Annotated in this window: 56 protein-coding genes and 1 pseudogene (2 of these 57 only partly in view); 28 read left to right on the top strand and 29 right to left on the bottom strand. The window is 73.3% G+C overall.

What is annotated here, in order from left to right; translation table 11 throughout:
* On the bottom strand, positions 1 to 725 hold the 5' portion of the coding sequence (locus AQJ58_RS18555; protein WP_067251466.1) for an isopenicillin N synthase family dioxygenase. It extends 304 nt beyond the left edge of the window; the window shows 725 of its 1,029 coding nt (coding positions 1-725); the start codon lies at positions 723 to 725; its stop codon lies off the left edge, out of view.
* 566 nt (positions 726 to 1,291) lie between these two features.
* Complete coding sequence (locus tag AQJ58_RS43835; protein WP_199844608.1) at positions 1,292 to 1,459, bottom strand: hypothetical protein; 168 nt, start codon at positions 1,457 to 1,459, stop codon at positions 1,292 to 1,294.
* Between the two features lie 197 nt (positions 1,460 to 1,656).
* Here AQJ58_RS43835 and AQJ58_RS18550 point away from each other — a divergent pair, with 197 nt between their 5' ends.
* Entirely contained in the window at positions 1,657 to 2,106 is a 450-nt protein-coding gene (locus tag AQJ58_RS18550; RefSeq protein WP_067251464.1) for a GNAT family N-acetyltransferase, read from the top strand.
* Between the two features lie 115 nt (positions 2,107 to 2,221).
* On the top strand, positions 2,222 to 3,661 hold the full coding sequence (locus AQJ58_RS18545) for a PAS domain-containing protein (RefSeq protein WP_067251463.1): 1,440 nt from the start codon (positions 2,222 to 2,224) through the stop codon (positions 3,659 to 3,661).
* Between the two features lie 9 nt (positions 3,662 to 3,670).
* On the opposite strand, the gene AQJ58_RS18540 is transcribed toward AQJ58_RS18545, so the two are convergent.
* Positions 3,671 to 4,435 (bottom strand): SIS domain-containing protein, encoded by a 765-nt coding sequence (locus AQJ58_RS18540; protein WP_067251461.1) that lies wholly within the window; start codon positions 4,433 to 4,435, stop codon positions 3,671 to 3,673.
* A gap of 226 nt (positions 4,436 to 4,661) precedes the next feature.
* Here AQJ58_RS18540 and AQJ58_RS18535 point away from each other — a divergent pair, with 226 nt between their 5' ends.
* Positions 4,662 to 5,354 carry an iron-dependent transcriptional repressor DtxR gene (locus AQJ58_RS18535; protein WP_067251459.1) on the top strand — a complete coding sequence of 231 codons (693 nt, stop codon included), beginning with the start codon at positions 4,662 to 4,664 and terminating at the stop codon, positions 5,352 to 5,354.
* A 542-nt stretch (positions 5,355 to 5,896) separates the two neighbouring features.
* Entirely contained in the window at positions 5,897 to 6,865 is a 969-nt protein-coding gene (locus AQJ58_RS18530; protein ID WP_067251457.1) for an alpha/beta fold hydrolase, read from the top strand.
* Between the two features lie 25 nt (positions 6,866 to 6,890).
* On the opposite strand, the gene AQJ58_RS18525 is transcribed toward AQJ58_RS18530, so the two are convergent.
* The 3 genes from AQJ58_RS18525 to AQJ58_RS18515 are packed head-to-tail and all read right to left on the bottom strand — an operon-like array spanning position 6,891 to position 9,951.
* Positions 6,891 to 8,480 (bottom strand): transporter, encoded by a 1,590-nt coding sequence (locus AQJ58_RS18525; protein WP_067251456.1) that lies wholly within the window; start codon positions 8,478 to 8,480, stop codon positions 6,891 to 6,893.
* Entirely contained in the window at positions 8,477 to 9,250 is a 774-nt protein-coding gene (locus AQJ58_RS18520; protein WP_067251455.1) for an ABC transporter ATP-binding protein, read from the bottom strand. The genes AQJ58_RS18525 and AQJ58_RS18520 overlap by 4 nt, the downstream gene beginning before the upstream one ends.
* A 47-nt stretch (positions 9,251 to 9,297) precedes the next feature.
* Positions 9,298 to 9,951, bottom strand: coding sequence for a bifunctional DNA primase/polymerase (locus AQJ58_RS18515; protein ID WP_067251831.1), 654 nt, complete (start codon positions 9,949 to 9,951; stop codon positions 9,298 to 9,300).
* Between the two features lie 276 nt (positions 9,952 to 10,227).
* On the opposite strand from AQJ58_RS18515, the gene AQJ58_RS18510 reads away from it, so the two are divergent.
* Complete coding sequence (locus AQJ58_RS18510; protein ID WP_067251454.1) at positions 10,228 to 11,613, top strand: NsdA family TPR-like regulatory protein; 1,386 nt, start codon at positions 10,228 to 10,230, stop codon at positions 11,611 to 11,613.
* 201 nt (positions 11,614 to 11,814) lie between these two features.
* Entirely contained in the window at positions 11,815 to 13,521 is a 1,707-nt protein-coding gene (locus AQJ58_RS18505; RefSeq protein ID WP_067251452.1) for a hypothetical protein, read from the top strand.
* Positions 13,522 to 13,540: 19 nt separating this feature from the next.
* Here the strand turns inward: AQJ58_RS18505 and AQJ58_RS18500 are convergent, their stop codons facing one another.
* On the bottom strand, positions 13,541 to 14,917 hold the full coding sequence (locus tag AQJ58_RS18500; protein ID WP_067251450.1) for an ABC transporter substrate-binding protein: 1,377 nt from the start codon (positions 14,915 to 14,917) through the stop codon (positions 13,541 to 13,543).
* Positions 14,918 to 15,035: 118 nt separating this feature from the next.
* Here AQJ58_RS18500 and AQJ58_RS18495 point away from each other — a divergent pair, with 118 nt between their 5' ends.
* Both AQJ58_RS18495 and purU read left to right on the top strand, forming a co-directional pair.
* Entirely contained in the window at positions 15,036 to 15,536 is a 501-nt protein-coding gene (locus AQJ58_RS18495; protein ID WP_067251449.1) for an SCO4402 family protein, read from the top strand.
* A gap of 47 nt (positions 15,537 to 15,583) precedes the next feature.
* On the top strand, positions 15,584 to 16,468 hold the full coding sequence (gene purU / locus AQJ58_RS18490; protein WP_067251447.1) for a formyltetrahydrofolate deformylase: 885 nt from the start codon (positions 15,584 to 15,586) through the stop codon (positions 16,466 to 16,468).
* A gap of 184 nt (positions 16,469 to 16,652) precedes the next feature.
* Here purU and AQJ58_RS18485 read toward each other — a convergent pair.
* The 3 genes and pseudogenes from AQJ58_RS18485 to AQJ58_RS18475 form a co-directional block, all read right to left on the bottom strand.
* Positions 16,653 to 16,967: pseudogene (locus tag AQJ58_RS18485) on the bottom strand (hypothetical protein); the annotation flags it as partial.
* The gene (locus AQJ58_RS43830) at positions 16,910 to 17,248 is read right to left on the bottom strand and encodes a hypothetical protein (protein ID WP_067251444.1); all 339 of its coding nucleotides are present in this window, start codon (positions 17,246 to 17,248) and stop codon (positions 16,910 to 16,912) included. The gene AQJ58_RS43830 and the pseudogene AQJ58_RS18485, both read right to left, overlap by 58 nt.
* Positions 17,245 to 17,826, bottom strand: coding sequence for an RNA polymerase sigma factor (locus AQJ58_RS18475; RefSeq protein WP_067251443.1), 582 nt, complete (start codon positions 17,824 to 17,826; stop codon positions 17,245 to 17,247). Before AQJ58_RS18475 ends, AQJ58_RS43830 begins: the two co-directional genes overlap by 4 nt.
* A gap of 360 nt (positions 17,827 to 18,186) precedes the next feature.
* Between AQJ58_RS18475 and AQJ58_RS18470 the strand changes: the two genes are divergently transcribed.
* Both AQJ58_RS18470 and AQJ58_RS18465 read left to right on the top strand, forming a co-directional pair.
* The gene (locus tag AQJ58_RS18470; protein WP_067251440.1) at positions 18,187 to 18,570 is read left to right on the top strand and encodes an STAS domain-containing protein; all 384 of its coding nucleotides are present in this window, start codon (positions 18,187 to 18,189) and stop codon (positions 18,568 to 18,570) included.
* A 179-nt stretch (positions 18,571 to 18,749) separates the two neighbouring features.
* On the top strand, positions 18,750 to 19,262 hold the full coding sequence (locus AQJ58_RS18465) for an EF-hand domain-containing protein (protein WP_067251439.1): 513 nt from the start codon (positions 18,750 to 18,752) through the stop codon (positions 19,260 to 19,262).
* Here AQJ58_RS18465 and AQJ58_RS18460 read toward each other — a convergent pair.
* Positions 19,241 to 20,752: a class I adenylate-forming enzyme family protein gene (locus AQJ58_RS18460; protein WP_067251437.1), complete on the bottom strand. Its 1,512-nt coding sequence runs from the start codon at positions 20,750 to 20,752 to the stop codon at positions 19,241 to 19,243. The two genes, AQJ58_RS18465 and AQJ58_RS18460, sit on opposite strands and share 22 nt — an antisense overlap.
* Positions 20,753 to 20,839: 87 nt before the next feature.
* Here AQJ58_RS18460 and AQJ58_RS18455 point away from each other — a divergent pair, with 87 nt between their 5' ends.
* From AQJ58_RS18455 to AQJ58_RS18440, 4 genes are all read left to right on the top strand, one after another.
* Positions 20,840 to 22,036: an amidohydrolase family protein gene (locus AQJ58_RS18455; RefSeq protein WP_067251435.1), complete on the top strand. Its 1,197-nt coding sequence runs from the start codon at positions 20,840 to 20,842 to the stop codon at positions 22,034 to 22,036.
* Positions 22,036 to 23,166, top strand: coding sequence for an acyl-CoA dehydrogenase family protein (locus AQJ58_RS18450; RefSeq protein WP_067251434.1), 1,131 nt, complete (start codon positions 22,036 to 22,038; stop codon positions 23,164 to 23,166). Before AQJ58_RS18455 ends, AQJ58_RS18450 begins: the two co-directional genes overlap by 1 nt.
* Before the next feature lie 9 nt (positions 23,167 to 23,175).
* Positions 23,176 to 24,072, top strand: coding sequence for an acyl-CoA dehydrogenase family protein (locus AQJ58_RS18445; protein ID WP_067251432.1), 897 nt, complete (start codon positions 23,176 to 23,178; stop codon positions 24,070 to 24,072).
* A 550-nt stretch (positions 24,073 to 24,622) separates the two neighbouring features.
* Entirely contained in the window at positions 24,623 to 25,195 is a 573-nt protein-coding gene (locus tag AQJ58_RS18440; RefSeq protein ID WP_079079018.1) for an ATP-binding protein, read from the top strand.
* 480 nt (positions 25,196 to 25,675) lie between these two features.
* Here the strand turns inward: AQJ58_RS18440 and AQJ58_RS18435 are convergent, their stop codons facing one another.
* Positions 25,676 to 26,602 carry a cyclase family protein gene (locus tag AQJ58_RS18435; protein ID WP_067251431.1) on the bottom strand — a complete coding sequence of 309 codons (927 nt, stop codon included), beginning with the start codon at positions 26,600 to 26,602 and terminating at the stop codon, positions 25,676 to 25,678.
* A gap of 120 nt (positions 26,603 to 26,722) precedes the next feature.
* On the opposite strand from AQJ58_RS18435, the gene AQJ58_RS18430 reads away from it, so the two are divergent.
* From AQJ58_RS18430 to AQJ58_RS18420, 3 genes are all read left to right on the top strand, one after another.
* The gene (locus AQJ58_RS18430; RefSeq protein WP_067251429.1) at positions 26,723 to 27,637 is read left to right on the top strand and encodes an SDR family NAD(P)-dependent oxidoreductase; all 915 of its coding nucleotides are present in this window, start codon (positions 26,723 to 26,725) and stop codon (positions 27,635 to 27,637) included.
* Positions 27,638 to 27,739: 102 nt separating this feature from the next.
* A complete protein-coding gene (locus AQJ58_RS18425) occupies positions 27,740 to 28,888 on the top strand; it encodes an acyl-CoA dehydrogenase family protein (protein ID WP_067251427.1) in 1,149 nt (382 codons plus the stop codon).
* Complete coding sequence (locus AQJ58_RS18420) at positions 28,888 to 29,937, top strand: Zn-dependent alcohol dehydrogenase (protein WP_067251426.1); 1,050 nt, start codon at positions 28,888 to 28,890, stop codon at positions 29,935 to 29,937. The genes AQJ58_RS18425 and AQJ58_RS18420 overlap by 1 nt, the downstream gene beginning before the upstream one ends.
* Before the next feature lie 13 nt (positions 29,938 to 29,950).
* Here AQJ58_RS18420 and AQJ58_RS18415 read toward each other — a convergent pair whose 3' ends face one another.
* Together AQJ58_RS18415 and AQJ58_RS18410 are read right to left on the bottom strand one after the other, a co-directional pair.
* Positions 29,951 to 30,217 carry a hypothetical protein gene (locus AQJ58_RS18415; protein WP_067251424.1) on the bottom strand — a complete coding sequence of 89 codons (267 nt, stop codon included), beginning with the start codon at positions 30,215 to 30,217 and terminating at the stop codon, positions 29,951 to 29,953.
* 149 nt (positions 30,218 to 30,366) lie between these two features.
* On the bottom strand, positions 30,367 to 32,319 hold the full coding sequence (locus tag AQJ58_RS18410; protein WP_067251422.1) for a sensor histidine kinase: 1,953 nt from the start codon (positions 32,317 to 32,319) through the stop codon (positions 30,367 to 30,369).
* A gap of 152 nt (positions 32,320 to 32,471) precedes the next feature.
* Between AQJ58_RS18410 and AQJ58_RS18405 the strand changes: the two genes are divergently transcribed.
* Positions 32,472 to 33,740: an MFS transporter gene (locus tag AQJ58_RS18405; RefSeq protein WP_067251421.1), complete on the top strand. Its 1,269-nt coding sequence runs from the start codon at positions 32,472 to 32,474 to the stop codon at positions 33,738 to 33,740.
* Here AQJ58_RS18405 and AQJ58_RS18400 read toward each other — a convergent pair.
* Positions 33,642 to 34,670, bottom strand: coding sequence for a GlxA family transcriptional regulator (locus tag AQJ58_RS18400; protein ID WP_067251419.1), 1,029 nt, complete (start codon positions 34,668 to 34,670; stop codon positions 33,642 to 33,644). The two genes, AQJ58_RS18405 and AQJ58_RS18400, sit on opposite strands and share 99 nt — an antisense overlap.
* Before the next feature lie 71 nt (positions 34,671 to 34,741).
* Here AQJ58_RS18400 and AQJ58_RS18395 point away from each other — a divergent pair, with 71 nt between their 5' ends.
* The gene (locus AQJ58_RS18395; RefSeq protein WP_067251417.1) at positions 34,742 to 36,049 is read left to right on the top strand and encodes an MFS transporter; all 1,308 of its coding nucleotides are present in this window, start codon (positions 34,742 to 34,744) and stop codon (positions 36,047 to 36,049) included.
* Positions 36,050 to 36,362: 313 nt separating this feature from the next.
* On the opposite strand, the gene AQJ58_RS18390 is transcribed toward AQJ58_RS18395, so the two are convergent.
* From AQJ58_RS18390 to AQJ58_RS18370, 5 genes are all read right to left on the bottom strand, one after another.
* Positions 36,363 to 36,947: a flavin reductase family protein gene (locus AQJ58_RS18390; protein WP_234360088.1), complete on the bottom strand. Its 585-nt coding sequence runs from the start codon at positions 36,945 to 36,947 to the stop codon at positions 36,363 to 36,365.
* A gap of 98 nt (positions 36,948 to 37,045) precedes the next feature.
* On the bottom strand, positions 37,046 to 37,828 hold the full coding sequence (locus AQJ58_RS18385; protein ID WP_067251414.1) for an enoyl-CoA hydratase/isomerase family protein: 783 nt from the start codon (positions 37,826 to 37,828) through the stop codon (positions 37,046 to 37,048).
* 1 nt (position 37,829) lies between these two features.
* Entirely contained in the window at positions 37,830 to 40,055 is a 2,226-nt protein-coding gene (locus AQJ58_RS18380; protein WP_067251413.1) for an acetate--CoA ligase family protein, read from the bottom strand.
* Positions 40,056 to 40,184: 129 nt separating this feature from the next.
* Positions 40,185 to 41,678, bottom strand: coding sequence for a flavin monoamine oxidase family protein (locus AQJ58_RS18375; RefSeq protein ID WP_067251411.1), 1,494 nt, complete (start codon positions 41,676 to 41,678; stop codon positions 40,185 to 40,187).
* Positions 41,679 to 41,839: 161 nt separating this feature from the next.
* Positions 41,840 to 43,018: a flavin-containing monooxygenase gene (locus AQJ58_RS18370; RefSeq protein WP_067251409.1), complete on the bottom strand. Its 1,179-nt coding sequence runs from the start codon at positions 43,016 to 43,018 to the stop codon at positions 41,840 to 41,842.
* 269 nt (positions 43,019 to 43,287) lie between these two features.
* Here AQJ58_RS18370 and AQJ58_RS18365 point away from each other — a divergent pair, with 269 nt between their 5' ends.
* The 4 genes from AQJ58_RS18365 to AQJ58_RS18350 all read left to right on the top strand — a co-directional run bounded on the left by AQJ58_RS18365 (position 43,288) and on the right by AQJ58_RS18350 (position 45,845).
* Positions 43,288 to 43,737: a DoxX family membrane protein gene (locus AQJ58_RS18365; protein ID WP_067251407.1), complete on the top strand. Its 450-nt coding sequence runs from the start codon at positions 43,288 to 43,290 to the stop codon at positions 43,735 to 43,737.
* Positions 43,734 to 44,153: a Zn-ribbon domain-containing OB-fold protein gene (locus tag AQJ58_RS18360; RefSeq protein WP_067251405.1), complete on the top strand. Its 420-nt coding sequence runs from the start codon at positions 43,734 to 43,736 to the stop codon at positions 44,151 to 44,153. The genes AQJ58_RS18365 and AQJ58_RS18360 overlap by 4 nt, the downstream gene beginning before the upstream one ends.
* 180 nt (positions 44,154 to 44,333) lie before the next feature.
* Positions 44,334 to 44,936: a GNAT family N-acetyltransferase gene (locus tag AQJ58_RS18355; protein ID WP_067251404.1), complete on the top strand. Its 603-nt coding sequence runs from the start codon at positions 44,334 to 44,336 to the stop codon at positions 44,934 to 44,936.
* A gap of 42 nt (positions 44,937 to 44,978) precedes the next feature.
* Complete coding sequence (locus AQJ58_RS18350; RefSeq protein WP_067251829.1) at positions 44,979 to 45,845, top strand: GNAT family N-acetyltransferase; 867 nt, start codon at positions 44,979 to 44,981, stop codon at positions 45,843 to 45,845.
* A 2-nt stretch (positions 45,846 to 45,847) separates the two neighbouring features.
* On the opposite strand, the gene AQJ58_RS18345 is transcribed toward AQJ58_RS18350, so the two are convergent.
* From AQJ58_RS18345 to AQJ58_RS18330, 4 genes are all read right to left on the bottom strand, one after another.
* On the bottom strand, positions 45,848 to 46,150 hold the full coding sequence (locus AQJ58_RS18345; RefSeq protein WP_067251402.1) for a hypothetical protein: 303 nt from the start codon (positions 46,148 to 46,150) through the stop codon (positions 45,848 to 45,850).
* A 26-nt stretch (positions 46,151 to 46,176) separates the two neighbouring features.
* Complete coding sequence (locus AQJ58_RS18340; RefSeq protein ID WP_067251400.1) at positions 46,177 to 46,983, bottom strand: glycohydrolase toxin TNT-related protein; 807 nt, start codon at positions 46,981 to 46,983, stop codon at positions 46,177 to 46,179.
* Between the two features lie 107 nt (positions 46,984 to 47,090).
* The gene (locus tag AQJ58_RS18335; RefSeq protein WP_067251399.1) at positions 47,091 to 47,285 is read right to left on the bottom strand and encodes a hypothetical protein; all 195 of its coding nucleotides are present in this window, start codon (positions 47,283 to 47,285) and stop codon (positions 47,091 to 47,093) included.
* A gap of 8 nt (positions 47,286 to 47,293) precedes the next feature.
* A complete protein-coding gene (locus AQJ58_RS18330) occupies positions 47,294 to 47,806 on the bottom strand; it encodes a DUF5753 domain-containing protein (protein WP_324613776.1) in 513 nt (170 codons plus the stop codon).
* 9 nt (positions 47,807 to 47,815) lie between these two features.
* On the opposite strand from AQJ58_RS18330, the gene AQJ58_RS44470 reads away from it, so the two are divergent.
* Positions 47,816 to 48,067, top strand: a complete 252-nt coding sequence (locus AQJ58_RS44470) for a hypothetical protein (RefSeq protein ID WP_079079014.1) — start codon at positions 47,816 to 47,818, stop codon at positions 48,065 to 48,067.
* Here the strand turns inward: AQJ58_RS44470 and AQJ58_RS18325 are convergent.
* The 3 genes from AQJ58_RS18325 to AQJ58_RS18315 form a co-directional block, all read right to left on the bottom strand.
* Positions 48,044 to 48,709 carry a pyridoxine/pyridoxamine 5'-phosphate oxidase gene (locus tag AQJ58_RS18325; protein ID WP_067251397.1) on the bottom strand — a complete coding sequence of 222 codons (666 nt, stop codon included), beginning with the start codon at positions 48,707 to 48,709 and terminating at the stop codon, positions 48,044 to 48,046. The genes AQJ58_RS44470 and AQJ58_RS18325 overlap by 24 nt on opposite strands.
* 23 nt (positions 48,710 to 48,732) lie before the next feature.
* Positions 48,733 to 49,701, bottom strand: coding sequence for an expansin EXLX1 family cellulose-binding protein (locus tag AQJ58_RS18320; protein WP_067251395.1), 969 nt, complete (start codon positions 49,699 to 49,701; stop codon positions 48,733 to 48,735).
* 112 nt (positions 49,702 to 49,813) lie between these two features.
* Positions 49,814 to 50,980, bottom strand: a complete 1,167-nt coding sequence (locus AQJ58_RS18315) for a thiolase C-terminal domain-containing protein (protein WP_067251394.1) — start codon at positions 50,978 to 50,980, stop codon at positions 49,814 to 49,816.
* Positions 50,981 to 51,090: 110 nt separating this feature from the next.
* Here AQJ58_RS18315 and AQJ58_RS18310 point away from each other — a divergent pair, with 110 nt between their 5' ends.
* The gene (locus AQJ58_RS18310; RefSeq protein ID WP_067251392.1) at positions 51,091 to 52,275 is read left to right on the top strand and encodes an acyl-CoA dehydrogenase family protein; all 1,185 of its coding nucleotides are present in this window, start codon (positions 51,091 to 51,093) and stop codon (positions 52,273 to 52,275) included.
* Positions 52,272 to 52,745 (top strand): nitroreductase/quinone reductase family protein, encoded by a 474-nt coding sequence (locus tag AQJ58_RS18305; RefSeq protein ID WP_067251390.1) that lies wholly within the window; start codon positions 52,272 to 52,274, stop codon positions 52,743 to 52,745. The genes AQJ58_RS18310 and AQJ58_RS18305 overlap by 4 nt, the downstream gene beginning before the upstream one ends.
* Before the next feature lie 32 nt (positions 52,746 to 52,777).
* Here AQJ58_RS18305 and AQJ58_RS18300 read toward each other — a convergent pair whose 3' ends face one another.
* Positions 52,778 to 53,410, bottom strand: a complete 633-nt coding sequence (locus AQJ58_RS18300; RefSeq protein WP_067251388.1) for a LysE family translocator — start codon at positions 53,408 to 53,410, stop codon at positions 52,778 to 52,780.
* A gap of 82 nt (positions 53,411 to 53,492) precedes the next feature.
* Between AQJ58_RS18300 and AQJ58_RS18295 the strand changes: the two genes are divergently transcribed.
* A complete protein-coding gene (locus tag AQJ58_RS18295; protein WP_067251387.1) occupies positions 53,493 to 53,945 on the top strand; it encodes an Lrp/AsnC family transcriptional regulator in 453 nt (150 codons plus the stop codon).
* 59 nt (positions 53,946 to 54,004) lie between these two features.
* On the opposite strand, the gene AQJ58_RS18290 is transcribed toward AQJ58_RS18295, so the two are convergent.
* The gene (locus AQJ58_RS18290) at positions 54,005 to 54,640 is read right to left on the bottom strand and encodes a TetR family transcriptional regulator (protein ID WP_067251385.1); all 636 of its coding nucleotides are present in this window, start codon (positions 54,638 to 54,640) and stop codon (positions 54,005 to 54,007) included.
* A gap of 133 nt (positions 54,641 to 54,773) precedes the next feature.
* Between AQJ58_RS18290 and AQJ58_RS18285 the strand changes: the two genes are divergently transcribed.
* Positions 54,774 to 55,004 carry the beginning of an AfsK-binding protein KbpA gene (locus tag AQJ58_RS18285; RefSeq protein ID WP_067251383.1) on the top strand. It continues 516 nt past the right edge of the window, so only the first 231 of its 747 coding nucleotides appear in the window; it begins with the start codon at positions 54,774 to 54,776; its stop codon lies off the right edge, out of view.

The following is a 55,004-nucleotide window of genomic DNA, read 5'->3' as shown; positions in this document are numbered from 1 at the left end:
AACGCCCCCTCCACCGGCGGCACGTCATGGAACAGCCCGTCCTCCCGCTGCACCTGGAGCCCGCCGACCTGGTCCTGGAGCAGCAGCGTCAGGAACCCGTAGTCCTTGTGGGCCCCCACCCCCTGGCCGGCCCCGTCCCCCGCGCTCCCCGGATACCGCACCAGCTTCAGATGCGGATGCGCGTGCTCCCCGAAGACCGCGTCGTAGAACCCGGGCTCGGCCCCGATCGACGCGAGCAGCTCCCGCAGCAGCCGCTGGGCGACCCCGCTGAGCCGGTCGATCCACGCCAGCGCGGCCTCCCGCAGCTCGGGCAGCCCGCCCGGCCACTGGTTGGGCCCCTGGAGCCACCAGTACGAGGGCTCACCGGGCCCCGGCACCCGGGCCGGCCGCTCCGCCCCGATGTCCAGCTGGTCCCGCCAGTCCTGGCGTCCCCCGGTCCGCTCGTCACCGGTGCGCGTGTAGCCGCGGAAGTGCGGCGAGTTCACGTTGTCGAGGGCGAGCCGGTCGGCCTCGGGCAGCCGGAAGAAGGCCCGCATGGCCCCCACCAGCCGCTCGGTCTCCTCCGTGCTCACCCCGTGCCCGACGAGCTGGAAGAAACCCACGTCGTGGGCGGCGCTGTGCAGCTGCGCATGGAGCAGCGCACGCGCCTGGGGGCCGCGGTCGGCGGCCGACAGATCGATGAGGGGGAGCTGGTCGTACGACGGTGCCGTCGCGATGTGCGTCATGGAATGCGTCCGCGGGTGTACGGGGCACGGGCGGCCGCCGAGGGTGGGGCGGAGCCCAGCTGCCGAAAGGGAGAGAAGCAGAAGGGGGCCGGGTCAGGCGGAGCGCCGACAGCCCATGCTCGTGACGCGGACGAAGTCCACGTGGCGGCGTCGAACGAGCGAAAGCATGGTCCCCAGCGTACTGCCTGCGAAAGTTTCCCGAAACGCCCGGGCGGCCCTCGAAAACGAGGCCGCCACCCGCAGACGACCCGCGAGTCTGGTCCTCCCAGAGGGAGGGGCCGGCCGGACGTACCGGCGACTCGCGGGTCGGGTGACTGCTGGGATTGGGCCGGCTGCACGCGCATCCGCGCACGGGTCCGGCACCGCACTGAGTGGTGACGGGCGCTAGCCCGCAGCCACCTCCGACGTCCGGTGTGCATACATGCTCCGGATCACCTCCCTTCTTCGGTTCTCACACCCTAAGGACCTGTTTCCCCGCGCTCAAGTGTTTTCTGAGAGGTCGGCTGAGATGCCTCGGGTTGCCCGCTGTAGCCGTACCCGTCCCCCCGCTGCAGGAGCGTGAGGTTTCAGTGGGAGACGTTGATCCGCCCCACCGGTGTGGTGAGGCTGTGCTGTCCCCTGGCGCGCACCGAGATACGACCGGTCCAGGTGCCCTTCCATTTGCCGGAGGACAGGACGGCGCGTATCAGGTCGCCGGTGACGTATCCGAAGTGCTGTTCGGCACGTGAGCGCAACAGGCGGGGGAAGCCATATCGGTCCGGGTGGTCCTGGCATAGGAGCCGCGACCGGTGGCCTTGGCGACGAGGACATGGCTGGGGAATCGCACGATCCTGCCGTCCGCGGCGTGGGCATTCCGGGCGGAAGTGGGCGTTGACCGTCGGGTTCCTGGGAACGCGTTGACGCGCGCGTGAGGGCGCGGTTCGCTGGTGGGGTGAATGATCTTCGGGTCGAGGTGGTCGACGGCGAGGCCGCGCTGGAGCAGTGGCGGTACGTCCACAACGTGATCGTGCCGCCGGCCGCGCTGTCGTCGGCCGAGGTGCGCCAGCGGGCGGGGCGCAACCGGCTGGAGAACGCGTACGTCGGCGAGGTGCTGGTCGGCTGCTCCACGGTGCGGCCGCCGGCCGCGGACGGGGCGGTGACCGTCATCGTGCGCGTGCTGCCCGAGTTCCGTCGGCGGGGGTACGGGGCGGCGCTCTACGATCATGTTCTCGGACAGGCGCGGGCGCTCGGCGCCGGTGCGGTCGAGACGTGTGTGTCGGCCGTCAACGAGGACGGGCTGCGCTTCGCACGCGCGCGTGGCTTCACCGAGGTGGAGCGCTATGTGCTGGACGGAGGGACGGCGGAATGGGTCGACCTGAGGCTGACGCCCGTTCCGGTGTGACGGTGGCGACGGCGGCCGTACAACGATTCCCCTGCAATCTTGCGGGAACCATATGTGGGCTGCGTCACGTTCGAGTTGAATGAGGGCACGTGAGCGAACCTGCAGGGGGGTCCAGGTGAGTGCTTCCCGGCGTAAGGGGACCACCGACGAACTGGGGCCGGACGAGCCCGAGCGGTCGGAGAACCCGGGCGGCCCCGTCGGCCCGGACGGCGCGGATCTCCTCGCCGCGCTCCTCGACGGGATGGACGCGGCACTGTGCGCCTTCGACGCGGACGGCGTCGTCACCCACTGGAACCGCGAGGCGGAGCGCATCCTCGGCTGGAGCGCGGCGGAGGCCGTGGGCCGGAAGGGCTTCGCCGGGTGGGCGGTGCGCGAGGCGGACGCCGAGGAGGTCGAGACGCGGCTGATGTCGGCGATGCACGCGGCGGGCCGCCAGGTGCACGAGTTCGCGCTGCTGACGAAGGACGGGGGCCGGGTGCTCGTCCGCACCCAGTCGGCCGCCGTGCCCGGGCCGGACGGCAAGCCGGCCGGGCTGTACTGCGCCTTCAGCGAGGTGCACGCGCAGATCGATCTGGAGCGGTCCATCGCGCTGAGCGAGGCGCTGTTCGACGACGCGTCCTGGGGCGTGGTCCTCGTGGACGCGGATCTGCGGCCCGCCGTGGTCAACGCGCATGCCGCCCGCGCGCTCGGCACGGGGCGCACGGCGGTGCTGGGCCGTCCGCTGGGCGAGCTGCTGACCCAGGGTGTGGAGGAGCTGGAGAACGCGCTGACGCATGTCCTCGCGGAGGGCGCCCCGCCCGCCCCGGCGGAGGTGTGGGTGGGGGTGCGCACCCCGGAGGGGGAGCGGCGGCGCTGCTGGCGGAGCGGGTTCCTGCGGCTGGCCTCGCCGCTGGCGGAGGAGCCGGTGCCGCTCGGTGTGGGCTGGCTGTTCCAGGACGTGACGGAGGCCAAGCAGGGGGAGCAGGAGGCGTCGCTGCTGCGGTTCCGTACGAACCAGTTGCACCGGGCGGCGCGGGCGGCGGCCGAGTGCGAGGACCCGGCGGAGGCGGCCACGGTCCATCTCGACTTCGCGCTCGCGGGGTTCGCCGACCATGCGCTGGTCGACCGGGTCGCGGGCGGTGCGGCGGCGGAGGCGGAGCCGGCGGGGGTGCCGCTGCGGCTGGTGCGGGTCGCGGCCACGCCGTCGGGCGGTCCGGGCCCGAGCGCGCTGACCGGTTACGCGGGGCTGCCGGTCCGGTATCCGGAGGGGCATCCGGCGCTCCAGTGCGTGGCGCGGGCCGGTTCGGTGCGGGCGGGTGCGGGGAGCGCGGCGGCGGAGGAGGCGCGGGAGTGGGCGCGGGTGCGGCAGTGGCCGCAGGACACGGTGCACGCGTTGTGCGCGGTGCTGCGCAGCCGGGGGCGCACGCTGGGGGTGGTGACGTTTCTGCGGGGCGCGGGCCGCACCTCCTTCGAGCGGTCCGACGCGACGTACGCCGAGGACGTCGCGGTGCGGATAGCGGCGGCGCTGGACCTGGCGGACCTCACGGACCCGGCGGGGTCCGGCGCGGGCGACTGACCTGCGGGTTCAGCGCTGGTAGAAGATCCGGTCGCCGTACTCGTCCAGGACGCGCCGGTTCCAGTCGTGGCCGCCGTCGACGTTGCCGGAGCGCAGCAGCGGGGGGTCGATGCCGCGGTCGGCGAGGGAGCCGGCCGCGCTGGCCATGACGGCCTGGAGGAGGGCCGAGGTGACGACGGTGGAGGCGGGGGCGAAGGGGGCCGGGACGCCGTCCAGGGTGAGGACGGCGTCGCCGACGGGGATCTTCGAGTCGAGTACGACGTCGCAGTGGTCCTTGAGGAAGGTGCCGGTGGGGTTGCGGGGGGTGGTCGCGGAGGCGTAGGCCACCGAGGTCACGCCGATGACCTTGACGCCGAGAGCGCGGGCCTGGGCGGCCATCTCGACGGGCAGGGCGTTGCGGCCGGAGAGCGAGATGATCACGAGGGCGTCGCCGGCGCGCAGCGGGGAGGTGCCGAGGACGGCGCTCGCGAGGCCGTCGACGCGTTCCAGGGCGGAGCCGAGGGTGGCGGGCATGACGTCGACGCCGACGACGCCGGGGACGGCGAGCAGGTTGACCAGGGCGAGGCCGCCGGCCCGGTAGACGAGGTCCTGGGCGGGGAGGGAGGAGTGGCCGGCGCCGAAGGCGAAGAGCCGGCCGCCGGCGGCGACGGTGTCGGCGAGGAGGGTGCCGACGGCCCGGACGGCGTCGGTCTCCTCGTCGCGGACCCGCTCCAGCAGGCCGATCGCGGCGTCGAGGAAGCGGGCGGCGAGCTCGTGGTCGCTGCGGTCGCTCATCCGAGGGGGCTCCTTCGCCGGCGGGGGTCCGTGTCGCGGATCACCGTGCGGTCTGGACCAGTGCGGTGTCAATACGGCCGACGGTGGCGCGGGGAGCCCCGTGCGGCTGTCCGGTTTCCCCGGCGTGGCACGGTTGTCAGTGGTATCCGGCAGAATTGATGCCAGGGCCAGCGCACGCGCCGCAGGGCCGTCGAGCCTTCGGCAGATCTCATCGAGGGGCACACGAATGTCCGGACTGATCGACACCACGGAGATGTATCTCCGCACCATCCTCGAGCTGGAGGAGGAGGGTGTGGTCCCCATGCGTGCCCGGATCGCCGAGCGCCTCGACCAGAGTGGGCCCACGGTGAGCCAGACGGTGGCGCGCATGGAGCGCGACGGTCTGGTCTCCGTGGCGAGCGACCGTCATCTGGAGCTGACGGACGAGGGGCGTCGGCTGGCCACGCGCGTGATGCGCAAGCACCGGCTCGCCGAGTGTCTGCTCGTCGATGTGATCGGCCTGGAGTGGGAGCAGGTCCACGCGGAGGCGTGTCGCTGGGAGCACGTGATGAGCGAGGCGGTGGAGCGGCGGGTGCTGGAGCTGCTGCGGCACCCCACCGAGTCGCCGTACGGCAATCCGATCCCGGGTCTGGAGGAGCTGGGGGAGAAGGACGGCGCCGACCCGTTCCTGGACGAGGGCATGGTCTCGCTGGCCGACCTCGACCCGGGTACGGAGGGCAAGACGGTCGTCGTCCGGCGTATCGGCGAGCCGATCCAGACGGACGCGCAGCTGATGTACACGCTGCGCCGGGCAGGTGTGCAGCCCGGTTCGGTGGTGAGTGTGACGGAGTCGCCGGGCGGGGTGCTGGTCGGCAGCGGTGGTGAGGCGGCCGAGCTGGAGGCGGACGTCGCGTCCCATGTGTTCGTGGCCAAGCCCTGAGCGGATGCCCGGCGTTCGCCCGGCGCTCGGTGAAATGCTGAGCGATGTTCAATTCCTGGTGCTCGTGGGGTAGTTGATGCGCCCCGGCGATGGTGTCGAATCGCAGATTCCCTGTGTCGAATGGCAGCGCGCGGACCGTTCGCGTGCCACGCTGTCGCGTGAGGCATATGACCTGAGGGGGGCGGGGAAGATGTGCCGCAGAGCAGTGGAGGGCCCCGGTGCCGTGTGGCACCGGGGCCTGTCCTCCCCTGTTTCGACCCGGAGCCCCGAGCTCTCAGGGTCGTTCCCCTCGGACCGTTTTCCCCGAGCGGTCCGCCTCCCGCTGAAGATCTCCCCCCGGCGGCGGCGATCATTCCTCGAGGGGGGTCACTCGAACGAGGGGTGTTGGTCGCGGAGCGTGCCCTTCTCGAAAGGGTATTCGATAGCCTGCGGGTGATCCGGCCTGTGGGTGATCGCGCCTGCGGGCGGTCGAGGGAAGAGCGAAGGCAGCACTAGGGCATCGGCAGCACAGCGGTACGACGGCTAGGGGGGTGCCAGGATCCATGGCGCGACGCATCGACGTGACCGGGACGGGCGGCGTACGTCTGGCGGCCTGGGAGTTCGGCGACCCTCCCAAGGCCGAGCAGCCCAGGAGCGGGACGGACGCCGTGATCCCGGCCCAGTCGACCGGCGGGCGGGAAGGCCGCGCCGCCGCGGCGCCCGCCACGGCGCCCGGCGCCGCGCCCGGAGCCGACCCCGAGCGCACCTCCGGGGTCCTGTTACTGCACGGGCTGATGGGCCGCGCCTCGCACTGGGCGTCCACCGCCCGCTGGCTCTCCGAGCGGCACCGCGCGGTCGCCCTCGACCAGCGCGGCCACGGCCAGAGCGAGAAGCCCCCCGAGGCCGCCTTCACCCGTGAGGCGTATGTCGAGGACGCGGAGGCCGCCCTGGAGCAGCTCGGCCTCACCCCGGCCGTCCTCATCGGCCACGCCATGGGGGCCCTCACCGCGTGGCAGCTCGCCGCGAAACGCCCCGACCTGGTGCGCGCCGTGGTCCTCTGCGACATGCGGGCCTCCGCGCTCGGCGCGGCCTCGCAGCGCGAGTGGGCCGACTGGTTCACGTCCTGGCCCCTGCCCTTCGCCACCCTCGCCGACGTCCGCAAGTGGTTCGGTGAGGACGACCCCTGGGTGGAGCGCCCCAACCCCTCTCGCGGCGAGTTCTACGCCGAGGTGATGCAGGAGTCCCCCGACGGCTGGCGCCCCGTCTTCGCCCCCGAGCAGATGCTGAAGTCCCGCGAGACCTGGGTCTACGACGCCCACTGGGAGGAGCTGGCCCAGGTGCGGTGCCCCGCGCTCGTCGTGCGCGGCCTGGACGGCGAGCTGGGCCGGGCCGAGGCCCAGGAGATGGTCCGGGTCCTCCCGCGCGGCGAGTACGCGGAGGTCGCCGACGCCGGCCACCTCGTCCACTACGACCAGCCCGAGGCCTGGCGGACGGCGATCGAGCCGTTCCTGGACGGCGTCCTGGCGCCTTGAGGGTGTCGCAGAGGCCTGTGCCCGCTCAGCCCTTGCTCACCGCCGCCAGGATCTCCGGCAGGCGGGCCGCCACCTGCGGGGCCGCCAGGCGCAGGCCCAGCACGGTGATCGCCGTCCCGTACAGCGCGCCGACCGGCAGCAGCACCCAGCTCCACAGCTCACCGTCCACGGTGACGTTCAGCCAGATGGTCCCCGCGATGACCGGGGCGCACAGCAGGGCGGCGGCGACCATCCCGCCGAAGATGGAGATCCAGGCCAGCCCGGTCTGCCCGGGGGCCACGTTCTTGTAGCCCTCCTGGGGGATCGAGTAGGGGAAGCGGGCCGACGTCCAGGCGCCGGTCGTGAGCATCGCGCCCAGCAGGGCCAGCGACAGCCCCAGCACCTCCGGCAGCCTCGGCCACTGTCCGAGGAGCGCCGTCGTCACCACGGTCACCAGCGTCGCGTACGGCAGGGTGATCACCAGCAGCGCGAGGGCACGGCCGCGCAGTTCGACGTAGGCGTCCCGGGGCGAGGACACCGTCAGCGCGACCATCCAGAACGCCGAGGTGTCCTGCCCGAACTGGTTGTACATCTGGATGCCGAGCATCCCGGCCGCGAAACAGGCGAAGTAGATCGAACCGGTGCCCTGCACCGCGTTGAACACGGGCACGATCAGCCCGATCGCCAGCGAGGTCACCCAGGCCGCCTTCGTCTTCGGATCGCGCCACACATAGCGCAGGCTGCGCTCCATGACGGTCCCGGTACGGCCGCCCGGCAGCAGTCGGACCCACCCGCTCCCTCCGCGCCGGTCCCGCGCGTCCGCCTCGGCGGCACCCAGCGTGGAACCGTCCGGCGCGGTCATCAGCCGCTCCAGACTCCGCGCCCACACGGCCACGAGCCCCGCCAGCACCGCCGCACCGACCGCGAGCTGCCCCGCGGCGAGGCCGTACGCCCCCTCGCTCACCGAGTCGACCGCGCCGACCGCCGAGGCCGGCGGCAGCCACCGCACCACCTCCGCCGCGGGATCGAGCTGCCCCAGCCCGGCCGTGCCCAGCCGTTGTGCCGCGAAGTTGACGCCCTGCGCGCCGACGGCGATCACCAGCCCGCTGAGCACCGCCAGGTCCCGCCCGCGGCGGCTGGTCAGCAGCCGCACGTTGGCGGCGGCGACGGCCCGCGCGAGCGCCACGCACACCAGCAGCGCCAGGACGACCGCGACGACCGAGACGACGTAGGCCGCGGGGCCGTGCGCCACCGCGACCACCGCGCCGATGAGCATCAGCACGGTGAACAGCGGCCCGATCCCCACCAGCGAGGCCGCCAGCAGCGCCCGGACCAGCGGCCGGGTCCGCAGCGGAAGCAGCACCAGCCGCGTCGGGTCCAGCGTCTCGTCCCCGCCGGGGAAGAACAGCGGCATCACCGCCCACCCCAGCCCCAGCAACCCCACCAGCAGCACCACCAGGGCATCGGCGTGCGCGTGCCCCCGCAGCGCGATCAGGCCGAGCAGCTGGAGCACCGCGAACACCAGCACGACCACGGCGGACACCACGTACGCGGCCCGCCGCCCACCGGACTGCCGCAGCCCGCCCCGCAGCAGCGACAGCTTCAGCCGTACGACGGTGGCGGTCAGCGCGGTCATCGGGCGGCCCCGCCGCCCAGCCAGTCGAGATCCGCCCCGCCGGGCCGCCCCTCGGCGCCGACCAGTTCCAGGAACGCCCGCTGCAACGAGGGGGCCGCCCCGCGGACCTCCTCCAGCGTCCCGTGCGCCCGGATCCGCCCCGCCGCCATCACCGCCACCCAGTCGCAGAGGGACTCGACGAGTTCCATCACATGCGAGGAGAAGACGACGGTGGCCCCGGAGGCGGTGTACCGCTCCAGCACCCCGCGGATGGTCTGCGCGGACACCGGGTCGACCCCCTCGAACGGCTCGTCGAGGAAGAGCACCTCGGGATTGTGCAGCAGCGCCGTCGCGAGCCCGATTTTCTTCCGCATCCCCGTCGAGTAGTCGACGACCAGTTTGTGCTGGGCCCCCGCGAGATCGAGGACGTCGAGCAACTGCGTGGCCCGCCGGTCGACTTCGGCCCCGGGCAGCCCGCGCAGCCGTCCGCTGTACCCGAGCAGTTCACGCCCCGACAGCCGCTCGAACAGCCGCAGCCCCTCCGGCAGCACCCCGATCCGTGCCTTCACCGCCACGGGATCCCGCCACACGTCCCGCCCGCCCACCTCGACGACTCCCTGGTCGGGCCGCAACAGCCCGGTCACCATGGAGAGCGTGGTCGTCTTCCCCGCCCCGTTGGGTCCGACGAGCCCGATGAACTTCCCGGCGGGCAGATCGAGATCGATCCCGGCAACCGCGACCTGCTGCCCGAACCGCTTCCACAGCCCACGAACGCGCACGGCAGACGTCATGCCCGAAGCCTACGTTCAGGCACGTCGCTTTTGCGGCGGAGGAACGATTACCGATCCCGCCCGCACGCGTAGGCCAGCGGAGAGATCAACTCCTCCGCGTCCGGCAGCCACCGGTTCGCGGCGGTCGGCCGGCAGGCCCACTGCACCGCGCCCCGGGACCCGAAGCGCGTGGGCGGCGCGGCCACGTACGTGCCCTCGCCCAACGTCACCAGATCCAGCGACCCGAGGGACCAGCCCAGCTTGCGCACCAGGTCCGGCACCTTCGCGGACGCCCCCGGCAGCACGAAGAACTGCATCCGCCGGTCCGGCGTCAACGTCACCGGCCCCAGCGTCAGTTGCATCCGCTCCATCCGCGCCAGCGCGAGGAACCCTGCCGTCTCCGGCACGGAGATCGCGTCGAACGTACGCCCGGTGGGGAGCAGGATCGAGGCGGTCGGCTGCTTCTGCCACATCCGGCGCGCGACGGTCGCACTGCCCGTCGCCTGCGTCACCCAGTCGGGGCCCGTGGGATGCGCCCCGGGCGCCGCGCACGCGGTGTCGCCGCAGGAGCAGCGCTGCAAACCGCCGACGGCTTCCAGCCAGGTGCCGGGGAAGACGTCCCAATGACGTTCCTCGGCGTAGCGAACAGCGGTCTCGAGCAGCGATTCCCCGCGCTGCTTCGGGATTTGAGTGGCGTCGGCGCCCGCGATGGTCTCTTCCACGATGAGGACAACTCTAGCGGTCACCGCGGGTTACGCACGACCACTGTGCGCGGGGAGGGAGCACCGATTCCGCGTCCGGGGCGCATGGGTGCATCCCGGGGGCGCGCGGAAGGAACGGGCGCGGGAACGGGTAGGCACCGACGGGGGCGGACTTCCGCCGATATCCCGGCACTTCTCGTGCAATCAGCACATGCCTCGCATTTTCGCTGTTTCCATGGGGCATTGATCTTCTCGGCCGGAACTTTTCGGTGCGGAACTCCACAGGGGGTAGTGCCAATGGCCGCAAGGCCTCTCGTCGCCCGGCAGCCGAACGAACGGCTGCAGGCGCTCATCCAGGAGGCGGGGTGCTCGAACGCCGGGCTCGCCCGCCGGGTCAACATGTGCGGGGCCGAGCACGGTCTCGACCTGCGCTACGACAAGACGTCGGTGGCCCGCTGGCTGCGCGGACAGCAGCCGCGCGGGCGCGCCCCGGCGATCATCGCCGAGGCCCTGGGCCGCAAGCTCGGCCGTACGGTCACGATCGACGAGATCGGCATGGCCAACGGCAAGAACCTCGCGTCGGGCGTGGGTCTCCAGTTCTCGCCGACGGTGCTGGGGGCCATCGAGCAGGTCTGCGAGCTGTGGCGCAGCGACGTGGGCCGGCGCGACTTCCTCTCCGGTTCGTCCGTCGCCGCCTCGGCGCTGGTCGAGCCCAGCCGCGACTGGCTGATCTCGTCGCCCGACGCCCAGGTGGCGCGGTCGGCGGGACCGCGGGTGGGCCTGTCCGACGTGGCGGCCGTCAAGGCGATGACGCAGGCCCTGGTCGACCTGGACCACCAGTACGGCAGCGGGCATGTCCGCCCGGTGGTCGTGCACTACCTCAACAGCGTCGTCTCGGGGCTGCTGGCCGGCTCCTACCGGGAGGCGGTGGGCCGCGAACTCTTCGCCGCGGTGGCCCGGTTGACGGAACTCGCCGGGTACATGGCCGTCGACACCGGCCAACCGGGGCTGGCCCAGCGGTACTACATCCAGTCCCTGCGGCTCGCGCAGGCGGCGGGCGACCGCGGCTACGGCGGGTACGTCCTCGCCGCGTCGATGAGCCACCTCGCCGCCCAGCTCGGGAACCCGCGGGAGATCGCCCAGTTGGCGCGCGCGGCCCAGGAGGGGGCGCGTGGGCGGGTCACCCCGCGCGCGGAGTCGATGTTCCTCGCGGCGGAGGCCCGGGGGCACGCGCTGATGGGCGACGTCCGGTCCGCCCAGCTCGCCTCGGGGCGGGCGGTGTCGGCGCTGGAGGGTGCCGAGCCGTCCGCGGGCGACGACCCGGCGTGGATCGCGCACTTCGACGAGGCCTATCTGGCGGACGAGTTGGCGCACTGCCACCGCGACCTCGGGCAGGCGGAGGCGGCGGCGCGGTGCGCCGAGCAGTCGCTGGCCGGGCATCCGGAGAGCCGGGCCCGCCGCCGGGCCATCGGGTACGTCCTCCTCGCCACCGCGCAGGTGCAGCAGCGTCAGGTCGAGCAGGCGTGCAGCACCGGTCTGAAGGCGGTGGAACTCCTGGAGACCCTGCGCTCCAACCGGGGCGCGGAGTACCTGGAGGACCTCCAGCAGCGGCTGGAGCCGTACCGGGAGGAGCCGGTGGTCAGGGAGTTCGGGGCGCGGCTGGAGCTCCAGGCCGCGGCGTGAACGGACGGGGCGCCGTCGCGTGAACGTCCGGGAAACGCACAGGTCCCGTACGGGATGTGCCGGACGCGGCGCACGGCGCTCCGGATCTGTAACGGACGTCACTGGGAGGCAGATCACGTCCTGAGCTGCGTGGCACGGGGTTCCGGGGACCCGGTAGCGTGAGCCGACGATTCCGACAGTCCCCCGTTCGTAGGAGTCCCGGTGACGCAGAGTGGACAGGGCGAGGAGCCCTCGGCGCGGCCCGCGCGCGAAGGCATCGTGCTGCCCTCCGACGGTGGTGAGCCCCTCATTCCGGGACTCACGGACGCCGGCGGACCGCAGTCGGGCCCCCGTCGGGGCGGACGGCCCGGTCCGTACGGGGCTCAGTCGTACGGGCAGCAGCCGCCCGCGCAGCCCCCGGCGGGCGGCGGGACCTGGGAGCAGCCGTGGGGCCCCGAGCAGCAGGTGCCGGCCGGGCAGCAGGAGCAGGGCTGGCCGCTGCCCCCGGACCAGCAGCAGCCGCAGCAGTGGGGCACCGCGCAGCCCGACCCGTGGGGCACGGGCCCGTTCCCGCCCGAGGGCGGCGCGCCGGGGCAGAGCTACGGCCAGAGCGCTCCGGCGGCGCCGCAGCCGTCGTACGACGGGAACCCGCAGGGTTTCACCGGCTACGACCAGCACCGCCAGACCCCGGCCGCCTACGGCCAGGCCCCGCAGGGGTCGGCCGCGCCGCCGGCGTACCCGCAGGGCGGGCCGGGGGCGCCGGTACCGCCGTACGCCGACGGCGCCGACGGGGCCACCCAGTACATACCGCCGGTTCCGTCGGGCCCGGTCGACGACGGCCGGACCCAGGTGCTGCCGCCCGTCCCCGCCGCCGGCCCCGTCCCGGGCGGCGACGAGGCAGCCACGCAGTACATCCCGCCGGTCCGGCCGGGCGCGCTGCCGCCCGAGAGCCCCGGCGGGGCGGCGCACTACCCGGGCGCCGCGCACTCCGACGCCGAGGCCACGCAGTACCTGCCGCCCGTGCCCGCCCAGGGCGGTCCGGCGGCGGGCGGGGGCGCACAGCCGCCCGCCGGGTTCGAGAACCTCTTCCGCGACGGACCGGGCGGCGGCGCGGGGGCCGGCGCCCCGGCCGGGGCCACCCAGCAGCTTCCGCGCATCACCGAGCCGGCGACCCCCGGCTACGGCGGTGGCCCGCAGGGCTACGGCGCCAGGCCCGCGGCGCGCGCCCCCCAGCCCACCTATGTGCCTCCCGTACGCCACGACGACCACGGTGACGAGCGGGGCCGCGGCGGCCGTACCGGCTCGCGCCTGCCGCTGATCGCGGCGGTCGGCGTCGCGATCGCCGTCGTCGGGATCGGCGCGGGCGCGCTGCTCGGCGGCGGAGGCGGCGACGACGACAAGGGCGACGCCGGCAAGCCCGTCGCCGCGTCGGCCTCGGCGGGCGAGCCGTCGGCCTCCGGGGACGACCCGGCCGAGCAGCAGGCGACCGCCCTGGACCAGCTGCTCGCGGACAGCGGCAGCAGCCGGGCCAGCGTGATCGCCGCGGTGGCGGACGTGAGGCGCTGCGACAACCTCGACCAGGCCGCCTCGGACCTGCGGGCCGCCGCCGGCCAGCGCAACGAGCTGGTCACCAAGCTGGCCGCGCTCGACGTCGACCAGCTGCCCGACCACGCCGCGCTGACCGGTGCCCTCACCAAGGCCTGGCAGGCCTCGGCGGCCGCCGACAACCACTACGCGGACTGGGCCGACGAGGTCGCCGGCAACCAGCGCAAGGCCTGCAAGAAGGGCGGCGCCCGCAGCACGAACGCCACCCAGCAGGGCAACCGGGAGAGCGGCACCGCGAGCGCGCAGAAGAACAAGGCCGCCCGGCTGTGGAACGCGATCGCCCGGAAGCACGGTCTGACGGAGCGCCAGCCCACCCAGCTCTGACCCGGGCCGGGCCGGGCCCTCAGCCGACGTCCGCGTCCTCCATGGTGCCGGTGACGTCGACGAAGCCCTTCCGCGAGGCCACCAGCAGGCCCTTGCGCACCTGCTGCACGGTCACCTCGGCGTTGGACAGCCGGGGGAACCCGACGGCGGCGAGCCGGCTGGTGAACTTCCAGCGCAGGGCGGGGGTGAGTCCGCCGGTGGTGAACGTCCGGCCGCTGTTGAGGGCGGAGCGGACGGAGTCGGCGCTCACCTCGTGGTCGCCCAGCGACTCCACGGCCTGCCGCAGCACGTTGTAGGCGATCCAGGTGGTCTGCACGCCGGTGTCGGAGGGGTCGATGCTGGTGTCGGAGAAGGCGGACTCGCTGATCACCTTCTTCATCCCGGCCCACCGCTTGTCGCTCTCCACCGGGTACCAGCCGGTGACGTACGCCCCCTCGTACGGGCCGGAGCCGCCGCCGCTGGCGTCGATGACGGTCTGGTCGACGCTGCCCAGCACGCTTCCGGTGTGCACCGCGGGATAGTCCGCGCGGCTGCGGCGGAAGGAGTCCATGAAGGTGCCGTTGCGGTCGCCCAGCGCGGGCACCACACAGCCCGTGCCGCCGGTCGCCGTACTACCGGACCCCGTGCCGCCGCTCGCCGTGCCGCTGCCCGCCGTGGCGCCGGTGGCCGTCCGCAGGGCCTTCTCGGCCTGCGTGGAGTACTCGGTGGCGTCCTCCGCCGCCCGCTGGTCCTCCGCCCTGTCGTGCCCGCCCGCCCGCAGACCGGCGTCCAGCATCGGCGCCAGCGCGTCGCCCGCGATGGTGTCGGGGCGCACGAGGGCCACGGGCCCCGCGCAGGAGTCGGCCAGCACCTTGCCGAGACCGGCGAGGAGGGCGGGCTGACCGCCGTTGACCGGGTAGGACAGAGGGCTGGTGAACTCGGAGTTCGTGACGCCGTAGCCGCCTATGTAGGGGATGCCGGCGCCCTCCAGGTGCGGGAAGAACGCATCGGAGTGCTGGCTGTAGGAGCCGACGACGGCGACCGCGTTCTCCTTGACCGCGCGCCGGGCACAGGCCGCCGCGGACACCGCGTCGTTGTGGTCGTTGCAGGTCAGCACGGTGAGCTTGTGGCCGTCGAGGCCGCCCTTGGAGTTGATCCAGCGGGCGTAGGCGCGGGCGAAGGCGGGCATGCCGGGCTTGTTCGTGGCGGCCGTTCCCACGGGCGCCCAGGTCATCACGACGATCGCGTCGTCCCCGGAACCCCCCGTGACTCCGGGGACGACCCCGCATCCGGCGGTCAGCGACGCCACGGCGGCCAGAGCGCCCGCCGCGCGGGCGGCCGGTCTGCCGTTTCCGGTAGTGCGGAGAAACCTGGGGAGGAAGGTACTTCGCGGGAAGGTGCGTCGCCTGCCGGTCATGACCACGCACGATTCCGTCACATCAATAACCTGGGAGTGACCCACGGTCAACGCGGGGTGACGCGAGAGTGAATTACCGGGGTCCGTGAGGACTCGGGGGTGCGAAAACGTACGATCGATGACCGTGCAAGGTTCGGAGAACTCTTCCCGTCGCGGCCGTCGCTCCTCCACCATGGGCGGCATGCCACTCAACGACATGCCGTGGTGGCGCTGGCGCAGCAATGTGCGCTCCGCGCTGCACATGCTCTCCGACCCGGTGTTCCAGCAGAACGTCTGGCTGGCCGGGGTGGACGGATACGGCGACGTCACCGACGCCGTCTACCGTCTGGTCGAGGACACCTGGCTGGACAACTGGTCCGCCGAGAAGTACGTCGGCACGATCTTCCGTGACCCGCAGGAGGCGGCGCTCGTCGACACCGCCGTGCTGCGCGTCCTGCGGATCATGCACCAGGTCGGCCCGGACGCGCCGGTCTCCACCTATGTCTCCCACCCCGGCTGGCCCGAGGCGGTGCAGGCGGCCCGGGACGCGCACCTGCGCCTGGCGGTGGCCGACGGCGAGGACCCGGACGCGCCGCCGCGCACCCTGGAAGTGCTGCGCATCATGACGAGGTCCGCGTAGCGGGACGGCCTCCGCCGTGCCGGGGTGGACGTGAGACCCTGTGCTGCATGAGTGAGCAGTCCGCCCGAGCCGCGGCGTCCCCCGCCGACCAGTACGTCCTCACCCTCTCCTGCCCCGACAAGCCGGGCATCGTGCACGCCGTGTCGAGCTATCTGTTCATGACCGGCTGCAACATCGAGGACAGTCAGCAGTTCGGCGACCACGACACGGGACTGTTCTTCATGCGGGTCCACTTCTCGGCCGACGCGCCGCAGACCGTGGACAAGCTGCGGGCGAGCTTCGCGGCGATCGGCGACTCCTTCCACATGGACTGGCAGATCAACCGGGCCGACGAGAAGATGCGCATCGTCCTGCTGGTCAGCAAGTTCGGCCACTGCCTGAACGACCTGCTCTTCCGCGCCAGGATCGGCGCGCTGCCGGTGGAGATCGCGGCGGTGGTGTCCAACCACACCGACTTCACCGAGCTGGTGGGCTCGTACGACATCCCCTTCCACCACATCCCGGTGACCAGGGAGACGAAGGCAGAGGCCGAGGCGAAGCTGCTGGAGATCGTGCGCGAGGAGAACGTCGAGCTGGTGGTCCTGGCCCGCTACATGCAGGTGCTCTCGGACGACCTGTGCAAGCAGCTCAGCGGCCGCATCATCAACATCCACCACTCCTTCCTGCCGAGCTTCAAGGGCGCGAAGCCGTACCACCAGGCGCACACGCGGGGCGTGAAGCTGATCGGGGCGACGGCGCACTATGTCACCGCCGATCTCGACGAGGGGCCGATCATCGAGCAGGAGGTCGAGCGGGTGGGGCACGACGCCACCCCCGACCAGCTGGTCGCGGTCGGCCGTGACGTGGAGTGCCAGGCGCTGGCGCGGGCCGTGAAGTGGCACGCGGAGCGCAGGATTCTGCTCAACGGGCACCGGACGGTGGTGTTCGCCTAGGGAGGCGGGGGTCTGTCTCGGCGGGTGCGGGTGCGGGTGCGGGTGCGGGTGCGTGGGGTTGTTCGCGCAGTTCCCCGCGCCCCTGATCCAGCGGGCGTGACTGTCCACGGGCGCGGGGAATCGCGCGACCAGCCACAGCGCACCCGCAGCCGCCCACGCACCGCAACCGCCCCTGTAACGACCCCTACATCCGGCTCAGCGACGCCGCGGCGAACAGCACGTCCCTGATCGCCCCCCGATCGCCCAGCTGCCCCGCCGCGGCCTCCTCCGGCGGTACGTGCCCCGCGGCCAGCCGGCAGAACTCCACGTCGTCCAGCGCCACGTGCGCCACCTCGTGCGCGGCGGAGCCCACCGCCGCGGGTGAGTCGAGGGGGATCAGCCACTCGCCCCCGCCGTCGCCCTCGATCTCCAGCCGCAGACTGCGACCGGGGCTGCCGGCGCTCACCAGGTGCCGGGCGCTCGGCGCGGGCGCGGCCAGCCCTGCGCGCCGGCGCCCAGCAGGGCCTTCAGCACGCGGTGCTCCAGCCGCGGCGGTTCCGCGACGACGAGCGCCTCCAGCGCGGGCAGCGGCAGTCCCGTGTCCTCGACGGAGGCGCGGGGGAACGGGATGCGGGGCGCACGGCGGGTGCCGTCGCCCTGGTCGCCCGGGTCCCCGCTCGGGTCGCCGCCGGTCGCGGTGTGGTCGTCCATGGAGCCGTCGTAGCCCTCGCTGCCGTCCGTGCCGTCCTTGCCGTCCTCGCTCTCGTCGTCGATGCCCTCGGATCCGTCCGCGTCGCTCACGCCGCACCCCCGTACTCGGGAGGGGCTCCGGAGGCCGGTGTGTCGTGGGCGGTGGAGAGCAGTTGCAGGCCGAGGCGGAGCCGGCGGCGGGCCTCGTCCTCGGTGACGCCGAGGTCGGCGGCGGTCTGGCGGTAGTCGCGGCGCTGGAAGTAGGCCAGTTCCAGGGCGGCGCGCAGGGGGGCGGGCATGGCCTGGACGATGTAGTCGGCGCGGGCGGCGACCGCGGCGTGCCGCACCTTGCGCTCCAGGTCCTCGGCGGTGCCGGGGCCGCCCTCGGCCAGCGCGGCGGTCTCGGTGGCGCGCAGCCGCTGCACGGCGAGCCGGTGGGTCAGCCCGGCGATCCAGGTGCGCAGGGGGCCCTGCTGGGGGTCGTAGGCGTCGGGGTGCTGCCAGACGTGGACGAAGACCTCGCGGGTGACGCGGTCGGCCGCGTGTTCGTCTCCGAGCACACGATGGGCGAGGCCGTGCACGAGTGAAGCGAACCGGTCGTAGAGCTCACCGAGGGCGGCCGCCTCACCGCGCGCGAGTCGCTGCTGCATCCTGCGGTCCCAGCGGGGCGGTGCGTCCTTCTTCGCCATGCGGCCCCCTCACCTGTGCCCGTGTCTTGGCCCAGCCTGCGTCCACCGTCACCTCGAATGTAGTCGGCACGTAGGACAACGCACGCCCCTTTGTTCCAATGTGCGCCCCTGATCGGCCGGGAAGTGGTATGAGCCCGCGTCTTCCCAGACCCATCATGACCAATCCGGATCAAGTGTGTTCTGTTTCGATCGTGTGCGAGCGATGTTGGGCTGAGGTGGATCGAACAAGACTGAATATGACGGAATCAAGCCGCTTTCGTCCTGTGCCTGTTTTTCGCCACGCGTTTCGGGGCAACGCCGCTGGGCAGCCGCGCTGCAAGGAAGCGTAGGGACCGCTTCCGTTTACGGCGAGGGAAAGGCGTGAGGGTGGCCTTCAAGGTGACCGGCGGCGAGCGGGGCGGGTGGGCCGTGCTCCATGTGTCGGGCGAGCTGGACCTGGTGACGTCACCGGTGCTGCGGCAGCGGGTGCACGACGAGGTGGCCGAGGGTCGTCACCGTCTCGTCCTGGACCTCTCCGACGTGTACTTCTGCGACTCCAGCGGCGTCGGCGTGCTCATCGCGGCCCGCAGACTCATCCGCTCCTGCCGCGGCGGGCTGCGGCTGATCCTGCCCGCGCGCGGGGCCCCGGAGGACTCCCACGTCAACCGTGTCCTGGGCGCGCTCGGCGTCCGGCGCCTCTTCGACATCTACGGCGACCTCGCGGAGGCCGTGGCCGAGGACGGCTCCGAACCGCTGACGGCCTGAGCCGCACCGCGGCAGGACGCGGGCCGTCCTGCGACAGGGCTGTCCTGCGACAGGGATGTCCCGAAATACACCCGGTCCGGGTACGGAGACCGCCCACCGGCTCCCACGGGGCCCGCGGCGTCGTACGCTCCCTGCCGGAAGGTTTCCCGCACCAGGACGCCAGGCGGCCGGAGGACAGCATGGTCAGCAGCGAGTACGAACGCAGGATCGCCGCCCGGTTCGCCACGTTCGACCAGGACGGCAACGGCTACATCGACCGCGAGGACTTCGGCGCGGCCGCCAAGGCGCTGCTGGTCGAGTTCGGCACGGCGGCCCGCTCCGACAAGGGCCAGGCGCTGTACGCGGGCGCGGAGGCCTTCTGGCAGGGCATGGCGGGCATCGCGGACCGCGACGGCGACCAGCGCATCACCCGGGACGAGTTCGTGGGCGGCGCCGTCAAGCGGCTGCACGACAACCCCGACCGGTTCGCCGAGATCGCCCGCCCCTTCCTGCACGCCGCCCTGGACCTCGCGGACGCCGACGGCGACGGCCTGGCCACGGTCGCCGACACCGCGCGCGTGCTGCACGCCCTGGGCGTCCACCAGGACCTCGCCCGCACGGTCGCCGCCGCCCTCGACACCGACGGCGACGACAGGGTCGGCGAGCGGGACGTCGTCCCCGCGGTGGCCCGCTACTTCACCGTCTCCGAGTAGCGCTCGCGCAGCTTGTACTTCAGGACCTTGCGGAGCGTGTCGTTGCGCGGCAGGGCGTCCACCACCTCCAGCTGCTCCGGCAGCTTGTGCACGGACAGTCCCGCCGCGCGCAGATACGACGTCAGCGCCTCCAGCGTCGGGTCCGCGGCCCCCGCCGCCCGCTCCACCACCGCGCACACCCGCTCCCCGCGCTCGGCGTCCGGCAGCCCGACCACCGCCACGTCCCCGACGTCCGGGCGGGCGGCCAGCAGGTCCTCGATCTCCTTGGCGGAGATGTTCTCCCCCTTGCGGATGATGACGTCCTTGAGCCGCCCGGTGAGCACCAGATGCCCGCTCGCGGTGAGCCGCCCGAGGTCCCCGGTGCGCAGGAACCCGTCCGCGTCGAAGGCCTCCGCCGTCTGCGCCGGGTCCAGGTAGCCGCGGCACACGGCCTCCCCGCGCAGCCGCACCTCCCCGTCCTCGGCGATGCGTATCTCCATCCCCTCCGGTGGCCGCCCCTCGGTCGTGGCGAGGTTCTCCTCGGTGTCGCCCGGCGCCCCCATGGTGATCATCGGGACCTCGGTCATGCCGTAGCCGTGGGTGAGCTGCACGCCCATCTCCCGGACGACCGCGTGGTACACCTCCGGGGGTTTCGGCGCCCCGCCCCCGGCGAGCAGCCGCAGCGAGGGGATCACCGGGACGCCCGGCTGCTTGCGCTGCTCGGCCAGGAACATCGAGTAGAACGCCGTCGACCCGCCCGCCACGGTCACCCCGTGCCGGCGGTACTCCTCGAGCGCGTCCGGCAGCGCGAACTGCTCGAACATCACCGCCGGGAAGCCGTACAGCAGCAGCATGACGGTGTAGTCGGGCCCCGCGATGTGTGCGTACGGGAAGGCCATCGAGCCCACGTCGTCGGCGGTCAGCTCCAGCGCGTGGGCGAGGCAGGAGCCGCCCGCGAGGAGGGAACGGTCGGTGTGCAGGACGCCCTTGGGGTCGGAGGTCGTACCGGAGGTCCAGTAGATCCAGCGGACCGAGGTGCCCTCGGAGGGCGGCGGGGGCAGCACGGCCGGGTCGCCCTCGGGCAGGTCGTCGTAGGCGTCGAACACGCCCTTCGCGCCGAGCCGCAGGGCCATCTCGCCGTGGTCGAAACCGCGCCAGACGCCCGGTACGGCGAAGAACTCCGCCCGTGACTCCCTGAGCGCGAAGCCGACCTCGCGGTCCCGGTAGAACGGGATGACGGGGCTCTGCACGGCGCCCAGGCGGGCCAGCGCGAAGGACAGCACGGCCGTCTCGATCCGGGTGGGCAGCTGCCAGGCGACGACCGTCCCCGGGCGCACGCCCATGCCGTACAGCCCGGCCGCGGTCCGTTCGGCACGCGCGCGCAGCTCGTCGAAGGTCAGGGTGCGGTCGCCCTGGAGGAGGACGGGCCGGTCGGGGGTGAGCTCGGCGCGGCGGGCGACCAGGTCCCACAGGGTGCGGGAGGAGCTCAGGGAGTGCGCGATGGCGTTCATGTCTGCCCCCAGCTTGGCTGACGACTCGTCAGGTGCCATGCTATCTGACGGGTCATCAGATAAGTACCGTCCGGCGGAGGGGAACCCATGGCCACCGAACTGCCCCGCATCATCAGCGTCGACGACCATGTGATCGAACCCGCGCACCTCTTCGCGACCTGGCTGCCGCAGAAGTACCGCGACCGAGGGCCGCAGCCCCTCACCGCCGGGATCGGCGAGCTGGCCTACGTCGCCGGGAAGTACCAGATCACCATGGACCCGGACGGCCAGCCCACCGACTGGTGGATCTACGAGGACCTGAAGTTCCCCTACAAGCGCAACATCGCCGCCGTCGGCTTCGACCGCGACGAGATGACCCTGGAGGGCATCACCCGCGAGGAGATGCGGCGCGGCTGCTGGGACCCGAAGGCCCGCCTGGAGGACATGGACCTCAACCACGTCGAGGCGTCCCTGTGCTTCCCCTCCTTCCCGCGCTTCTGCGGCCAGACCTTCGCCGAGGCGCACGACAAGGAGGTCGCGCACGCGTGCGTGCGGGCCTACAACGACTGGATGGTCGAGGAGTGGTGCGGCGACAGCGGCGGCCGCCTCATCCCGCTGTGCCTGATCCCCCTGTGGGACGTCGGCCTCGCGGTCGCGGAGATCCGGCGCAACGCCGCCCGCGGGGTGCGCGCGGTCACCTTCTCCGAGATCCCGACCCACCTGGGGCTGCCGTCCATCCACTCCGGGTACTGGGACCCGTTCTTCGCGGTCTGCGAGGAGACCGGGACGGTCGTCAACATGCACATCGGCTCGTCCTCGCAGATGCCGGCCGCCTCCCCCGACGCACCCCCCGCCGTCCAGGCCTCCCTGTCCTTCAACAACGCCATGGCCTCGATGATGGACTACCTGTTCAGCGGGGTGCTGGTGAAGTTCCCGGCGCTCAAACTGGCCTACTCGGAGGGCCAGATGGGCTGGATCCCGTACGCCCTGGAGCGCGCCGACGACGTCTGGGAGGAGCACCGGGCCTGGGGCGGTGTCAGGGACCTGATCCCCGAGCCGCCGTCCACGTACTACTACCGGCAGATGTACTGCTGCTTCTTCCGGGACAAGCACGGGGTGGCCTCTCTGGACGTCGTCGGCCGCGACAACGCCACCTTCGAGACCGACTACCCACACGTCGACTCCACCTTCCCGCACACCAGGGAGGTCGCCCTCGACCACGTCAAGGGCCTCGACGACGAGACGGTCTACAAGCTGATGCGGGGCAACGCGATCCGCATGCTGGACCTGGACCTCGACCAGTAATGGACCTGACGTACACGGCCGAGGAGGAGGACTTCCGCGCCCGGCTGCGGGAGTGGCTCGGCAAGGCCCTGCCCGCGCTCCCGCCGAAGCCGTCCCCGGACGACTGGCCCGGCCGCCGCCGCTACGACCTCGGCTGGCAGCGGACGCTGTACGACGCCGGGTACGCGCACGTGCACTGGGACGCCGACCCGACCACCCGGCTGATCTTCCTGGAGGAGACGGAGCGGGCCGGAGCCCCCTACGTGGGCGCCAACTTCGTCGGACTGCTGCACGCGGGGCCGACGATCGCCGCCGAGGGCACGGATGCCCAGCGCGCCCGCTGGCTGGAGCCGATCCTGCGCGGCGAGGAGGTCTGGTGCCAGGGCTTCAGCGAACCGGACGCCGGTTCCGACCTCGCGGCGCTGCGCACGCGCGCGTGGCGCGACGGCGACGACTACGTGGTGAGCGGGTCCAAGATCTGGACCTCGCACGCCGAGGTCGCCGACTGGTGCGAACTGCTCGTGCGCACGGATCCCACGGCGCCGAGACACCGGGGGATCACCTGGCTGGCGATGCCCATGGACGCCCCCGGGATCACCGTACGGCCGCTGCGGACGCTCGCCGGATCCGCCGAGTTCGCCGAGGTGTTCCTCGACGAGGTGCGGGTGCCCGCGGCCCACCGGGTCGGCGCCGAGAACGACGGCTGGCGGGTCACCATGGTGACGCTGTCCTTCGAGCGCGGCACGGCGTTCGTCGGCGAGGTCGTCGCCTGCCGGCGCGTCCTCGGCGAACTGGCCCGCGAGGCCCGCGCGAACGGCCGCTGGGACGACCCCGTGCTGCGGCGCAGGCTCGCCCTCCTGGAGGCCGAGTTCCGGGCGCTGTGGCGACTGACGCAGTGGAACGTGAGCGAGGCCTCGGCGGGCGGGGTGCCCGGCATCGGCGGTTCGGTCTTCAAACTGCGGTACTCGCACGCCCGTCAGGAGCTGTACGACGCCGCGGCCGACGTCCTCGGCGACGCGGCCCTCGATCTCGACCGGCCCTGGGTGCTCGACCGGCTCTCCTCGCTGTCGTACACCATCGCGGCCGGCACCTCGCAGATCCAGCGCAACATCGTGGCCGAACGGATCCTCGGACTGCCGAAAGGGCGGTGAGACTTCTCCGTGCGCTTCCGACTGACGGACGACCAGCGGGCGTTGGGGCAAGGGGTACGGGACCTGCTCGCCCGGCGCTTCGACCGGGACGCGCTGCGGGCGGCCGTGGAGCGGCCCGCACTCGACCGGGAGCTGTGGCGGGAGCTGGGCGCGGCCGGGTTTTTCGCGCTGCGGCTGCCCGAGACGGAGGGCGGGGTCGGACTCGGTCTCCCCGAGGCGGTGTTGGCCTTCGAGGAGGCGGGCCGGGCCCTCCTGCCCGGCCCCCTGGTCGCCACCCACCTCGCGGCGGGCCGGGTGCCCGGGGCGGCCGAGGGCGAGACCGTCGTGACGACCGCGGACACCGGCGGGCTGGTGGAGTGGCTGACCGAGGCGGACGTGGTGGACGGGGTGGACGGGGACGTCTCGGGGGCCGTGGCGCTGCGGTCGGTGGATCCGTTGACGCCCCTGCACCGGCTGCCGAGGCGGGCCGGGCGTACCGCGGCCGAACCCGTCGCCGTCCTCCTCACCGCCGCCGAGCAGCTCGGCACCGCCACGCGCGCGTGCGAGCTCGCCGTGCAACACGCGCGGACCCGCGAGCAGTTCGGGCAGCCGATCGGTGCCTTCCAGGCCGTCAAGCACCTCTGTGCGGACCTGCTGGTGCGGGTCGAGGTGGCCCGCGCGGCGGTCTACGCGGCCGCCGTCACCGCCGGCCCCGCCGACATCGCGGCCGCCCGGCTCCTCGCGGACGAGGCCGCCGTACGGGGCGCGCGGGAGTGTCTGCAGGTGTACGGCGGCATGGGGTTCACCTGGGAGGCGGATGTGCACCTGCTGCTGAAACGCGCCTGGGTGCGCACCCGGCGTGCGGGGGGTGGTACGGAGAGTGAGGAGCTGCTCGCCGGTGAACTGCTCGCCGGAGCGGGCCGCTAGCGCCGCTGCCTGCGCCGATGACCTGCGCGGGGCTCGGACTGCCGTACGGGTGTCGCGGATTGTGGCATCCCTGGTTCACGGAGCGTTGATATCGGGTTGTGTCCGATGCGTGACCCGTCACGGCCCGGAGTCGGCCGGACCCTCCGGTACCTTCTGTGGGATGCGAGTGGTTCCGAGCATGAGCCATGCCGGTGGTGCCCCTGGGGCGGTACCGAAACCGGCGGTGCGTGCCGCTGCTCGCAGGGCGGACGGGCTGGAGGCCCCCGCCTGTTCGACTCCCTGGCGCGGGCGTCGCACAGTATGCCGCACGGGTACTCCTTCGCGCTGGAATATGCCCGAAGCGCTTGTTGAGGTGACTGTACGTCAACCAAGCTGTCTCGTAAGGGATTCACGTTCCGTCACGCTGCCTCTGGCTGTTGTTCTGGCCATGCAGAAAATGGCTACGATCGTGGCCCCCGTCGTCATGGTGTCCACGCGATTCGCGTGGCTCGCGTGGCGCACGGCCATGTGTCCGCCGGTTCGGATGGTGTGAGCGGTGCAGGTGCTTCAAGTGCAACTGGAGATCCGGCCCGACCCCACGGAAGTGGGGCGCGCCCGGAGGTGGGCCCGTTCGCGTCTGGCCGGGTGCGGCATAGGGGACGACGAACCGCTCGCCGAGACGCTGGTCCTGCTTGTCTCCGAACTCGTCACCAACGCCGTGGTGCACACGGGCCGTCCGGCCGTCGTGCGGCTGTCGGTGCCGGGTGGCGAGCCGGGTGCGGTGGACGCGACGGCCACCGTCCGGCTGGAGGTCGTGGACACCAGCGACCGTGCTCCCGTGCCCCGTTGCGTGGGCGACGACGCCACCGGCGGCCGGGGCCTGGCCCTCGTCGACTGTCTCGCGGACCGCTGGGGCTGGAGCGTGGAGGGCGGCGGCAAGCGCATCTGGTGCGAGCTGGACCGCTGCGAGGGGCTCGCCGAGGGCGCGGTAGGGGGCGAGAACGCGGGCGAGCGCACCGCCCTGACGGACGGCCGGCAGGCCGTCACCCACCCGGAGCCGGTGTACCCGAAGCCTGCCGTGTACCCGAAGCCGACGGTCCGTCCGGAACCCGCCTACGAGGGGCGCGCCTTCGAGGCCGTGTGAGTCCCCGGTGCCGCTGTGGCGTGGCTGTGGCGACCGGGTGGTGCGGCGGGGGCGGCTGGCCCGGTGGGTCGGCCCGGTGGGTCGGTCGACGGGCGCATGGCCGCGAGAGGGCGGAGGCCTGCGGTGCACAGGCGCAGGAGGCGCTGTCGTCCTGATCGGGCGTGGCCCCGGTGCGCCCGGACGTGCTTCCGTGCGCGCCCGTTGCAAATGGGGCGTTAGTAACAAATCTCCGTCGTGGTGTTGACGTGAGGTGTCCGTTTGATCACGCTTGTGGTCAGCGATTCACCGCGAGGGGACGACGAGGGTCCGGGTGACACGGGCCCTTGCCGAGTGTGGGTCGCGATTCGGCGTCGAGTCCCTCAGGGCCGGAGGGGGAGCCGGGGAGGGTACGCCGAGTCGGATGGCGGCGCGCGGTGCCGTGCTCGGGGCGGGCAGCGGCGCGCCGCCATCGGACGACCGCCGCGTGGGTCGCCGGGCGTCTCAGAGGACGGCCACGGGCGCCACCGGTGTCCCCGTACCCCCGACGAACGGCTCCGGCATCGCCGACAGCAGGAACGCGTACCGGCCCTCTTGTCCACAGGCTGTGGACAACTCTTCGAGATTCCAGTTCTGGCCCTGGAGCATCCCCATCTCCACCAGGTCGAGCGCGTGCACCGGCAGCCACAGGTCCTCGATCTCGGGCGGGAAGATCTCGAACGTCATGGTGTCGTTGGCGACGGCCGCCACGTCGCGCGCGTGGAACCACTCCGGGGTACGCACCGACAGCCCCGGCGACGGGAACGCGTAACCGTGCTTGTCGCCCGCCAGATAGAGCTGCACCTGACCCGTCCGTACGAGCACGATGTCGCCGGCGCGCACGCGCGTACCCGCCAGTTCCTCCGCCGCCTCCAGGTCCTCCGGCGTCACCGCGTGCCCGCCCGCCAGCCGGTCCACGCCCCGCGCGCGTGCCACGTCCAGCAGCACCCCGCGCGAGACGACGTGCCGCGCCTTGTCGATCCCGCTGAACTCGGCGCCCGCGTGCGCGGTGATGCCGGACGCGGGGCGGCCGTTGTAGATCTTCCCCGAGTGCGAGACATGGGTCAGCGCGTCCCAGTGCGTGGCCGCCTGGAGGCCCATCGTCACGGCGTCGTCGCTGCACGCGACCGTGCCGGGGCCGAAGATCTCCTGGTTGATCTGCACCATGGTGTGCATCGGGTTGACGCGGCCCGGGATCATCCCGGTCTGCACCCCGTCCTCGCGCAAGGGGAGGGCCAGCGGCACCCGGCGCCCCGAACGGATCTCGGCGGCGGCGCCGCGCACCACCTCGTCGGTGATCAGGTTGAGGGTGCCGATCTCGTCGGCGGCTCCCCAGCGCCCCCAGTTGTTGACGCGCTTGGCGATGTCGTGGAACTCCTCCGGCAGTGCCATCCGGTGCCTCCCCGGGGCTTGTCCTCGCCCGTCGGGCGGGACATAAAATCTAACGGTCCGTCAGATACGGGTCTCGGGGGCATCTAACCGTCCGTCGGAGAACGCGGGAAGGGGCCGGGCGTGGGGAACTTCTTGGCCGGCAAGGTCGTCGCCGTCACAGGGGCGGGACGGGGCATCGGACGGGCGGTGGCGCTCGCGGCGGCCGCCGACGGTGCCCGGGTCGTCGTCAACGACTACGGGGTGGGCGTGGACGGGGCGTCGCCCACGAGCGAGGTCGCCGAGTCCGTCGTCAAGGAGATCGAGGCGGCGGGCGGCGAGGCCGTCGCGGTCGCCGACGACATCTCCACGATGGCGGGCGGACAGCGGGTGGTGGACACCGCCCTGGAGACGTACGGGCGGCTCGACGGGGTCGTCTGCGTCGCGGGGATCCTGCGGGAGCGGATGCTGTTCAACATGTCCGAGGAGGAGTGGGACCCGGTGGTCGCCACCCACCTCAAGGGCACCTTCACGGTCTTCCGGGCCGCCTCCGCCGTCATGCGGCGGCAGGGATCCGGCACACTGATCGGTTTCACCAGCGGCAACCACCAGGGCTCCGTCTCGCAGGCCAACTACAGCGCGGCGAAGGGCGGGATCATCTCGCTGGTGCGCAGCGCGGCGCTGGGCCTGCACAAGTACGGGGTGACCGCCAACGCGGTCGCGCCCGTCGCGCGGACGCGGATGTCGGCCGGGGTGCCGATGGAGCTCGCGGAGATCGGCGAGCCGGAGGATGTCGCCGCGATGGTGATTTTCCTTTTGTCGGACCGCTCGCGGGAGTTGGGGATAACCGGGCAGGTCTACACCGTCGCCGGTGCGAAGATCGCTGTGTGGGCGCAGCCGCGGGAGCTGCGGGCCGCGTATGCCGAGGGCGGTTCGTGGACGCCGGCGCGGATCGCGGAGGTGCTGCCGGGGTCGGTGGGGGTGGATCCGATGCCGATGCTGGAGCGGCTGGAGGAGATGCGGCGGGCCGCGGCCGAGGGGGCGCGGCCCAACGGGTGAGTTTTTCGGTCCGACCGGTGGGTGCGGGTGCGTCGTGGCTGGGCGCAGATCCCCGCGCCCCTCGGGACGGTGCAGTCGCCCTGCTCGATCGAGGAGGTGAACGTGGACTTCGGATTTTCACCTGCGGACGACGATTTCCGCGCCGAGGCGCGGGCCTGGCTCGCCGCGCACGTCGGCGGCGAACGGGATCGCCGCTCATGGGAACGCACGCTCGGAGCCGCCGGGTGGATCGGACTGGGCTGGAGGGAGGGCGGGTACGGGAATCGGACCGCGAGTCTGACCCGGCAGGTCGCCTGGGCCGAGGAGTACGCGCGCTCGGGGGCCCCGCCCCGGTCCGGGCACATCGGCGAGAACCTGCTCGCGCCCACCCTGATCGCCCACGGCACCCCGGAGCAGAAGGCCCGGTTCCTGCCGCCCGTCGCCGCCGGTGCCGAGCTCTGGTGCCAGGGGTACAGCGAGCCCGGCGCCGGGTCCGACCTGGCCGGGGTGCGGACGCGGGCGGAGGCCGACGAGGGCGGCCGCACGTACCGCGTCACCGGGCAGAAGACCTGGACCTCCCTCGCGCACGAGGCCGACTGGTGTTTCGTCCTCGCCCGCACCGACCCCGACTCGACCCGTCACCAGGGGCTGTCCTTCCTCCTCGTGCCCATGGACCAGCCCGGTCGGATCGAGGTGCGGCCCATCCGGCAGCTCACCGGCACCAGCGAGTTCAACGAGGTCTTCTTCGACGGGGCGCGCGCGGAGCATGTCGTCGGCGGCGCCGGCGAGGGCTGGCGGGTCGCGATGAGCCTCCTGGGGTTCGAGCGCGGGGTGTCGACGCTCGCCCAGCAGATCGGGTTCGCCGAGGAACTGGGGCGCGTGGTCCGCACGGCGGTGGAGACCGGCGCGGCCGAGGATCCCGTCGTCCGCGAGCGGCTGGTGCGGCTGTGGGCCGAGCTGCGGACCATGCGGTGGAACGCGCTGCGGACCCTGGGCGGTTCGGGCGGGCCGGGGGCGCCCAGCGTGGCCAAGCTGCTGTGGGCGGGCTGGCATCAGCGGCTCGGCGAGGTCGCGGTGGAGGTGCGGGGCGCGTCGGCGAGCGCGGGCCCGTCGGACTGGACGCCCGCGACGCCGTACGCACTCGACGAAGCGCAGCACCTGTTCCTGTTCTCCCGGGCCGACACGATCTACGGCGGCTCGGACCAGATCCAGCGCACGATCATCGCCGAGCGCGTGCTCGGCCTGCCCAGAGAGCGCAAGGGGGTCGTCTGATGCGAGGTGTGCTGTTCGACGGCGAGCGGGTGGAGGTCGTCGACGACCTCGACGTCCGCGATCCGGGACCCGGCGAGGTGCTCGTGGCGATCTCTGCGGCCGGGCTGTGCCACAGCGACCTGTCGGTGATCGACGGGACGATCCCCTTCCCGGCGCCGGTGGTGCTCGGCCACGAGGGGGCGGGGGTGGTGGAGGCCGTGGGGGCCGGGGTCACGCATGTCGTCCCCGGCGACCATGTGGCCCTGTCCACCCTCGCCAACTGCGGGACCTGCGCCGAGTGCGACCGGGGGCGGCCGACGATGTGCCGGCAGGCGATCGGGCGGCCCCAGAAGCCGTTCACGCGCGCGGGACGGCCGGTGTACCAGTTCGCCTGCAACTCCGCCTTCGCCGAGCGGACGGTCGTGAAGGCCGTCCAGGCGGTGCGGATACCCGAGGACATCCCGCTGCCGTCCGCCGCCCTGATCGGGTGCGGGGTGCTGACCGGGGTGGGTGCCGTGCTCAACCGCGCGCGGGTGGGGTACGGCGAGAGCGTCGTCGTCATCGGTACGGGCGGGATCGGGCTCAACGTCCTCCAGGGCGCGCGGATCGCGGGCGCGCTGCGGATCGTCGCGGTCGACTCCAACCCGGCCAAGGAGGCGGTGGCCCGGCGGTTCGGGGCGACCGACTTCCTGACCTCCGCCGAGGCCGTGCGGGACGTGCTGCCGACGGGCGCGGACCATGTCTTCGAGTGCGTGGGCCGGGTGGAGCTGATCCGCGCCGCCGTCGACCTGCTGGACCGGCACGGGCAGGCGGTCCTGCTGGGCGTGCCGCCGGCCACCGCGGAGGCGTCCTTCCTGGTCTCCTCCCTCTTCCTCGACAAGTCCATCCTGGGCTGCCGCTACGGCGCCTCCCGCCCCCAGCGGGACATCGCCCTGTACGCCGGCCTGTACCGCGAGGGCCGGCTGCTCCTCGACGAACTCATCACCCAGACCTACCCGGTGGAGGACTTCGAGAAGGCGGCGGCGGACGCGGAGGCGGGGCGGGTGGCGCGGGGGGTGCTCACGTTCTAGGGAGCGACACGCTTCAGCGGGCGGTACGGCCGCGGTGGACCACGGCGAGGGCCAGCAGCGCCTCGGCCGCCGCGAAGGCGGCCAGCCGCAGGCTCCAGGAGCCGACCGAGGACTGGGCGATGTCGGCGAACGCCGCCGTCCGCAGCAGTACGGTGCCGAGGGCGAACCCGGCGACGACGCCGACGACCACGGCCCAGGTCGGCGGTTCGTGGACGACGGACACCACGATGCCGGTGAGGGCCACGACGACGCAGAGCACGGTGACCAGGGTGAGGTACATGGCTCCCAGTGTTCCGGCGGGCGGCGGCGTTCCCATCGTCTCGGCGGACGAACCCCGTCTGTATCTCTGGATAGAGACGGACGATCTCTGGATAGAGACGGACGGGCGGGTGGAGACGGGCGGGTGGAGACGGCCGGGGGAGACGGGCGTCAGGTCGGTGGTGGGCGGTCGAGGCCGTGCAGCAGATCGCGCATGGCGGCGAGGGTCGCGCGGGCCTCGGCCGCGACCTCGGCCGGCCGCCCCGCGCGCGCCAGGTCCACCAGCCGCTCGGTGCGGTGCAGTACGGCGTCGCTCAACCGCTCGGCCAGCAGCTCCCGTTCCGCTGCGGCGGACCGCTCCGCCTGCCACGCGGAACCGGCGAGCGCGAAGTCGTCCCGGGCGAGCACCCGCAGCCGGCGCCGGCGGACCAGCAGCCCCCCGCCCCAGAGGAGGGCGAAGCCCGCGCACGCCACCAGGCTCAACGGCACCACCAGCACCACGCCGGTGACCCACGACAGCCCACCCGCCGGCACATCGCCGTCGGCGGCCGCCGTGGCCAGCAGCGCACCGGTGCTCACCGTCCCCGCCAGCAGGACCCAGGGCCAGGTGCGGGCGCCGCGATGGCTGTAGGCGCCCAGCGCGTTCACGGCGAGACACTCGGCGATCAGACCCCCGGCGAAGTACGGGGAGAGTGCCGACAGGGGGGCCAGCGCAGTGGCCAGAGGCCAGAGAAGGGAGGTCGCCAGGACACCGGTGAGCACGGCCAGGGGCGCGCGCCGCCGCCACACCAGGGGCAGGCCGTGCAGGGCGAACAGGGCGGAGACCAGCGCGATGGAGGGGACGGCCGCGTGCCGGGCCGCCGGGCTCCAGTCCTCCGCCCCGACCAGGACGAAGAGGACCGGCAGGAGCGCGGCGGTGAACGCGAGCGCGGGGTCCGCCAGCTGCTGCTCGCGCAGGACGTCCCGCCGCCACCCCTGAGCCGACGGCGCCCCGCCCGCGTCGGGCAGCACCGCCTCGACCCGCCAGCCGCCCTCGGCCGTCCGACCGGCGTCCAGCTCACCGCCGAGCGCGGCCGCGCGCTGCCGCATGCCCTCGATGCCGAGACCCGATCCCGTGATGCCGGCCGGGCGGGACGCCCGCGCCGCCGGGGGGCCGTTGGTCACCGACAGCAGCAAGCGGCCCGCGTCACGCCGTACGACGACGCGTACGGCGGCGCCGGGGGCGTACCGGACGGCGTTGGTGAGGGCTTCGCGCACGATCCCGTGGACGGCCTCCCCGGCCGGGCCGGCGAGGTCCGGGGGAAGTTCCGTGGCGACGGGGCGGCCCAGCCGGCCGAAGCCCGCGACGAGTTGCCGGATGTGGCCGGTCAAGGACGGGGCCTCGGGTGGTTCCGGGTCCCGCATGAGTCCCACCAGCCGCTGGAGCGACGCCTGGGTCTCCCGGCCGGTGCGTTCCGCGAACTCCAGCGCTTCGGCGGTCAGTTCCGGCCGGGTTCCGCCGAGCCGGAGGGCCGCGTCCACGGTCACCACGACGGAGGTCAGATGGTGGGCGCTCACATCGTGCAACTCGCGTGCGAGGCGCCGGCGTTCGTTCGCGGCGGCGTGCCGTCTGCCCTCCTCGGCCCCCGCCAGCCGACGGGCCGCGGTCAGACGGCGCGCGCGCCACTTGCGGCGCGCCTCGCCGAGGCCCGCGCAGAGCACGTACAGCAGGGCCGCGACCACCCATTCCGCCACCGGCACCCTGCCGAACCCCGCCCGCGCGAACGACAGGAGCCATTCGGCGCCGACGACCGCGGCGACGGCCCGCAGCGTCACGGGAAGGGGGCAGCGCACCGCGACCGAGTACAGGGACACGGGGGCGCCGAGCGCGAGGTAGCCGTCCTCCCAGGCGGCCAGCCCGACCGCCATGGCACCGACCGACCAGGCGAGGGCGCTCACCGGGGCCTGCCGACGCCGGCCGAGGGCCGCCGTCTCCACCACGAGAGCACACCCGACCGCCCCGGCCGCGGCCACGGCGCGAAGACCGCCGCCGCGCCAGGGACCCGCGGTCACCAGCCAGGCGAGCTGTGCCACCGCCAGCAGCGCGGGAAGCAGCCACCGGCGGACCGTCTCTGTCTCAGCCATACCTCTGCTCGCGCTCCCGGCCCGGCCAAGTACCCCGGCACAGCAGCATCTTGACATGCCCACCCGGGGGCGGACCGGGGCGGTCCGTGGTCTTCGTGGCACCGGCTGAAAACCCGTGGGACGTCGTCGGACCCACGCCGTAGCGTCGGAGCATGAGCTACCGCGACCTCGCCTCCCGACAGGTCCTGGCCTGGGCCTGTACCGCAGTCGGTGCGCGGATGCCGGTCGCGATGGCGCCGCTCGCGCTGGTGTTCCTGGTGCGGGAACGCCCCGGCGGGTACTCCCTGGGGGCGATCCTCGCGGCGGCCTATGTCCTCGGTGAGATCCTCGGCGCCCCTGTCCTCGGGATGCGGCTGCGCCCCCACCGGGCCCGCGCCCACCTGGCCGTCGGCCTCGGGTGCGGGACCGTCGGCTTCGCCGGGCCGGGCCTGCTGCCGGGCGCGCATCCGGCCGTGCTCGGCGGGTTCGCGTTCCTCGCCGGTGCCGCGCCCGCCGCCACCACCGGCGGTCTGCGCACCCTGCTCACCGAACTGGTCCCGGAGCGGGCGGCGGCGCAGGCCCTGTCCGCCGAGTCGATCCTGGCGGCCGGCGTGTGGGCGGCCTCCCCGGCCGCCGTCGCCGGCCTGGCGCTGGGCGTCGCGCCGCGCGTCCCGCTGCTCCTCGCCGCCGCGCTGATGGCCTCCTCGGTGGCCTGCCTGTGGCTGCTGCCTGCTGCCTGGGGCGCCGACGGCGGCCCAGGCGCTGACCGCCCCGGGGCGTCGTTGCCGCGGGTCCTGGCCGGCGCCTGGCCGGTGTACGTGACGGGCGCGGCCAGCCTGACCCTGCTCGGCCTGTCCGAACTGGTCCTGCCGGCCCTGCTCGAACAGCGGGGCGTCCCCGTCGGCTGGTCGGGGCCGTTGCTGACGGGGATGGCGGTGGGCGGCGGGCTCGGCGCGTTCGTGCACGGGCTGCGCAGCTGGCCGGGGCGGCTGCGGGAGCGCAGCGTGATCCTGACGGGCGGCACCTCGGTGTGTGTGACGGTCGCCGCGCTGACACCGCACGCCGCGGGGATCGCGGTGGCGCTGATCGTGGGCGGCATGCTCCAGTCGGGCGCCATGCTCACCCGCAACCTGTCCCTGCGCGAGGCGCTCCCGCCGGGCGCGCTGGCCGCCGGCTACTCCGTCATGTACGCGGCGGCAGGGGCGGGGTACGCGGCGACGGGATCGGCGGCGGGTGTGCTGCTGCGGGTGGTGGAGCCGTCCACGGCGGTGCTGGCCGGGGTGGGGCTGACGCTGCTGCTGACCGGGATCGGCTGGTGGGGCGAGGTCCGGCGGGCCGGGCGGTCAGGTCGGGGTGCCGACTCCGTCGGTGCGTTCGAGGTCGCCGCCGGTGCGGAAGGTGCGGCGGTAGGCGGTGGGGGTGACCCCGAGGGCCGCCTGTAGGTGCTGCCGCATCGACTGGGCGGTGCCGAAGCCGGAGTCCCGGGCGACCTGGTCGACGGAGCGGTCGCTGGACTCCAGCAGATGCCGGGCCCGTTCGACGCGCTGCTGGGTGAGCCACTGGCCGGGGCTGACGCCGGTCTCCTCGCGGAAGCGGCGGGTGAACGTCCGTACCGACAGGGACTCCTGCGCGGCCATGTCGCGCAGCTGGATCGGCTCGTGCAGCCGCCCGAGCGCCCAGGCGCGGGCGGTGGTGGTGCCGGCCTGCTGCGGGTCGGGCACGGGCCGCTCGATGTACTGCGCCTGACCGCCGTCGCGGTGCGGCGGTACGACGGTGCGGCGGGCGACGTCGTTGGCGACCGCGGTGCCGTGGTCGCGGCGGACGATGTGCAGGCACAGGTCGATGCCGGCGGCGACCCCGGCGGAGGTGAGGATGTCGCCGTCGTCGATGAACAGGACGTCCGGGTCGACGTCGATCTTCGGGAAGAGCTGCTGGAGGTGCGCGGCGTCGGCCCAGTGCGTGGTCGCGGGGCGGCCGTCGAGCAGGCCGGCGGCGGCGAGGACGTACACCCCGGTGCAGATGGAAGCGAGGCGGGTGCCGGGGCGGATGTGGGCCAGGGCGGCGGCGAGTTCGTCGGTGAGGACGCCCTGCTCGAAGACCGGGCCGAGCTGGTAGGAGGCGGGGACGACGACGGTGTCGGCGGTGGCGAGGGTCTCCGGTCCGTGCTCCACCATGATCGCGAAGTCGGCGTCGGTCCGGACCGGGCCCGGTGGCCGGATCGAGCAGGTCACGACCTCGTACAGGTGGCGTCCCTCGGCGTCCTGGGGGCGGCCGAAGATGCGGTGCGGGATGCCCAGCTCGAAGGGGAGCAGGCCGTCCAGGGCGAGGACGACGACACGGTGCGGGCGGACGTCACGGCCATCACGACTCATGGCCCGATCCTATCGAACGCTGACTTTCGGGCCAGTGGTGGCGCGGGTCCGGACATCGCACCCTTGGTGACGTGACCCAGACAAGCGAGGCCCTCGCAGCCGTACCGGCACAGAAGCCCCCCGCCCGTTTCCGTATCCACCGCGCGTGGTTCGTCGCCGCCGTCACCTTCGTCACGATCATCGGTGCGGCCGCCTTCCGCTCGCTGCCCGGTCTGCTCATCGACCCGCTGCACCAGGAGTTCGGCTGGTCGCGCGGCACGATCGGCGCGGCCGTCTCGATCAACCTCGCCCTGTACGGGCTCACCGCGCCGTTCGCCGCCGCGCTGATGGACCGCTTCGGCATCCGCCGGGTGGTGGCGGTCGCCCTGACCGTGATCGCGCTCGGCTCGGGGCTCACGGTGTGGATGACGGCGGCCTGGCAACTCCTCCTGTGCTGGGGCCTGCTGGTCGGCCTGGGCTCCGGCTCGATGGCGCTGGCCTTCGCCGCGACGGTCACCAACCGCTGGTTCACCGAGCGCCGCGGCCTGGTCAGCGGCATCCTCACCGCCGCCTCCGCCTCCGGCCAGCTGATCTTCCTGCCGCTGCTGTCCTGGATGATCACCCGCCACGACTGGCGCCCCGCCGCGGTCACGGTGGCCCTGGCCGCCCTCGCCGTCGTCCCCTTCGTCTGGCTGCTGCTGCGCGACCACCCGGCGGACGTGGGGGCGAGCCCGTACGGCGCGAAGGAGTTCGTACCGAAGCCGGCGCCCGTGCAGGGGGCCGCGAGCCGCACCGTCAAGGTCCTGTTGTCCGCGATGCGCACCGGCCCCTTCTGGCTCCTCGCCGGCACCTTCGCGATCTGCGGCGCCTCCACGAACGGCCTGGTGCAGACCCACTTCGTGCCGGCCGCCCACGACCACGGCATGCCGGTCACGGCGGCGGCCTCGCTCCTCGCGGTCATCGGCGTCTTCGACGTGGTCGGCACGATCGCCTCCGGCTGGTTCACCGACCGCTTCTCCCCGCGCCGCCTGCTGGCCGTCTACTACGCGCTGCGCGGCGTCTCGCTGCTGTTCCTCCCCCTGCTGCTGGCCCCGGCCGTCCACCCCCCGATGATCTTCTTCATCGTCTTCTACGGCCTGGACTGGGTCGCCACCGTGCCGCCCACCCTCGCCCTGTGCCGTGAGCACTACGGCGACGACAGCGCCATCGTCTTCGGCTGGGTCCTCGCTTCCCACCAGGTCGGCGCGGCCCTGATCGCCTTCCTCGGCGGTGTCGCCCGCGACGCCTTCGGCTCGTACGACGTGGTCTGGTACGCGTCGGGCGCGCTGTGCGCGGCGGCGGCCCTGATGGCACTGGTGATCCGCCGACGGCCGACGGCCCCGCTTCTGGCGGCTGCGTGACGCCGTCCGGCGGTGGTCCGGCGACTGCGTGACGCCGTCCGGCGAGGGTCCGGTGGCTGGGTGACGGGCGTCCGGGCGGCGGTCTGTTGGCGGTTCGGCGGTGGGCTGCGGTGGCGCTCGGGTGTGGTTCGGCGGCGAGGGTCCGGTGGCTGGGTGACGGGCGTCCGGGCGGCGGTCTGTTGGCGGTTCGGCGGTGGGCTGCGGCGGCCCCCGGGGGCGGTTTCGGCGGGGGTCGGCGGCTGCGTGACGCCGTCCGGGCGGTGGCCCTCGGGCGTGGTCCGGCGGCAAGGGGGCGGTGGGGGCCGCCCCGCGTCTACAGGAACCGGCCCCTGTGGAACAGCAGGGGCCGTTCCGTGTCCGCGGCGGGTGTCGACCCGAGGGCGTTCACCCGGCCCACGACGATGAGGTGGTCGCCCCCGGTGTGCACCGCGTGGACGGCGCAGTCGATCCAGGCGAGGGCGCCGGCCAGGCGCGGGGAGCCGGAGACCGGGGCCGCGTCGAAGGGCACGCCCGCGAACTTGTCCGCGCCGCTCACCGCGAAGGCGCGGCACAGCGCGCTCTGGTGCGCGGCGAGGACGTTGACGCAGAAGGCGCCCGCGTGGGCGATGCGCGGCCAGGTCGTGGACGTACGGCCCACCATGAAGGCGACCAGGGGCGGGTCGAGGGAGAGGGAGGAGAAGGACTGGCAGGCGAAGCCGGCGGGGCCGTCCGGTGTCGGCGCCGTGACGACGGTGACGCCGGACGCGAAGTTCCCCAGCACCCGCCGGAACTCGGCCCCGTCCACCGGAGCCCGCTCGTCCTCGCGGACGCAGCGCAGTTCGGGACGGGGCAGCGGTTCGACCGGGCCCGCCCTCAGGTAACGGACGGCGGCGGCCGCCATCCCCGCGTGTCCCATCATGTCCCCATTGAAGCTGACGGTATGTCAGATTGGAAGGGGTGTGCGGGGGCGGTACGAGGGGAGGTGAGCAGGCAGTCCCCGACTCCTCCCTCCCCCGCCTACCGTCCCCTGAACTCGGCCGCCCGGCGTTCCAGGAAGCTGGTGACGCCCTCGCTCGCGTCCGCCGTCGTCATGTTGATCTCCTGGGCGGTGGCCTCGGCGGCGAAGGCGGTGGCGCGGTCGGTGCCGAGGGAGGTGTTGACGAGGTGTTTGGTGAGGGCCAGGGCGCGGGTGGGGCCGGTGGCCAGCCGGGCTGCCCACTCGCCGGCCGTCTTCTCCAGCTCGCCGTCCGGCACCACCCGGTTCACCAGCCCCAGGCGTTCGGCGTCCGCCGCGCCGACCGCGTCGCCGAAGAACATCAGCTCCTTCGCCCGCTGGGGGCCGACCAGCCGGGGGAGGAGATAGGCGCCGCCGCCGTCGGGGACCAGGCCCCGGCGGACGAACACCTCGATGAACCGCGCCGACTCGGCGGCCAGGACCAGATCGCAGGCGAGGGCGAGATGCGCGCCGAGGCCGGCCGCCGTGCCGTTCACCGCGGCGATCACCGGTTTCTCGCAGTCCAGCACGGCCGCGATCAGGCGCTGCGCGCCCAGCCGGATCATCCGGGCCACGTCACCGGCGACCCGCTCGCCCGCCCCCGCCCCGCCCCGCAGGTCCGCTCCGGCGCAGAAGCCCCGTCCGGCGCCGGTGAGGACGACCGCCCGGACGGCGGGGTCGGCGGAGGCCTCCGAGAGCGTCCGGATCAGCTGTTCCCGCAGGTCGCCAGTGAGGGCGTTGAGGGCCTCGGGGCGATTGAGGGTCAGGAACGCGACCTGGCCGGTGTGCCGAGTCAACAGGTCCATCTCAGCGACACACCGCCAACGCGTCCAGCGCCACCGCGCCCTGCCCGAACGGCAGCACCACCAGCGGGTTGATGTCGAGCTCGGCCAGGTCGGAGCCCAGCTCCAACGCCATGCGCTGGACCCGCAGGACGACCTCCACGAGGGCGTCGACATCGGCCGGCGGGCGGCCCCGGACGCCGTCCAGCAGGGCCCGGCCGCGCAGCTCGGCGAGCATGTCCCGCGCCTGGTCCTCCCCGAAGGGCGGCACCCGCACGGCGGCGTCGCGCAGCACCTCCACCAGAACCCCGCCCAGGCCGACGGTGACCGTCGGGCCGAACAGGTCGTCGTGGGTCACCCCGACCACCATCTCCACCCCCCGCTCGACCATCTGGCAGACCAGGACGCCGTCCAGCGAGACGCCCTCGTAGCGGGCGATGTCGGTCAGTTCGCGGTAGGCGTCGCGGACCTGGCTCGCCGAGGTCAGGCCGATCTTGACCAGCCCCAGCTCGGTCTTGTGCGCGATCCGCTCACCGGACGCCTTCATCACCACCGGGTACCCGACCAGCCCCGCCGCCCGCACCGCCGCCGCCGCGCTGGTCACCAGCTGCTCGCGCGGGACCCGGATGCCGTACGCCCGCAGCAGCTGCTTCGCCGCGTGCTCGCTGAGCTGCTGGCCGGGGCGCATCAGCAGCTGCGCCTTGCGGAAGGACGGGGACGGGGTGCGCGGCGCCTGGTCGAAGGGCGAGCGGTAGTCGCTCACGAAGCGGTGGTGCTCCAGGTACGCCCGGACGGCGGTGACGCAGTTGCCGAGGGAGCGGAAGGTCGCCACCCGGGAGGAGCCCAGCAGGACGTCCCGGTAGGCCGGTTCCGTCCCCACCGGCGAGCCCCAGACCACGCACACCAGCTTGTCCGTGTGTTCTGCCGCGTCCACCAGGTCCCGCACCAGCCGGTCGCTGAGCGGCGGGAAGGGGCCGGTGATCGGACAGATCAGTACTCCCACCTCGGGGTCGTCGAGGATCGCGTCGATGATCTTCCGGCCGCGCGCGTCGCCGACCGGGTGCCCCCCGTTGTCCACCGGGTTGGCCACGTTCAGGTACGACGGGATCCACTGGTGCAGCTCGGCCTGCCTGGCCGCCGACAGCGCCGGCAGCCGCAGCCCCGCCGCCGTCGCCAGGTCGGCCGCGTGGGCGCCGGTGCCGCCCGAGATCGAGTAGACGACCACACCGTCCGCGCGGGGCCGGCGGGCCCGGGCCAGCAGGGCCGCGGTGTCCTGGAGTTCGTCCAGTCCGTCGACGCGGATGACGCCGTACTGGCGCATCGCCGCGTCCACCACCTCGTCCGCGCCGGTCAGCTTGCCGGTGTGGGAGGCGGCGGTGCGGGCCCCGGTCTCGGTGCGGCCCACCTTCACCGCCACCACCGGGACCCCGCGCCGGGCCGCCCGGTCGGCCGCCAGGAGGAAGGCCCGGCCGTCCTTCAGCCCCTCCACGTAACAGGCGATGGCGCCGACCTCGGGCCGCTCGGCGAAGTACGACAGGAAGTCGGCGGTCTCCAGGTCGGCCTCGTTGCCGGTGGGTGCCCAGTGCGAGAGCCGGATGCCCAGCTCCTGGAGGGCGAAGACCGGGCGGCCCTGGTGCCCGGACTGGGTGATCAGCGCGATCGACGGCCCGGTGAGATCCTCGCGGAACCGCTCGAAGGCGTTGAGGTTGGTGTTGGGCCCGAGCAGCCGGATGCCGGAGCCCGCCACGGCCGCCGCGAGCCGCTCCTGCGCCGCCGCGCCCTCCTCGCCGGTCTCCGCGAAGCCCGAGGCGAACACGACGGCGAACCGCACCTTCGCCTCGGCCAGTTCCTCGATCACCGGCAGCGGATCGGCGACCAGCAGCACGGCCAGGTCGGTCTGTTCCGGCAGCTCGGCGACCGACGCCACGCAGGGGATGCCGAAGACGGACGCGCGCGTGGGGTGCACGGGGTGCAGCCGTGCCCCCACCCGCTCGGCCCAGTCCACCAGTTGCCGGGTGACACCGGTGTTGGGGCGTCCCTCGGCGTCCGAGGCGCCGATGACCGCCACCGACTCGGGCCGGAAGAACCGGTCCAGATCGGGGACGGTCGCATACAACGGCCGCCCGCTGACGTCGAGGTCGTCGACGTCGGCGGGCCGGCCGTGGACGGCGGGTCCGGGCTGTTCGCCGCACGCGATGACCCGGGCGCGGCGGGAGTCGGTGGTGAGGGTGCCGTGGGTTGATCCAAGCATCGGTCCGCCCGCTCCTGTGTGACTGCCAAGTAACTGACGAACTGTCAGATTACAGACCTGACGGTGTGTCAGGAATGGGCGTGCAGCGGAAAAGGGCGGACCTTCGGGACACCGGCGGCGGCCCGTGGCCTACAGCGCGGCCAGCACCTCCTTGGCCACCCGCTCCCCGGAGCGGACGGCGCCGTCCATGAAGCCCATCCAGTACGTCGAGGTCTCGGTCCCCGCCCAGTGGATGCCGCCGACCGGCTTGCGCAGGGCGGGACCGTACTGGGTCAGGACGCCGGGCGCGGCGATGGAGACCGGGCCGCCGCGGGTGTAGGCCTCGTTGTTCCAGCGTTGCAGGACGAAGGAGGTGGGGGAGGCCGCTTTCGCGCCGAAGTACGTCACGTAGTCCTTCAGCACCGCCGCCTTGACCTCGGCCTCGCTCGCCGCGTCCTGGGCACGGGCCTCGTCGGCCTCGATGAAGCCCATCAGCGCGCCGTAGGAGGCGTCGGGCGGGGAGTTGTCGAAGGTGGAGCTGACCACGCCGGTGTCGCTGACGACCTGGCCGTTGAGGCCGTCGGCCCGCCAGAAGGGGGTGTCGTAGATCGCGATCGCCTTGGCGACCGAGGCCATCGGCAGCCGCTGGGTGAGCTGGTCGCGGCCGGCCGGCAGGAGCGGGTCGTAGGTGATCCGGGCGGCGAGCGGCGGGGGCACGGCGACGACGACCTTCTTCGCGGTGACGGTGATGCCGTCGGCCGTGACGACGTACTTCCCGCCGGACCGGGCGATCGTGCGCACCGGGGCGTTCAGCACCACCCGGTCGCCGAGCGTGGCGGCCAGCTTGATCGGCACCTGCTGGGAGCCGCCGACGAAACGCCGTTCCTGGGCGCCGTTCGCGGTCTCGGTCAGGCGCTCCAGGGTGCCGGCGGTGGACTCGTTGCCGGCGGCGGCGATGTAGAAGAGGACGAACAGGAGGGAGAGCTCCCGGGGTTCGGCCGAGAAGATCGAGGTGCAGGCCACGTCCAGGAGGAACTTGGCCGACGGGATCACGGCGTTGGCGCGCAGCCAGCTCTCGAAGGTCTGCCGGTCCCATTCCTGCGCTTTTGCGGCCGTCCAGGGCGCGTCGACCGGGACCGTCTTGGCCATGTCGTCCAGCGAGGCCTGCACGATCGCGGCGTTGGCGAGCCCGGCCGCGTCGACCGGCGGGACCGAGCCGAGCAGGCCGTCGGTGGCGTACGGGGTCTTCTTCCCGTCCTTGTAGAGGAGGTTGTTCCCGGTGTTGTAGGTGGCGAAGGTGGCCACGTCCAGGGAGTCGGCGAGGGCCTTGATGCGGTCCTGGGTGGGGCCGATGAACTCACCGCCGCCCTCGGTCACCCCGCCGCCTGCCAGCGACAGGTTGAGGACCCGGCCGCCGACGCGGTCGCGGGCCTCCAGTACGGCGACGGTCTTCCCGGCCGCCACCAGGTCGCGGGCCGCGGTGAGTCCGGCCAGGCCGGCACCGACGATCGCGACGTCGACGTCCCGGGTGGCAGCCGCGGCGGCCGGGCCGACCGCGGTCGCCGTGAGCGCGGTCGCGCCGGCGGCCACGGCGGCGGTGCGCCCGAGCAGCGAGCGGCGGGAGAGCTGTCTTTCACGTGCCACGTGCGTCCTCCGTGGAGAGGGGGGCGGAGAGGGGGCCGAGCAGAAAGATGAACAGGGCTCACATTCTGGCTCCGCGCGAGGGCGCACGACAACGCCCTCGTCACAACTGGCACACGTGTAACTGGCAGCAGTACGGGGGGAGTTACCGGTAGTAACGGAAATTAGCGGAGATGGCGGGCCACGGCCTTCGCGATGCGTTCCGCGTCGATCGACAGTTCGCGCAGGGTGCCGCTGATGGGGGTGGTGAACCCGGTGAAGAAGAGGCCGGGCGCGTTCTTGGGGGCGCGTGGGCCGTGGGCGAGCGGCAGGCCCCGCTCGTCGAGGACGTCGAGGTGGCCGACCAGGCCCTCCAGGGCGCGGACATAGCCGGTCGCGGCAATGACGGCGTCCGGGGTGACACGGGTGCCGTCGGCGAGGACGACCTTGCCGCCGTCCTCGAAGGACTCGACGGCGGCCACCACCTCCACCCGGCCCTTGCGGACCGCGTCGATCAGACCGACGTCCTGCACCGGGATCGCGCCCTGTCGGACCCGGCTGTACAGGCCGGTGCCGGGGCGCGGCAGGCCGTGCGCCGAGAGGTCCGGCACGCTGAGCCTCGCCATCGGGCGGGCCAGCCGGTCGACGAGGCCGACGGGCAGGCGCCGTACCAGGATCGCCGTGTACTGGGCGGCCCAGCCGGCGGTGGAGCGGCGGACGATGTGCGGGGCGGTGCGCGCGGACAGCCGTACCCGTTCGGCGCCGTTCTCGACGAGGTCGACGGCTATCTCGGCGCCGGTGTTGCCGACGCCGACGACGAGCACGTCCCGGCCGGTGTAGGGCTTGCCGTCGCGGTAGGCGCCGGCGTGGGTGAGGTCGCCGGTGAAGGCGGAGCGGCCGGGCCAGTCGGGCAGGAACGGGGTGTGGTTGTAGCCGGTGGCGACGACGACGGCGGCACCGGTCAGTTCCCGGCCGCCGGTGGCGTGCAGCAGCCAGCCGGTGCCGTCCGCGGTGCGCTCGATCCGGGAGACCTCGACGCCGGTGACGATCTCCAGCTCATGGACCTCGGCGTACTTCTCCAGGTACCGCACCACGTTGTCGCGGCTCACCCAGCGGCCGAACCGGCGCGGCATCTTCAGCCCGGGCAGGGCGGAGAGGCGGCGGGTGGTGTGCAGATGCAGCCGGTCGTAGTGGCGGCTCCAGGACGCACCGACGCGGTCGGCCTTCTCCACGACGACGGCGCGTATCCCCTGGGCGCGCAGGGTGTACGCGGCGGCGAGTCCGCCGGGGCCGCCGCCGACGACGTAGACGGGGCGGTCGGCGGGGTTCGCGGTGGTGATCGCGGGCGGTGCGGAGTCTTCCATGAGCGCGAGCGTAATCACGCCCGGGATCGGTGGGTCTCGGTCAAGACCGGAATTGGTTGCGGATCGATCACGCTTGGGGGAGTTGTGCGGGGAACTTGTGGCGTGGGCCACTGGGTTGTGGGTGGGGTGGGGTGGGGTGGGGTGGGGTGGGGTGGGGCGGGGCGAGGACCGGGGCGGGCGGGTGCGAGGGCGGCTCCGCCGGGGAGGCGCGAGGGCGGCGATGCCGCCACGTCTTCCCGGATCCAGTCATCTGACGTACCGTCAGATCCATGGATGCGATCTGGCTCGACGGTGCCCAGTGGCTGGCGGTGCTGCGGATCGGACTCGGTCTGTGGTGGCTGGAGAGCTGGCGGCACAAGGACAAGAAGAGCTGGTTCGAGGGCTCCGGCATCGCCTGGGCGGCGGACGTGGCGGCCAAGCACCGCTGGACCGCCGTACGGTCCGGCTTCGAGGCCGTCGTGAAGCCCCGGCCGCGGCTCATGGCGTACGTCGTCGTCTACGCCGAACTGGCCCTCGGCCTGGGCCTGGTCACGGGCTTCCTGACCCCGGTCGCCCTGGCCGCGGGCCTGCTCCTGAACCTGATCTACCTCGTCCTCATGATCCACGACTGGGCCGAGCAGGGCCAGAACGGGATGATGGCCCTGATCTCGCTGGTCGCGCTGGGCGGCATGGCCTGGCAGACCTGGTCGGTGGACGACGCCCTGGGGCTCTTCCGGTGAGCGCGCGGTACGACCTCCCCGAGGCCGACGCCTTCACCCGTGCGTACTGGGACGCTGCCGCCGAGGGCCGGCTGCTGATCCGGCGCTGCGGGGCCTGCGCACGGGCCCACCACTATCCCCGCGAGTTCTGCCCGTACTGCTGGAGCGAGGACGTGACCTGGGAGGACGCCGGCGGCCGGGCCACGCTCTACACCTGGTCGGTCGTCCACCGCAACGACCTGCCCCCGTTCGGGGAGCGGACACCGTACGTCGCGGCGGTGGTCGACCTCGCCGAGGGACCCCGGATGTCCACGGAGCTGGTGGGGGACGGGGAACCACGGGCGGGGATGGAGCTGGAAGTGACCTTCCGGGAGGGCGTCCCGGTGTTCCGGGCGGCCGTAGCCCGTAGTGAACGGCGGGTGGCGGACGGCCGGTAGCCGACGGCAGGTGGCGGACAGGCGGTAGCCGAGGGGCAGGCAGCGAACGGCCGACGTCGAACGGCCGACGTCGAACGGCCGACGTCGAACGGCCGACGTCGAACGGCCGACGTCGAACGGCCGACGTCGAACGGCCGACGTCGAACGACCGGTGTTCCATCACCGGTGTTGAATGGCCGGATGACTGGCATCAACGACCCCGGCACCGTCCCGCACCCCCCGGAGATACACGGCCACGGCCTGACGCTCCGCCGCTGGGACCCGGCGTCCGAGACCGACGTGGACGCCTGGCTGCGCGGGCACGCCGACCCGGAGTTCCGGCGCTGGAACACCCCGATCAGGGCGGTCACCGACACCGCGAGCGCCCGGGAGTCGCTGGCGGCCAAGGCCGCGGACGCGGGCGCCGGGCGCGCGACGACCTTCTGCGTCACCGCCGCCGACGACGGGACGGTCCTCGGGCAGATCTCCGTCAACGCGATCGACCGGGTGCTGAGCAACGCCGTGGTCGGCTACTGGGTGCTGCCCGAGGCGCGCGGCCGGCACGTCGCCACCCGCTCCCTGCTGCTCGCCGCCCGCTGGGCCTACGACGAGGTCGGCCTGCACCGGCTGGAACTGGGCCACGCCCTCGGCCACGGGGGCTCCTGCCGGGTCGCCGAGCGGTGCGGGTTCCGCTACGAGGGGACCGTGCGCGGGGCGATGTGGGAGGAGGGCCGCCGCGACGCCTTCCGCGACGTCCACCTGCACGGACGCCTGGCCACGGACCCGGAGCCGCAGGGGCCGTAAATCGGGGGCGGGGCGGTCGCGGGGTACGTCATCATGCGGGGCATGCGACCGGACGACTGGCACCTCACGCATGACCTCGACGCCTTCCTCCGGCGTGCGGGTGACTTCCTCGCCTCGCGGCCCGCGCTGCACACCGTGCCGCTGACCGTGCTCGACAACCTCCGCCGCAGGGGGCCGCACGTCTACGGCGAGGAGGCCCCCCTCTTCGGTGTGCTGGAGCGGGGCGGCGCGGTGCGGGCGGTGTCCCTGCACACCCCGCCCTACTGGATCAATCTCACCTCCCTCACCGAGGAACAGGCGGACGCCCTCGCCCTCCGGCTGGCGTCCGCAGGACACCGCCCGCCCGGCGTGAGCGCCGACCGCGCCACGGCCGACGCCTTCGCCGACGCCTGGCAGCGGCACACCGGCGCCGGGGCGGACGTATGGAAGAAGCAACGCCTCTATCGGCTCGTTGAGTTGACGGTCCCCGAGCCCGGGCCCGAAGGCGCCCCGCGGATCGCCACCGCCGCCGCCACCGACCGTGCCCGGCTCATGAGCTGGTACGAGGAGTTCGGCGCGAGCATCGGCGAACACCAGCTCCAGGACGCCGGCGCGCTCGCCGACGCCCGCATCGCCCACGGCGGAGCGCTCTTCTGGGAGACCCCGGACGGCACCCCCGTCTCCCTGGCCGTGGTCACCCCGGAGGTGGCCGGCCAGGTGCGGGTCACCACCGTCTACACCCCCGCCCCGCTGCGCGGCCGGGGCTACGCGGGCGCCGCGACCGCCGAGGTCAGCCGTGCGGCCCGCGTCGCGGGGGCCCGCGAGGTGCTCCTGTTCACCGACCTCGCCAACCCCACCAGCAACGGCCTCTACCAGCGCATCGGCTACCGCCCGGTGGCGGACTTCACGGTGTACCGCTTCCCGGAGTGACCTCAGGAGCCCAGCAGCCGCGCCCGCTCCTCGGCGGTGAGCGGCACGGACGGCGGCCCCGGGTCGGTCAGCCTGGCGTGGAGGCCCCGGCAGGCCCGGTCCTCGTCGGGGAACCGCTCCAGGACGGTGCGGACGCCGCGCTGCCGCACGCCGACGACCCAGTCACCCACGTCCACGTCCTCCTCCAGGTAAAGGCGGTCCTCCGGCCGGGGGGTGCCGGGCGGGGTGGGGCAGCCGGTGATCTCGTACAGGCCGGCGGGGACGCCCGCCGCGCGCAGCGCCTCGCACAGTCCGTGCCGGTCCATGCCCCGGCCCCTCCTCGTGTCCCGCGTCAGTTGGCGCGTTCCAGATTGCCGCTGTTGATCAGGGAACTCACCGTGGCGCCGGTCTTCACGTTCGGGCAGTACGTCGCCTGCGACGCGACCGAGGTCACGTACTGCACTCCCTGGCCCGGCTGCTCGAAGGCGGGGGCGGTCGGGCCGGCGCACACCAGCGTCGGCTTCTTCACCCGGTACAGGTGGTAGTTGTACGGGAAGCGCGGGTCCTGGGTGTCGAGGCCGGACGGCGGGATGGACCGCTCCGCGTACGTGGCGCCGGCCGGGGCGAGGAACTTGCCGAACTCGTTGCCGAAGCGGTCCAGCAACTGCCCGACCGGGAGGACCGCCTCCGTCGCGATGGGCACGCCCTGGTTGGTGTGGTCGAAGCCGTCGTCCGGGATCGACGAGTACTTCCAGTCGCCCTGGCCGTGGTCCGCGGTGGGGTCCCACCACTTGTTCAGGAACTCAACCGGCGTGAGCGTACCGAACCGGTTGTAGCCCTGGAGGGCGGCACCGATCGGACCGGAATCGGGCAGCCGGGCCGGCCCGAACCGCCAGTCGTTGCAGTAGTACGGCGTGTGCGCGTACGGGTACGGCGACGGCACCAGACCCAGACAGGACGCCCGCCCGGAGCTGTCGCGATCCGGCGCCGGGTCCCCGTACCCCTGCGGCGCCCTGCTCTTGGCGTTCGCCCGTGCGACCGGCAACGGCGTGGTCGCGGGCCGGTCCGCTGCCGCGGCGGGCGAGGGTGCGCCGAGCAGCACGGACCCGGCGAGCCCGGCCGTGGTGACCAGGGTCGCACTCCATCGACGGAACGTCACTGATACCTCCGCGAGATTCGTCCGAGGGCCGGGGCAGCCCACAGGAAGTCATGAATCATCACAGAGGGTCACCGCCGAGGCGGCAATCCGGACACGGCCGAACGGCCCTACAGCAGGTGGTCGGCCTTCCCCGCCTTGATCTCGAGGATCAGGGCGCGGAGGGCTTCGCGGGTGTCGGTGAGGGGGTTGTCCTCCTGTCCGGCGACGGCGATGTAGGCGTTGCCGTCGGGGTCGGTGCCTATGCGGAAGCAGTTGTTGCCTTCGCCGCAGTAAGGGGCTTCCCAGGTGATCTCGGTTCGCATGGCCGTCCTCAGAGTTCGCGGGCGATGTCGAGGATGAGGTCGCGGGAGGCTGCGGGGGGCAGCGCCGCGTCGTCCATCCAGTCCAGGTGCGCACGGTACTTCGTGAGCTGGGCCTCGGCGTCGGTGAAGACCGGTCCATGGGCGGAGTCCAACTGGACGGTGTCCAGGCGGGCTACGGGACCGTGCGCGTAGAGCATGGCGTGTCCTGCTCCGGGGAAGCCGCTGACGTGCACGGGGATGATCCGTACGTCGATGCCGTCCTGCTCCGACCGTTCCGCGAGGTGCTTGAGCTGGTCCCGGGTGGTCTCGGTGCCGCCGAACCGCATACGGAGTGCGGCCTCGTGGACGTACGCAAGGTAGGGCAGGGGGCGGGTGAACACCCGCTGGCGTTCCATCCGGTGGGCGACGCGCAGTTCCACGTCGAGGCGGCGAATGGGCGGGAGTACGGCGGTGAAGACGCCGCGGGCGTACTCCTCCGTCTGGAGCAGTCCGGGTACGTGCAGGAACTGCACGGTCTGCACGCGTGCCGCGTGCCACTCCAACTGGGCGCCATCTGCGTCCTCTCCCGCCGGGTGTCGCTGCGCGTCCTGGACGAGGTCGTACGGGCCTGCCACGGAGACTGGGGCATCGGCGGCGACCGGGAACCGGGCGGCGGAACCCGCATGTGGGCGGTCCTGCCCCGCGCGGGCGCGGCCGGCTATCTCAGGACCGAGCGCACACCCTGGTGTTCGCACAGCGCGCCGCCTGATCACCCGCTGTCAGGGCCAGAGCAGCTGCCGTGACCAGCCCGCGCCGTCCCTGACGTAGGACAGCCGGACGTGCCGGCGTCGTTCCTCGCCCTGGAAGAACTCGACCTCCTGCGGGTGGAGCCGGTACAGGGTCCAGGTGGGGGACTCGGCCGTCGGGTCGGCCTGGGCCTGTTCCCAGGCCGCCCGGGACACCGCCGCCAGCTCCTCCAGTGAGGAGAGCGGCTCGCTCTGGCGGCCCGTCAGGGCGGCGGCCAGGGCGCCGGTGGAGCGGGCGTGCAGGTCGGCCCGGGCCTCGCCCGAGGGGGCGGAGGTGACCGGGCCGCGCACGCGGACCTGGCGGCCGAGCCGGGGCCAGTAGAAGGTGAGCGCCGCGTACGGGCGGGCGGCGAGGTGGCGGCCCTTGCGGCTGGTCGCGTGGGTCGCGAAGGACCAGCCGGTGGCGTCGGCGCCGTGCAGCATCACGATCCGCGCGTCCGGCCGGCCCTCCTCGTCGGCCGTGGCCAGGGTCATGGTGTGCGGCTCCCGCTCGCCCGCCGCCACCGCCTCGGCGAACCAGGCGGTGAACAGGTCCACCGGGGTGCCGGGGGCCTGTTCCGGGTCGAAGGGGGGCAGCCGCGTCACCTCCGGGTCCCACACCCGCAGTGACCGCAGCAGCTCATGGAGATCCGTAGCCATGCCCCGAGTATCGGCCCCGCCGCTCAGTGCCGGGCGAACTGGGCGCTCGTCGACTGCACGACGTTCGGTTTGACGGCGATGCCGTCGACCGTGAGCCGCTGGCCGTAGATGTCGGTCAGCCGGATCGCGGCGCCGCAGCCGGCGCCGTGCTCGGAGAGGAAGTAGTTGTACCCGGTGCGCTCCAGCCGGGTCCAGCCACCGCCCGTACGGACCTCCAGGCGGGCCAGCGGGTTGCGGTGGCCGATGGCCTGGATGCCGCACCAGTACTGGCTGGAGCCGGTCTTGTAGCGGATCGAGATCGTGCCGGCGGTGGCCGGGCTGACCAGGTTCCAGGTGATCGCGATCCGGCCGGCCGACAGCGGCGCCAGCTTGGCGAAGGCCTGCTGGCTCAGGTCGAGCTGGCCGGGCTGACAGGGCGCCGGGCACTCGTTGGTGATCCGCACGGTGATCGACTTGCCGCCCGCGTGGACGGCCACGAACGCGCCGCAGGCCTTGGCGGTCTCGTAGTCGGTGGTGTTCATCGCCGCATTCATCACGTCGGAGCTGGGGCCGAACAAGCAGGCGCCGTCGCCGTTGCTGTCGTAGGAGGTGGCGACGCCCCGGTAGGTGGTGCCGGGGCGGATCCGGCCGGCCAGGGAGCCCGTCGTGGAGGTCTTCGGGGCGGTGGCGGTGGTGGTCTTGGCCTGGGCGGCCTTGGAGGCAGTGGCGGTCGCGGTGGCCGAGTGGGACGCGGACGCGCCGGCCGTCGGGCTCGCGGAGCTCGCGGAGGGGCTCGGCGACCCGGAGGGCGAGGGCGTGCCGGGCGTCGGTGGTGCGCTCGTGCGGGCGCCGGAGACGGCCTTGGCCGCGTCCGGCACGTCGTTGGTCCCGCCGCCGGGGCGGAAGGCCACGGCGAGCGACACGACGAGCGCCACGGCGGCGACGGCGACGGCGGCGAGCGGCGCGGTGTGGCGCCGGGGGCGGGAGCGACGGCGGTGTGAAGGGGTGGTCACAGTCGAGTCCTTCGGTCGGGCGGGGCTCCCGTGACGGGAGTATCCGACCGTCAGTTGCCACGGACCCCCCAAAGGTTGCCGTGATTTCATACGGCGTTGCAGCCGCCCGGGTTCACCGCCCCAATACCACCGTCCCCGACGAGCAGAACCACCCCCCGGTCCCCGAGGCCACGCCCAGGCGGGGCGGCGTGCCGTCCGGGCGCCGTACCTGACGCTCCCCGGCCTCGCCCCGCAGCTGCCGGACCGCCTCCACCAGCAGGAACAGCCCGCGCATACCCGGGTGCTGGGCCGACAGCCCGCCCCCGTCGGTGTTCACCGGCAGCTCCCCGCCGACCGTCAGCCGGCCCTTCTCCACGAACGCCCCGCCCTCGCCCTTGGCGCAGAAGCCCAGGTCCTCCAGGGTCACCAGGGTCATGTAGGTGAACGCGTCGTAGATCTCGGCGAAGTCCATCTCCGCCGGCCGCACCCCCGCCCGCCCGAAGGCCAGCCGCCCGCTGACCGCCGCCGGGGAGACCGTGAAGTCCTCCCACTCCGACAGGCTCGCGTGGGAGACGTGCTCACCGGTGCCGAGGATCCACACCGGCGCCGTACGGCAGTCCCGTACGTACTCCTCGGCCGCCAGCAGGACCGCCGCGCCCCCGTCGGAGCGCAGACAGCAGTGCAGCTTGGTGAACGGGTCGGCGATCATCGGCCCGGAGAGCACCTCGTCGACCGTGACCGGGGTGCGGAACATCGCCTCCGGGTTGAGCGCCGCGTTCGCCCGCGCCTGGACGGCGACCTCGGCGAGCTGCTCGATCGTCGTGCCGTACTCGATCATGTGCCGGCGGGCCGCCATCGCGTACTTCGCGATCAGGGTGTGCCCGTACGGCACCTCGAACTGGAGCGGGCCGCGGGCGCCGAAGGCGAAGGTGCCGGTGCGGCGGCCGGCCCGGATGTCGGCGCGGGCCGTGGAACCGTAGACCAGCAGGACCGCGTTCGCGTGCCCGGCGGCGATCGCGTCGGCCGCGTGCGCCGCCATGACCTCCCAGGTGGAGCCGCCGACCGAGGTGGAGTCGACCCAGGTGGGGCGCAGGCCCAGATGGTCGGCCACCTCGACGGGGGCGAGGGTGCCGAGCCCGGCGGACGCGAGACCGTCCACCCGCGACCGGTCGAGCCCGGCGTCCGCCAGCGCCCGGCGGGCCGCCTGGGCGTGCAGGGCGTACGGGGTCGCCTCGTCCACCCGCCCGCAGTCCGAGAGCGCGACGCCGACGACGGCCACTTTCCGGGTCCCCGAGGTCATGAGGGGCCACCTTCCTCTGTGCATCTCGATCCGGCGCTCCTAATATGACGGACCGTCAGATCCGGAGGGAAGTGCCAGATCCGGAGGGAAGCCAGATCCGGAGGGAACCCATGGACCCCCGCCTCACCGCCGAGCAGGACGAGATCCGCCGCACCCTGCGGGAACTGCTCCACAAACGCTGCGGCCCCGAGGAACTGCGGGCCGCCCTCGACACCCCGGCCGGCCACGACCGCGCCCTGTGGACCACCCTCGCCGAACAGCTCGGCCTGCCCGGCCTCGCCGTCCCCGAGGCGTACGGCGGTGTCGGCTGCGCCCCCACCGACCTCGCCCTCGCCGCCGAGGAGACCGGCCGGGCCCTCGCCCCCACCCCGCTGTTCGCCACCTCCGTCCTCGCCGCGCCCCTGATCCTCGCCCTCGGCACCGACGCCCAGCGCGCCCGGCTGCTCCCCCGCCTCACCGACGGCACCCTCACCGCCGCCCTCGCGATCCCCGCGCCCGCCCTCGCCACCGCGCTCGCCCTCACCGGGCCGGGCGGCGGAGACTGGTCCGGCGGCGGACGCGCGGGCGGGGTGCAGGCCCGGCGGGCCGGGGACGGCTGGCGGCTCTACGGCGAGGCCGCCCAGGTCCTCGACGGGCACAGCGCCGGGCTGCTCCTGGTCGCCGCCCACACCGGGGGGTTCGTGCGGTCCCGGACCCTGCTGTTCCTGGTGGCGGGCGACGCCGCCGGAGCCGTACGGACCCGGCAGACCGCCCTGGACCCGACCCGGCCGCAGGGGCGGGTGCAACTGCGGTACGTTGAAGCGGAGTTGCTGGGACAGGAGGAGGCGGAGGTGACCGGGATGCTGGCCCGCACCGGGGAGTTCGCCGCGGCCTTCCTCGCCTGCGAGGCCGTCGGGGCCGCCGACCGGGCGCTGGAGCGGACCGTGGAGTACCTGAAGCAGCGCGAGCAGTTCGGGCGCGCGATCGGATCGTTCCAGGCGGTGCAGCACCGACTGGCCGACGTGTACGTCCAGGTCCAGGCCGCCCGGTCCGCCGCGTACTACGCCGCCTGGGCGACCGGACGCGGAGAGGGCGTCGGCGGGCTCGCGCTCGCCCAGGCGCTCCAGGCGCTGCGGCTCGCCGCCGCCGAGGGCATCCAGCTGCACGGCGGCATCGGCTTCACCTGGGAGCACCAGGCGCACCTGTACTTCAAGCGGGCCGCGGGCGACGAGCTGCTGTTCGGGCCGGCGCACCGGCTGCGGGCCCGCGCGGCCGAGGAGTCAGGGCTGTTCGCGGGCGTGGGGGTGACGGTGTGATCGGTGTCCGTGTGGTGCAGAAGGTGTCCTCGACCCGGGCCTTCGCCAGGCTCGCCCCCCATGTCGTGCCCGCCCTCGACCGGGCCGTCCACCGGCTCACCCGGGGGAAGGTGCTGCTCAGCGCCCAGATGCTGCCCGGGGTGCTGCTCACCGCGACCGGCGCCCGCAGCGGGCAGCCGCGCCGCACCCCTCTGGCGTGCATGCCGGAGTCCGCGGGCCGCACCTGGATCCTCGTCGGCTCCAACTTCGGCCGCACCGGCCACCCCGCGTGGACCGCCAACCTCCTCGCCCACCCCGACGCCGAGATCAGCTGGAAGGGCACGGACATACCCGTGACCGCCCATCTGCTGACGGGGGAGGAGCGGTCGGCGGTCTGGCGGGAACTGCTCGCGTTCTGGCCGCCGTACGCGACCTACCAGGCGAGGGTGGAGCGCGAGATCCGGGTGTTCCGGCTGGTGCCCAGGGGCTAGCAGCCAGTGCACCCTCAGAAGGCTCAGAAGGCTCAGAAGGCGTGCTGGACCAGCAGGAACGTGCCGATGCCCAGCATCGCCGCCCCCGAGGTCCGGGTGACCGCCCGGGCCGCCGCCGGGCGGGCGCCCAGCACCGCGCGGGCCAGTACGCCGACCGCGAGGTAGACGGCGGCGCAGCACGCCATGTGCAGCAGACCGAGGACGGCGGTCTGCGCGGCCACCGGCAGGTGCGCCCCGCCCCCGCCGCCCCCGCCGCCGCCCCCGGTCACCAGGAACTGCGGCAGGATCGACAGGTACAGCAGCAGGCCCTTGGGGTTCAGGCCGCTGATCGTCGCGCCCCGCAGGAAGACCCGGCCCTCGACCACCGGCGCGCCCTCCTCCGGCACGCCCGGCCGGCGCAGCACCCCCCACCCCAGCCGCACGAGGTATCCCGCCCCCGCCACGGTGAGCCCCGTGAGCAGCGCGGGCGAGCCCGCGACCAGGACCGCCAGGCCCGCCGCCGCCAGCGCCGTGTGCAGGGCGTAGCCGCTCACCAGGCCGCCCACCGCCGCGCCCACCGAACGGCCGCGCAGCCCGGCGGAGATCACATACGCCCAGTCGGCGCCCGGCACACAGACCAGCAGCAGGTCCAGCGCGAGGAAAGAAATCAGCGTTCCCGTGTCCATGTCGGGGACATTAGGCGTGATCCGGTCGAAAGTGTTCCCGTTCTTTTCCCGGAACCCGGCAGAATCGGGGAAGATCTGCCTCATGGACGACGTGGACCGGAAGATTCTTGCCGAGCTTCAGCAGGACGGGCGGCTGACCGTGACCGAGCTGGCCGCGCGGGTGCGGCTGAGCGTCTCGCCCTGCCACCGGCGGCTGCGGGAGCTGGAGCGGTCCGGGGCGATCAGCGGCTACCGTGCGGTGGTGGAGCCCGCGGCCGTCGGACTGACCTTCGAGGCGCTGGTCTTCGTGTCCATGCGACAGGAGGACCGGGACACGGTCGCCGAGTTCGAGCGGGCGGTGGGGGAGCTGGAACACGTCCTGGACGCCCAGCGGCTCTTCGGGGAGCCCGACTATCTGCTGCGGGTGGCGACCGCCGACCTCGCGGCCTTCCAGCGGCTCTACGACGAGCGGCTCGCGACCCTGCCGGGGGTGCAGCGGCTGACGTCGACGCTGGTGATGAAGCACGTGGTCAAGGACCGGCCGCTGCCGGCATAGCGGCACGGGCGGTGGCCCCACCCTCGTGGAACCACCGCCCGCCAGACAGGACCGCAGACCTACTTCGTCGGCTTCTTGCCGGTGATGCCCAGATGGACCAACAGCGCCAGGTTCGGCTTCAGTTCGGCCTGCTTGACACCCCAGGACTGGAAGCCCTTCTGGTGCGAGGCGACCGCCGCGAGCATCGCGACCAGCGAACCGGCGATCGCGGCCGGGTTCACGTCCTGGTCGACCCGGCCCTTGGACTGGAGCTCGGCGACGGCGTCCGACAGGGAGTTGTTCACCGAGTTGAGGATCTTCATCCGCAGCTTGTAGAACCGCTTGTCGCCCTCGGCCGCGCCGAGATCGACGACCCGCAGGATCGCGTCGTTCTTCTTCCAGAACTCCAGGAAACCGTCGACGAGTTCCTGCGCCGTCTGCCAGCCGGCCTTGCCGACCCACGAGCGGCCCTCCAGCAGCTCGGTCAACCCGGCGCCCTCGGCGGCCATTTGCTCGGCGATCTCCAGGACGGCGCCCTCGACGTCCGGGAAGTACTGGTAGAAGGTCGCGGGCGAAGTGCCCGCCTTCCGGGCCACGTCGATGACCTTGACGTCCCGGTACGGAGAGGAGCTGAGCATCTCGCTGAGGCAGTCCAGCAGCTTCTGCCGCGTCGCCTGCCCGCGCCGGCCGGCCACGCGGCCGTCGACGGTACGCACTTGTCCTGTCATGCCGTCAGCTTACCGAGGGGTGATCGGAGCGCGATTCGGCCGACTGCAAATGGGGTGCGAGGGGCACGGAGGGAGGGTGTGCTGGTCTGCGCGTTGCGTGAACCGCCGTTAGTTTGGCTGCATGGCCGAAAACAGGGCATCGGTGAACACAGAGGGTGGCGCCGGGGCGGTCCCCGAGGGCATCCCGTGCTGGGTGGACGCTCAGCTTCCCGACGTGGAGGCGGGCAGGCGGTTCTACGGCGAGCTCTTCGGATGGACCTTCCGGGAGGCGTCCGGCGCCTCCGTGTGGGCCCTGCTGGACGGCCGGCCGGTCGCCGCGCTGGCCCACAAGACGGACGGCCGGATGCCCACG

The organism is Streptomyces sp. DSM 15324, assembly GCF_001514285.1.
In the GTDB taxonomy this organism is placed as follows: Bacteria; Actinomycetota; Actinomycetes; order Streptomycetales; family Streptomycetaceae; genus Streptomyces.
The sequence above is the reverse complement of the archived record's forward strand: the minus strand, read 5'-3'. Positions and strand labels throughout refer to the sequence as shown.

Coding starts and splice junctions, on each gene's coding strand:
- AQJ58_RS18540 (WP_067251461.1), bottom strand. CDS start 4,435: ATGAGCGACCGCAGCGACCACGAGCTCGCCGCCCGCTTCCTCGACGCC.
- AQJ58_RS18535 (WP_067251459.1), top strand. CDS start 4,662: ATGTCCGGACTGATCGACACCACGGAGATGTATCTCCGCACCATCCTC.
- AQJ58_RS18530 (WP_067251457.1), top strand. CDS start 5,897: ATGGCGCGACGCATCGACGTGACCGGGACGGGCGGCGTACGTCTGGCG.
- AQJ58_RS18525 (WP_067251456.1), bottom strand. CDS start 8,480: ATGACCGCGCTGACCGCCACCGTCGTACGGCTGAAGCTGTCGCTGCTG.
- AQJ58_RS18520 (WP_067251455.1), bottom strand. CDS start 9,250: ATGACGTCTGCCGTGCGCGTTCGTGGGCTGTGGAAGCGGTTCGGGCAG.
- AQJ58_RS18510 (WP_067251454.1), top strand. CDS start 10,228: ATGGCCGCAAGGCCTCTCGTCGCCCGGCAGCCGAACGAACGGCTGCAG.
- AQJ58_RS18500 (WP_067251450.1), bottom strand. CDS start 14,917: ATGACCGGCAGGCGACGCACCTTCCCGCGAAGTACCTTCCTCCCCAGG.
- AQJ58_RS18495 (WP_067251449.1), top strand. CDS start 15,036: ATGACCGTGCAAGGTTCGGAGAACTCTTCCCGTCGCGGCCGTCGCTCC.
- purU (WP_067251447.1), top strand. CDS start 15,584: ATGAGTGAGCAGTCCGCCCGAGCCGCGGCGTCCCCCGCCGACCAGTAC.
- AQJ58_RS18475 (WP_067251443.1), bottom strand. CDS start 17,826: ATGGCGAAGAAGGACGCACCGCCCCGCTGGGACCGCAGGATGCAGCAG.
- AQJ58_RS18465 (WP_067251439.1), top strand. CDS start 18,750: ATGGTCAGCAGCGAGTACGAACGCAGGATCGCCGCCCGGTTCGCCACG.
- AQJ58_RS18460 (WP_067251437.1), bottom strand. CDS start 20,752: ATGAACGCCATCGCGCACTCCCTGAGCTCCTCCCGCACCCTGTGGGAC.
- AQJ58_RS18455 (WP_067251435.1), top strand. CDS start 20,840: ATGGCCACCGAACTGCCCCGCATCATCAGCGTCGACGACCATGTGATC.
- AQJ58_RS18450 (WP_067251434.1), top strand. CDS start 22,036: ATGGACCTGACGTACACGGCCGAGGAGGAGGACTTCCGCGCCCGGCTG.
- AQJ58_RS18435 (WP_067251431.1), bottom strand. CDS start 26,602: ATGGCACTGCCGGAGGAGTTCCACGACATCGCCAAGCGCGTCAACAAC.
- AQJ58_RS18420 (WP_067251426.1), top strand. CDS start 28,888: ATGCGAGGTGTGCTGTTCGACGGCGAGCGGGTGGAGGTCGTCGACGAC.
- AQJ58_RS18415 (WP_067251424.1), bottom strand. CDS start 30,217: ATGTACCTCACCCTGGTCACCGTGCTCTGCGTCGTCGTGGCCCTCACC.
- AQJ58_RS18410 (WP_067251422.1), bottom strand. CDS start 32,319: ATGGCTGAGACAGAGACGGTCCGCCGGTGGCTGCTTCCCGCGCTGCTG.
- AQJ58_RS18405 (WP_067251421.1), top strand. CDS start 32,472: ATGAGCTACCGCGACCTCGCCTCCCGACAGGTCCTGGCCTGGGCCTGT.
- AQJ58_RS18400 (WP_067251419.1), bottom strand. CDS start 34,670: ATGAGTCGTGATGGCCGTGACGTCCGCCCGCACCGTGTCGTCGTCCTC.
- AQJ58_RS18390 (WP_234360088.1), bottom strand. CDS start 36,947: ATGATGGGACACGCGGGGATGGCGGCCGCCGCCGTCCGTTACCTGAGG.
- AQJ58_RS18385 (WP_067251414.1), bottom strand. CDS start 37,828: ATGGACCTGTTGACTCGGCACACCGGCCAGGTCGCGTTCCTGACCCTC.
- AQJ58_RS18380 (WP_067251413.1), bottom strand. CDS start 40,055: ATGCTTGGATCAACCCACGGCACCCTCACCACCGACTCCCGCCGCGCC.
- AQJ58_RS18370 (WP_067251409.1), bottom strand. CDS start 43,018: ATGGAAGACTCCGCACCGCCCGCGATCACCACCGCGAACCCCGCCGAC.
- AQJ58_RS18365 (WP_067251407.1), top strand. CDS start 43,288: ATGGATGCGATCTGGCTCGACGGTGCCCAGTGGCTGGCGGTGCTGCGG.
- AQJ58_RS18355 (WP_067251404.1), top strand. CDS start 44,334: ATGACTGGCATCAACGACCCCGGCACCGTCCCGCACCCCCCGGAGATA.
- AQJ58_RS18350 (WP_067251829.1), top strand. CDS start 44,979: ATGCGACCGGACGACTGGCACCTCACGCATGACCTCGACGCCTTCCTC.
- AQJ58_RS18345 (WP_067251402.1), bottom strand. CDS start 46,150: ATGGACCGGCACGGACTGTGCGAGGCGCTGCGCGCGGCGGGCGTCCCC.
- AQJ58_RS18335 (WP_067251399.1), bottom strand. CDS start 47,285: ATGCGAACCGAGATCACCTGGGAAGCCCCTTACTGCGGCGAAGGCAAC.
- AQJ58_RS18325 (WP_067251397.1), bottom strand. CDS start 48,709: ATGGCTACGGATCTCCATGAGCTGCTGCGGTCACTGCGGGTGTGGGAC.
- AQJ58_RS18315 (WP_067251394.1), bottom strand. CDS start 50,980: ATGACCTCGGGGACCCGGAAAGTGGCCGTCGTCGGCGTCGCGCTCTCG.
- AQJ58_RS18310 (WP_067251392.1), top strand. CDS start 51,091: ATGGACCCCCGCCTCACCGCCGAGCAGGACGAGATCCGCCGCACCCTG.
- AQJ58_RS18300 (WP_067251388.1), bottom strand. CDS start 53,410: ATGGACACGGGAACGCTGATTTCTTTCCTCGCGCTGGACCTGCTGCTG.
- AQJ58_RS18295 (WP_067251387.1), top strand. CDS start 53,493: ATGGACGACGTGGACCGGAAGATTCTTGCCGAGCTTCAGCAGGACGGG.